This is a genomic window from Paraburkholderia sp. CI2 (genome assembly GCF_014201055.1).
In the GTDB taxonomy this organism is placed as follows: domain Bacteria; phylum Pseudomonadota; class Gammaproteobacteria; order Burkholderiales; family Burkholderiaceae; genus Paraburkholderia; species Paraburkholderia tuberum.
Genome location: NZ_JACHDL010000017.1, coordinates 112,363 through 165,780, shown reverse-complemented (window position 1 = coordinate 165,780; position 53,418 = coordinate 112,363). Strand labels below are relative to the sequence as shown.

The 53,418-nt window shown below is 62.6% G+C and carries 54 protein-coding genes, 2 tRNA genes and 2 pseudogenes (1 of these 58 only partly in view); 28 read left to right on the top strand and 30 right to left on the bottom strand.

The window, feature by feature from the left end; all coding sequences use genetic code 11:
• Positions 1-41: 41 nt before the first annotated feature.
• On the top strand, positions 42-785 hold the full coding sequence (locus tag HDG32_RS36615) for a hypothetical protein (protein WP_311540335.1): 744 nt from the start codon (positions 42-44) through the stop codon (positions 783-785).
• 9 nt (positions 786-794) lie between these two features.
• Complete coding sequence (locus HDG32_RS23020) at positions 795-1,214, top strand: DUF4279 domain-containing protein (RefSeq protein WP_184070918.1); 420 nt, start codon at positions 795-797, stop codon at positions 1,212-1,214.
• Between the two features lie 239 nt (positions 1,215-1,453).
• Here HDG32_RS23020 and HDG32_RS23015 read toward each other — a convergent pair.
• The 3 genes and pseudogenes from HDG32_RS23015 to hemN form a co-directional block, all read right to left on the bottom strand.
• Positions 1,454-2,210, bottom strand: a pseudogene (locus HDG32_RS23015) (tyrosine-type recombinase/integrase); the annotation flags it as partial.
• 201 nt (positions 2,211-2,411) lie between these two features.
• Positions 2,412-2,496, bottom strand: a tRNA-Leu gene (locus HDG32_RS23010).
• Between the two features lie 123 nt (positions 2,497-2,619).
• Positions 2,620-4,005: an oxygen-independent coproporphyrinogen III oxidase gene (gene hemN, locus HDG32_RS23005; protein ID WP_184070916.1), complete on the bottom strand. Its 1,386-nt coding sequence runs from the start codon at positions 4,003-4,005 to the stop codon at positions 2,620-2,622.
• 178 nt (positions 4,006-4,183) lie between these two features.
• On the opposite strand from hemN, the gene HDG32_RS23000 reads away from it, so the two are divergent.
• The 3 genes from HDG32_RS23000 to HDG32_RS22990 all read left to right on the top strand — a co-directional run bounded on the left by HDG32_RS23000 (position 4,184) and on the right by HDG32_RS22990 (position 6,091).
• On the top strand, positions 4,184-4,486 hold the full coding sequence (locus HDG32_RS23000; protein ID WP_184070914.1) for a YkgJ family cysteine cluster protein: 303 nt from the start codon (positions 4,184-4,186) through the stop codon (positions 4,484-4,486).
• 84 nt (positions 4,487-4,570) lie between these two features.
• A complete protein-coding gene (locus HDG32_RS22995; RefSeq protein WP_184058121.1) occupies positions 4,571-5,164 on the top strand; it encodes a DUF1439 domain-containing protein in 594 nt (197 codons plus the stop codon).
• Between the two features lie 90 nt (positions 5,165-5,254).
• The gene (locus HDG32_RS22990) at positions 5,255-6,091 is read left to right on the top strand and encodes an undecaprenyl-diphosphate phosphatase (RefSeq protein WP_184070912.1); all 837 of its coding nucleotides are present in this window, start codon (positions 5,255-5,257) and stop codon (positions 6,089-6,091) included.
• 71 nt (positions 6,092-6,162) lie between these two features.
• On the opposite strand, the gene trmB is transcribed toward HDG32_RS22990, so the two are convergent.
• Both trmB and HDG32_RS22980 read right to left on the bottom strand, forming a co-directional pair.
• Positions 6,163-6,969: a tRNA (guanosine(46)-N7)-methyltransferase TrmB gene (trmB, locus tag HDG32_RS22985; protein WP_184070909.1), complete on the bottom strand. Its 807-nt coding sequence runs from the start codon at positions 6,967-6,969 to the stop codon at positions 6,163-6,165.
• Between the two features lie 126 nt (positions 6,970-7,095).
• Positions 7,096-7,169, bottom strand: a tRNA-Gly gene (locus HDG32_RS22980).
• A gap of 274 nt (positions 7,170-7,443) precedes the next feature.
• Between HDG32_RS22980 and HDG32_RS22975 the strand changes: the two genes are divergently transcribed.
• From HDG32_RS22975 to HDG32_RS22950, 6 genes are all read left to right on the top strand, one after another.
• Positions 7,444-8,643 (top strand): DUF6884 domain-containing protein, encoded by a 1,200-nt coding sequence (locus tag HDG32_RS22975; RefSeq protein WP_184070907.1) that lies wholly within the window; start codon positions 7,444-7,446, stop codon positions 8,641-8,643.
• A gap of 72 nt (positions 8,644-8,715) precedes the next feature.
• Positions 8,716-10,326, top strand: a complete 1,611-nt coding sequence (locus HDG32_RS22970) for an SIR2 family protein (protein WP_184070905.1) — start codon at positions 8,716-8,718, stop codon at positions 10,324-10,326.
• On the top strand, positions 10,316-10,801 hold the full coding sequence (locus tag HDG32_RS22965; RefSeq protein ID WP_184070903.1) for a nucleoside 2-deoxyribosyltransferase: 486 nt from the start codon (positions 10,316-10,318) through the stop codon (positions 10,799-10,801). The genes HDG32_RS22970 and HDG32_RS22965 overlap by 11 nt, the downstream gene beginning before the upstream one ends.
• Before the next feature lie 231 nt (positions 10,802-11,032).
• Complete coding sequence (locus tag HDG32_RS22960; protein WP_184070901.1) at positions 11,033-11,191, top strand: hypothetical protein; 159 nt, start codon at positions 11,033-11,035, stop codon at positions 11,189-11,191.
• 672 nt (positions 11,192-11,863) lie between these two features.
• Positions 11,864-13,060 carry a reverse transcriptase domain-containing protein gene (locus tag HDG32_RS22955; protein ID WP_184070899.1) on the top strand — a complete coding sequence of 399 codons (1,197 nt, stop codon included), beginning with the start codon at positions 11,864-11,866 and terminating at the stop codon, positions 13,058-13,060.
• Between the two features lie 448 nt (positions 13,061-13,508).
• Positions 13,509-15,092, top strand: a complete 1,584-nt coding sequence (locus tag HDG32_RS22950) for a methyl-accepting chemotaxis protein (RefSeq protein WP_184070897.1) — start codon at positions 13,509-13,511, stop codon at positions 15,090-15,092.
• A 58-nt stretch (positions 15,093-15,150) separates the two neighbouring features.
• Here HDG32_RS22950 and HDG32_RS22945 read toward each other — a convergent pair whose 3' ends face one another.
• From HDG32_RS22945 to HDG32_RS22935, 3 genes are all read right to left on the bottom strand, one after another.
• On the bottom strand, positions 15,151-15,714 hold the full coding sequence (locus HDG32_RS22945; protein WP_018421532.1) for a YggT family protein: 564 nt from the start codon (positions 15,712-15,714) through the stop codon (positions 15,151-15,153).
• Between the two features lie 157 nt (positions 15,715-15,871).
• Positions 15,872-16,192 (bottom strand): EthD family reductase, encoded by a 321-nt coding sequence (locus HDG32_RS22940; protein ID WP_184070895.1) that lies wholly within the window; start codon positions 16,190-16,192, stop codon positions 15,872-15,874.
• A gap of 85 nt (positions 16,193-16,277) precedes the next feature.
• Positions 16,278-17,213: a Rossmann-like and DUF2520 domain-containing protein gene (locus tag HDG32_RS22935; RefSeq protein ID WP_184070893.1), complete on the bottom strand. Its 936-nt coding sequence runs from the start codon at positions 17,211-17,213 to the stop codon at positions 16,278-16,280.
• Between the two features lie 276 nt (positions 17,214-17,489).
• Between HDG32_RS22935 and HDG32_RS22930 the strand changes: the two genes are divergently transcribed.
• The 3 genes from HDG32_RS22930 to HDG32_RS22920 all read left to right on the top strand — a co-directional run bounded on the left by HDG32_RS22930 (position 17,490) and on the right by HDG32_RS22920 (position 19,513).
• Entirely contained in the window at positions 17,490-17,651 is a 162-nt protein-coding gene (locus HDG32_RS22930) for a hypothetical protein (protein WP_167368604.1), read from the top strand.
• 387 nt (positions 17,652-18,038) lie between these two features.
• Positions 18,039-18,341: a hypothetical protein gene (locus tag HDG32_RS22925; RefSeq protein ID WP_184070891.1), complete on the top strand. Its 303-nt coding sequence runs from the start codon at positions 18,039-18,041 to the stop codon at positions 18,339-18,341.
• A gap of 206 nt (positions 18,342-18,547) precedes the next feature.
• Positions 18,548-19,513, top strand: coding sequence for a threo-3-hydroxy-L-aspartate ammonia-lyase (locus HDG32_RS22920; protein ID WP_184070889.1), 966 nt, complete (start codon positions 18,548-18,550; stop codon positions 19,511-19,513).
• A gap of 71 nt (positions 19,514-19,584) precedes the next feature.
• On the opposite strand, the gene HDG32_RS22915 is transcribed toward HDG32_RS22920, so the two are convergent.
• On the bottom strand, positions 19,585-20,265 hold the full coding sequence (locus HDG32_RS22915; protein WP_184023233.1) for a LysE family translocator: 681 nt from the start codon (positions 20,263-20,265) through the stop codon (positions 19,585-19,587).
• 46 nt (positions 20,266-20,311) lie between these two features.
• A complete protein-coding gene (locus HDG32_RS22910; protein WP_184070887.1) occupies positions 20,312-21,886 on the bottom strand; it encodes a UbiD family decarboxylase in 1,575 nt (524 codons plus the stop codon).
• Positions 21,887-22,502: 616 nt separating this feature from the next.
• On the opposite strand from HDG32_RS22910, the gene HDG32_RS22905 reads away from it, so the two are divergent.
• On the top strand, positions 22,503-23,711 hold the full coding sequence (locus HDG32_RS22905) for a transglycosylase SLT domain-containing protein (RefSeq protein WP_184070885.1): 1,209 nt from the start codon (positions 22,503-22,505) through the stop codon (positions 23,709-23,711).
• A gap of 95 nt (positions 23,712-23,806) precedes the next feature.
• Here the strand turns inward: HDG32_RS22905 and HDG32_RS22900 are convergent, their stop codons facing one another.
• The 4 genes from HDG32_RS22900 to ribBA all read right to left on the bottom strand — a co-directional run bounded on the left by HDG32_RS22900 (position 23,807) and on the right by ribBA (position 27,288).
• A complete protein-coding gene (locus tag HDG32_RS22900) occupies positions 23,807-25,003 on the bottom strand; it encodes a pyridoxal phosphate-dependent aminotransferase (protein WP_184070883.1) in 1,197 nt (398 codons plus the stop codon).
• A gap of 159 nt (positions 25,004-25,162) precedes the next feature.
• On the bottom strand, positions 25,163-25,597 hold the full coding sequence (gene nusB, locus HDG32_RS22895; RefSeq protein WP_184023246.1) for a transcription antitermination factor NusB: 435 nt from the start codon (positions 25,595-25,597) through the stop codon (positions 25,163-25,165).
• Positions 25,594-26,106: a 6,7-dimethyl-8-ribityllumazine synthase gene (ribH, locus tag HDG32_RS22890; protein WP_013090228.1), complete on the bottom strand. Its 513-nt coding sequence runs from the start codon at positions 26,104-26,106 to the stop codon at positions 25,594-25,596. Before ribH ends, nusB begins: the two co-directional genes overlap by 4 nt.
• A gap of 48 nt (positions 26,107-26,154) precedes the next feature.
• On the bottom strand, positions 26,155-27,288 hold the full coding sequence (gene ribBA / locus HDG32_RS22885; protein WP_184023248.1) for a bifunctional 3,4-dihydroxy-2-butanone-4-phosphate synthase/GTP cyclohydrolase II: 1,134 nt from the start codon (positions 27,286-27,288) through the stop codon (positions 26,155-26,157).
• A gap of 329 nt (positions 27,289-27,617) precedes the next feature.
• On the opposite strand from ribBA, the gene HDG32_RS22880 reads away from it, so the two are divergent.
• The 8 genes from HDG32_RS22880 to HDG32_RS22845 all read left to right on the top strand — a co-directional run bounded on the left by HDG32_RS22880 (position 27,618) and on the right by HDG32_RS22845 (position 35,456).
• Entirely contained in the window at positions 27,618-28,739 is a 1,122-nt protein-coding gene (locus HDG32_RS22880) for an enolase C-terminal domain-like protein (RefSeq protein ID WP_184070881.1), read from the top strand.
• Positions 28,740-28,767: 28 nt separating this feature from the next.
• Positions 28,768-29,805, top strand: a complete 1,038-nt coding sequence (locus HDG32_RS22875; protein ID WP_184070879.1) for a hypothetical protein — start codon at positions 28,768-28,770, stop codon at positions 29,803-29,805.
• Positions 29,802-30,467 carry a gluconate 2-dehydrogenase subunit 3 family protein gene (locus HDG32_RS22870; protein WP_184070877.1) on the top strand — a complete coding sequence of 222 codons (666 nt, stop codon included), beginning with the start codon at positions 29,802-29,804 and terminating at the stop codon, positions 30,465-30,467. Before HDG32_RS22875 ends, HDG32_RS22870 begins: the two co-directional genes overlap by 4 nt.
• Positions 30,457-32,100 (top strand): GMC family oxidoreductase, encoded by a 1,644-nt coding sequence (locus HDG32_RS22865; RefSeq protein ID WP_184070875.1) that lies wholly within the window; start codon positions 30,457-30,459, stop codon positions 32,098-32,100. Before HDG32_RS22870 ends, HDG32_RS22865 begins: the two co-directional genes overlap by 11 nt.
• Positions 32,101-32,405: 305 nt before the next feature.
• A complete protein-coding gene (locus tag HDG32_RS22860) occupies positions 32,406-33,542 on the top strand; it encodes a muconate/chloromuconate family cycloisomerase (protein WP_184070874.1) in 1,137 nt (378 codons plus the stop codon).
• Positions 33,543-33,569: 27 nt separating this feature from the next.
• Positions 33,570-33,860 (top strand): muconolactone Delta-isomerase, encoded by a 291-nt coding sequence (catC, locus tag HDG32_RS22855; RefSeq protein ID WP_090801477.1) that lies wholly within the window; start codon positions 33,570-33,572, stop codon positions 33,858-33,860.
• A 78-nt stretch (positions 33,861-33,938) separates the two neighbouring features.
• A complete protein-coding gene (gene catA / locus HDG32_RS22850) occupies positions 33,939-34,874 on the top strand; it encodes a catechol 1,2-dioxygenase (RefSeq protein ID WP_184023266.1) in 936 nt (311 codons plus the stop codon).
• 153 nt (positions 34,875-35,027) lie between these two features.
• A complete protein-coding gene (locus HDG32_RS22845) occupies positions 35,028-35,456 on the top strand; it encodes a hypothetical protein (protein WP_260336561.1) in 429 nt (142 codons plus the stop codon).
• Between the two features lie 8 nt (positions 35,457-35,464).
• On the opposite strand, the gene HDG32_RS22840 is transcribed toward HDG32_RS22845, so the two are convergent.
• The 5 genes from HDG32_RS22840 to HDG32_RS22820 all read right to left on the bottom strand — a co-directional run bounded on the left by HDG32_RS22840 (position 35,465) and on the right by HDG32_RS22820 (position 40,940).
• Complete coding sequence (locus tag HDG32_RS22840) at positions 35,465-37,003, bottom strand: TonB family protein (protein ID WP_260336560.1); 1,539 nt, start codon at positions 37,001-37,003, stop codon at positions 35,465-35,467.
• Positions 37,004-37,158: 155 nt separating this feature from the next.
• The gene (locus HDG32_RS22835; RefSeq protein ID WP_184053233.1) at positions 37,159-37,794 is read right to left on the bottom strand and encodes a riboflavin synthase; all 636 of its coding nucleotides are present in this window, start codon (positions 37,792-37,794) and stop codon (positions 37,159-37,161) included.
• A gap of 15 nt (positions 37,795-37,809) precedes the next feature.
• Entirely contained in the window at positions 37,810-38,961 is a 1,152-nt protein-coding gene (gene ribD / locus HDG32_RS22830) for a bifunctional diaminohydroxyphosphoribosylaminopyrimidine deaminase/5-amino-6-(5-phosphoribosylamino)uracil reductase RibD (RefSeq protein ID WP_184070869.1), read from the bottom strand.
• A gap of 63 nt (positions 38,962-39,024) precedes the next feature.
• On the bottom strand, positions 39,025-40,308 hold the full coding sequence (gene hemL, locus HDG32_RS22825) for a glutamate-1-semialdehyde 2,1-aminomutase (protein WP_184058077.1): 1,284 nt from the start codon (positions 40,306-40,308) through the stop codon (positions 39,025-39,027).
• A 161-nt stretch (positions 40,309-40,469) separates the two neighbouring features.
• Positions 40,470-40,940, bottom strand: a complete 471-nt coding sequence (locus HDG32_RS22820; RefSeq protein WP_090801467.1) for a hypothetical protein — start codon at positions 40,938-40,940, stop codon at positions 40,470-40,472.
• Positions 40,941-41,222: 282 nt separating this feature from the next.
• On the opposite strand from HDG32_RS22820, the gene HDG32_RS22815 reads away from it, so the two are divergent.
• The 3 genes from HDG32_RS22815 (at position 41,223) to HDG32_RS22805 (ending at position 43,375) form a co-directional block, all read left to right on the top strand.
• Positions 41,223-42,443 (top strand): Bcr/CflA family multidrug efflux MFS transporter, encoded by a 1,221-nt coding sequence (locus HDG32_RS22815; protein WP_184070868.1) that lies wholly within the window; start codon positions 41,223-41,225, stop codon positions 42,441-42,443.
• Between the two features lie 214 nt (positions 42,444-42,657).
• Positions 42,658-42,888, top strand: coding sequence for a hypothetical protein (locus HDG32_RS22810; protein ID WP_090805429.1), 231 nt, complete (start codon positions 42,658-42,660; stop codon positions 42,886-42,888).
• Between the two features lie 82 nt (positions 42,889-42,970).
• The gene (locus HDG32_RS22805) at positions 42,971-43,375 is read left to right on the top strand and encodes a RidA family protein (RefSeq protein WP_184070866.1); all 405 of its coding nucleotides are present in this window, start codon (positions 42,971-42,973) and stop codon (positions 43,373-43,375) included.
• Between the two features lie 25 nt (positions 43,376-43,400).
• Here HDG32_RS22805 and HDG32_RS22800 read toward each other — a convergent pair whose 3' ends face one another.
• The 10 genes and pseudogenes from HDG32_RS22800 to HDG32_RS22755 form a co-directional block, all read right to left on the bottom strand.
• Positions 43,401-43,691, bottom strand: coding sequence for a hypothetical protein (locus HDG32_RS22800; RefSeq protein ID WP_221307833.1), 291 nt, complete (start codon positions 43,689-43,691; stop codon positions 43,401-43,403).
• A gap of 150 nt (positions 43,692-43,841) precedes the next feature.
• On the bottom strand, positions 43,842-44,306 hold the full coding sequence (locus tag HDG32_RS22795; protein ID WP_184070862.1) for a L,D-transpeptidase: 465 nt from the start codon (positions 44,304-44,306) through the stop codon (positions 43,842-43,844).
• A 181-nt stretch (positions 44,307-44,487) separates the two neighbouring features.
• Complete coding sequence (locus HDG32_RS22790) at positions 44,488-44,697, bottom strand: hypothetical protein (protein ID WP_184070860.1); 210 nt, start codon at positions 44,695-44,697, stop codon at positions 44,488-44,490.
• Between the two features lie 15 nt (positions 44,698-44,712).
• A pseudogene (locus tag HDG32_RS22785) lies at positions 44,713-46,040 on the bottom strand (IS4 family transposase).
• Positions 46,041-46,291: 251 nt separating this feature from the next.
• A complete protein-coding gene (locus tag HDG32_RS22780) occupies positions 46,292-46,894 on the bottom strand; it encodes a hypothetical protein (RefSeq protein ID WP_184070858.1) in 603 nt (200 codons plus the stop codon).
• Between the two features lie 648 nt (positions 46,895-47,542).
• Entirely contained in the window at positions 47,543-47,800 is a 258-nt protein-coding gene (locus HDG32_RS22775) for a hypothetical protein (protein WP_184070856.1), read from the bottom strand.
• A 134-nt stretch (positions 47,801-47,934) separates the two neighbouring features.
• The gene (locus HDG32_RS36610) at positions 47,935-48,162 is read right to left on the bottom strand and encodes a hypothetical protein (RefSeq protein WP_260336559.1); all 228 of its coding nucleotides are present in this window, start codon (positions 48,160-48,162) and stop codon (positions 47,935-47,937) included.
• A gap of 226 nt (positions 48,163-48,388) precedes the next feature.
• A complete protein-coding gene (locus HDG32_RS22765) occupies positions 48,389-49,429 on the bottom strand; it encodes a hypothetical protein (protein WP_184070853.1) in 1,041 nt (346 codons plus the stop codon).
• Between the two features lie 194 nt (positions 49,430-49,623).
• The gene (locus HDG32_RS22760) at positions 49,624-50,343 is read right to left on the bottom strand and encodes a hypothetical protein (RefSeq protein WP_184070851.1); all 720 of its coding nucleotides are present in this window, start codon (positions 50,341-50,343) and stop codon (positions 49,624-49,626) included.
• Between the two features lie 329 nt (positions 50,344-50,672).
• On the bottom strand, positions 50,673-51,374 hold the full coding sequence (locus tag HDG32_RS22755) for a hypothetical protein (protein WP_184070849.1): 702 nt from the start codon (positions 51,372-51,374) through the stop codon (positions 50,673-50,675).
• Between the two features lie 374 nt (positions 51,375-51,748).
• Here HDG32_RS22755 and HDG32_RS22750 point away from each other — a divergent pair, with 374 nt between their 5' ends.
• The gene (locus HDG32_RS22750) at positions 51,749-51,961 is read left to right on the top strand and encodes a hypothetical protein (protein ID WP_184070847.1); all 213 of its coding nucleotides are present in this window, start codon (positions 51,749-51,751) and stop codon (positions 51,959-51,961) included.
• A 193-nt stretch (positions 51,962-52,154) separates the two neighbouring features.
• Positions 52,155-52,682 (top strand): hypothetical protein, encoded by a 528-nt coding sequence (locus HDG32_RS22745; RefSeq protein WP_184070845.1) that lies wholly within the window; start codon positions 52,155-52,157, stop codon positions 52,680-52,682.
• A 251-nt stretch (positions 52,683-52,933) separates the two neighbouring features.
• Here the strand turns inward: HDG32_RS22745 and HDG32_RS22740 are convergent, their stop codons facing one another.
• Positions 52,934-53,418, bottom strand: partial view of a hypothetical protein gene (locus tag HDG32_RS22740; protein ID WP_184070843.1) — the 3' portion only. The gene runs 517 nt beyond the window's last position; the window shows 485 of its 1,002 coding nt (coding positions 518-1,002); the start codon falls outside the window, past its right edge; the stop codon is at positions 52,934-52,936.

Below are 53,418 nucleotides of genomic sequence, written 5' to 3'. Positions count from 1 at the left end.
GTCAGGCGCTCTTCAGGTTGAAGTTGCTGGTACTTTCTTTCGTGCATCGCAACACCTTATACGAAACGGTGTTGCACTTCAGATTTGAGGCCGCCCACTATAAAGCGTGTCTCGGCAAGGCCGCAGACCTTCAGAGGGCCAGTGCGGAGACCCGGGAATTTCTTGACATTGCCCAACTGAATCACAGGAAGTGGGAGGAGGACCGGAAACTAGTCAGGAATCTCATTGGCGGTCACTGGCTGTTTTTTCATCATGTACGGGACCGGAACCCTGACACCGATGGCTGGTGGGTCATCCTTGCGCTTCTCGAAGAGGTGCGCCGCGGTGCCCTGCTTGCCATTAAAGGCCCTCGCGATAGCCTGTTTCCGTCACCCTACAGCAGCACGCCCTTGAGGGATATCGCAGCGAGGGCCGGTAATCGCCCGGACGGCGAACCTGTGCTGTCTGTCCAGTATGATCCGGCCACCTTGCAAACCCGGCTGAACGCTGCGCGCGCAGCCAGGGCTGGCGATAGAGGCGCATCAACGCTGCTCGGCGACGCGCAGCCGTTTGAGTATGTGCCTGATGCGTTGAGCGGCGATGTCGTTGAACTCGCAGCGAGCACCAATAACCCACGCTATGCCGCCAAGATGCTTGGATACGATCAAAACACGTTCAGCGACATGCTTCACGCTATGAAGCAGTACAACAAATTGCGCGGCGACAACAACGTAATCTGGCATGACGATGGAGACGTGGAATTTCACGGCGTGATTATCGACAACATGCACAGCTGGGCACCCTAAAGGAATGTTATGGTAACGACCCGTCAACTTGCACATGCTTCTTTCACTATCTATCAGGACGTGGAGCGGCCCGAATTCTGGACAAACTATTTTGGCGTTGAACCGGACATGCAGAGTGTTCGGGGGCAATTCCGCACTACACCATCTGGGCGCACTAGCAAGTACCCCGCTCGAATTGGTGTATGGAGTGTGGATAGCAAGGGGCATGTTCAGAGTAATATTCTTGCGCCTCACCTTCGCTATCTTGTCGAACGCTTGGCATTGCCCCGATCAGACCTGCCCGAATTGCTCAAGCGCACTGGCGCACAGATGCGCTTCTTCTGCTATTGGGACAATGAGAGCGGCGACCGCGTGCCTGATGTGCCCGACGATATTCGCACCATGATGGAAGCCATGGGCGGCACGGTTGAGATTGATGAATATCGATAGAGCCTCGCTCGAATGCACAAGCCGATCCTCGCGAGTCGGCTTTTTTGTGCGAGCTTGTAAGGCACAGCGCAAGTGTTATGGGCCGCACTTCTGAACTAATCCTCTATGCCGCAAACATGCACGGCCCACGCTTCCATCATCGGGCGGCGCTGTTCCAAATGGTTGTCCCGCTGAGGTAGTCAGGCGACCGTCCCGCCTTTGATCGGAATGACTTCGGCCCCGGCCTTGATCCGGTCAAGGTAATCGGCCCACTCCTGCATCATCTCGCGGCGCTCGCGAATGAATTTTGTGCGGTTGAGCGCACACAAAACCGGGAACGTGCCGGAAAAGGCATCGAAGGCCCGCAACATCTCCGCGACCTTGGCGGGCTCGGTGATCGAGGCGAAATGCGTTGTCTGTGCAGGCGGTATTGCGCCAACCAGATCGCGTGCCGGATCGGTTTTGCAATAGCCCTCCTTGATCGCGAAACGGAACACGCGGCTTATTTCGCTGCGCAGACGGTGAGCCGTAAAGCGAGCGCCCCGGCTATCCACGCGTTTAAGGACCGCCAGAATCTCGGGTGCGTCAATTTCCGCGATGGGTCGCTTGCCAAGCCAGGGAAACGCGTCATTCCTGAAGCACGCAAGCGTTTTTTCATACTGCCCGCTTTCAACGGACTGGCCGCGCTCTTCCATCCAGGCGAGCGCAACGGCTTCGAATGAATTGGCAGCAGCAAGGCGGGCGGCGCGTTTCCCGGCCTTTTTGGCTTCCCCCGGATCAATGTTTTGCTGCCAGTTTTTCGCGGGCGTCGTCCCGACGCTTGCGGGCATCGGCAAGCGGCACGCCTGGATCGACGCCAAGTGCGAGGCTCTTTTCCTTTCCGGCAAAACGGTACTTGAAAATCCATCGCTTGCTGCCCGTTGGCGTGACAAGCAGCAGCAGGCCGCCACCGTCGTACAGCTTCTGCTGTTTTTCACCCGGCTTCGTGTTACGGATCGTGGCATCGGTCAGCGCCATGTTTGCGTCTCCGGTTGTCGCGCCGCTGCTGGGGGCGTTTTCCATCCGACGGGCGCTTGAATCGTGGCAACCCCCGAAACGACCCCCTGGTGGGGGTTGTAATCGCTGGTGAACCCTTGGAGACTATGGCAAACAAAAGCCCCGCTCAGCGCTAGCTGTCGGGGCTTCGTGGTGAACCGTTGAAACCGGTTGAAGAGTGTTTGGTGCCCAGGGCCGGAATCGAACCGGCACGCCTTGCGGCGGGGGATTTTGAGTCCCCTGCGTCTACCAATTTCACCACCTGGGCAGATACTGCAGCGCGCGCATCGGGAGTTCAGCGCGCAAGGAAGACGCAGATTATGGCCGAAAATCGGTAGACGGGCAAGTCGATTGCCTTCACCCGCCACAGCGCGTTCGCGGCGAGCGGTGCTCAGACCGTGCGCGAGAATCGTGTGAGCGTCTGCTCGCCAAGATAGCGGTCAAATTCCATCGCGAGATTGCGCACGAGCATGCGGCCGGCCATTCGCACTTCGAGCTTGCGTGCGCCGAGCGAGATCAGCCCGTCGTCCTCGAATGAACGCAGACGCGAGAGTTCCGGCGCGAACGTGTCGGCGAAGTGGATGCCGTACGCCGCTTCGAATTCGTCGAAGCGCAGTTCGAGGTTGCACATCAGCTGCGTGATCACGTCGCGCCGCAGACGGTCGTCGGCGGACAGGCGGATGCCGCGCGCGATCGCGAGCCGGCCCGCATCGATCGAGTCGGTGTAAGCGGGCAGCTCTCGCGCGTTCTGCGCGTACACGTCGCCGACCTTGCCGATCGACGAGGCGCCAAAACCGATCAGATCGCACTCGGCCCGCGTGCTATAGCCCTGGAAATTGCGATGCAGCGTGCGCTGCGCCTGCGCGCGAGCGAGCTCGTCGGTGGGCAGCGCGAAGTGATCCATGCCGATGTACACATAACCTGCCTCAGTCAGCCGTTCGACGACCCGTTGCAGCAGAGCCAGCCGCTCCTCGCTCGACGGCAGCGTCGCTGGATCCATCTGGCGCTGCATCTTGAAGAGCTGCGGCATGTGCGCATACGCGAACACCGACAGCCGGTCCGGCGCCAGTTCGAGCATCGTGTCGAGCGTGCGGTTGAAGCTCGCGACGGTTTGATGCGGCAGCCCGTAAATCAGATCGACGCCGATCGAATGAAAACCGTACGTGCGCGCCGCCTGCATCACCGATGCGGTCATCTCGAACGGCTGGATGCGATTGATCGCCTGCTGGACGTGCGGATCGAAGTCCTGCACGCCGAGGCTCAGCCGGTTGAAGCCGAGGCGGCGCAGAAGCGCGACCGTATCGGGCGACGCCTCGCGCGGATCGACCTCGATCGAATATTCGGCTCGATCGTCGGGCAGAAGTTTGAAGTGCTCGCGCGTCGCGGCCATCAGCTCGGCCATCTCGTCATGCGACAAAAACGTCGGCGTGCCGCCGCCCCAATGCAATTGCGACACGGGCCGCTGTGTATCGAAACACGCCGCCTGCAAGCCGATTTCGCGTTTGAGCCGCTCAAGGTACGGGCGCGCATGCGCGCGATTTCTCGTCACGACCTTGTTGCAGCCGCAGTAGAAGCACACGGTGTCGCAAAACGGAATGTGGAAGTACAGAGACAGATCGGTCGACGCGGCACCCGGGTCGGCGGCGGCGCGGTGATAGTCGGCGGTGTCGAACGATTCGCGGAACTGCGGCGTGGTCGGATAGGACGTATACCGGGGACCGTTCGCGCTGTAGCGCGCGAGCAGGTCGGGGCGGAACAGGGTGTCGGCTAGGGACATGAGCGGTGTCGGACGGTGGGCGGCTCTCGCAGCGTGCCGCGTGTCATGGTCAGTCAGCAGCTTCGAGTTTACGTGCGTGCCCACGGAACCCGATTGTGTAAAAGGGTCGCACGGACAGGCAGTGGCACAATGCGGGTCTGGCAACACGTTGCCAAGGTTTGAGTTCAGGAAAGATGACGTGGATCAAAGGTTGAACAGTGCATGGGTGGACGCTCACGCGTGCCGTCCCGATTGCGGCGCGTGCTGTACCGCGCCGTCGATTTCGAGCCCGATTCCAGGCATGCCGAACGGCAAGCCGGCGGGCGTGCGCTGCGTGCAACTCGGCGACGATCTGCGCTGCGCGATCTTCGGCCGGCCGGAGCGGCCCGCATGCTGCTCGGGTCTGCAGCCGCAACTCGAGATGTGCGGCGCGAATCGCGGCGAAGCGCTCGCGTGGCTCACGCAACTCGAGGCGCAAACACAACCGGCATCCCATCCATGACGCGCGGCATGCGGTAAACGCCGTCGCTGACCACACCCGTCAATGCAAGCCGATGTCCGCAAGGGCTTCCACAGGAGATTTCGCATGACTCGACCTGCAGCGCCGGCCCGGCGCCGCTTTCTGCGCGCTGCGCTGACCGGCTGCAGCGCGCTTGGCATCACTGTGTCGCTCGCGGCTTGCGCGAGCCCGACGTTTCCGTTCATGCCGTCGCACTACACGTTCTCGCAGAAGCAGGTGCAGGAGGCCGTGCAGCGCAAGTTCCCGTATCAGCGCACGGTGTCGCAGGTGTTCGATGTCGCGCTGAGCAATCCGGTGGTGGGCATGCTGCCCGATGCGAACCGCGTGCAGGTGAAGCTCGACGCGCGTTTCGCGAGTCCGTTCCTGCAGCAGCCGGTCGATGGCGTGTTCACGCTGTCGAGTGAACTTGCATACGACGCGGCGAGCCGTTCGGTGATCCTCAAGTCGCCGAGTGTCGACAACGTCAGCGTGAGCGGCGAGGCGCAGATGTACACGCAGCAGATCAACGCGGCCGCGGCGCTGCTCGCGACCCAATTGCTGACCAACTATCCGATCTACACGTTCAAGCCCGAGCAACTGCAATTTGCCGGCGTCAACTACGAACCCGGTACAATCACGATCCTTACAAACGGCATACGCGTGCAGATCGTCGAAAGATGACTGGCACGCGCGGCCACGTGGGCCGCGCATGCCAGTCATGACCGTGCGGGCCCATTTCGTTGCGACAACCTACCGCGATAAGGGGCACGGATGGACTGGTTACTGGCTTGCAAGGCGCTGATTCTCGGCGTGGTCGAGGGTTTGACGGAGTTCTTGCCGGTGTCGAGCACCGGGCATCTGATCGTCGTCGGCAGTCTGCTGGATTTCACCGACGAGCACGCGAAGACCTTCGATGTCGTGATCCAGCTCGGCGCGATTCTCGCCGTGTGCTGGGAGTTTCGCCGGCGCATCGGCAACGTGATCGTGGGGCTGCCGAGCCGGCCCGAGGCGCGCCGCTTCGCGCTGAACGTGATCATTGCGACGATTCCGGCAGTCGTGCTCGGCCTGCTGTTCGAGAAGTCGATCAAGGAGGTGCTGTTTTCACCGGTGCCGGTCGCGTTTGCGCTGGTCGCGGGCGGCGTCGTGATCCTGTGGGCGGAGGCGCGTCAGCGCGCGCGCGGCGACGCGGCGGTGCGGGTGCGCAGCATCGACGATCTGAGCCCGCTCGATGCGTTGAAAGTTGGTCTCGCACAGTGCTTCGCGCTGATTCCGGGGACCTCGCGCTCGGGCTCGACGATCATCGGCGGCATGCTGTTCGGCATCGAGCGCCGCGCCGCGACCGAGTTTTCATTCTTTCTCGCGATTCCGATCATCTTCGGCGCGACGGCCTATGAGCTGTACAAGGACTGGCACCTGCTCACCACCGACGCGCTCGGCAGCTTCGCGCTCGGCTTCGCGGCCGCGTTCGTCAGTGCGTTCGTCTGCATCCGCTGGCTGCTGCGCTATGTCGCGTCGCACGACTTCACGGTGTTCGCGTGGTATCGGATCGGCTTTGGCCTGCTGATCCTGCTGATCGGTTATAGCGGCGGGTTGAGCTGGGCCGAATGAGATTTGCCGTGCGATGAAAAAAGGTCCGCGTATGTGCGGACCTTTTTTCGTTGGCTTGCCGTCTCGTCGCGTTACGCGGCGCCGCGCTTGCGGAACACGAGGTCCCACACGCCGTGGCCGAGCCGCAGGCCACGCCGTTCGAACTTCGTCACCGGACGATAGTCGGGCCGCGGCGCGTAGGTGTCGGCGGTGTTTTCGAGCAGCGGATCGGCGCCGAGCACTTCGAGCATCTGTTCGGCGTAGTTCTGCCAGTCGGTCGCGCAATGCAGATACGCATCCGGCTTCAGACGCGACACGAGCAGCGCGACGAACTTTGGCTGGATCAGCCGGCGCTTGTGATGGCGCGCCTTGTGCCAAGGGTCGGGGAAAAAGATGTGCACGCCGTCGAGGCTGTCGGGCGCGATCATGTGCTGGAGCACTTCGACCGCGTCGTGCTGGATGATGCGGATGTTCGTCAGCGACTGCTCGCCGATCAGCTTCAGCAACGCGCCGACGCCGGGCTCGTGGACTTCGACGCCCAGGAAGTCGTCGTCGGGACGCTGCGCGGCGATCTCCGCGGTGGTGGCGCCCATGCCGAAGCCGATCTCCAGCACGCGCGGCGCTTCGCGGCCGAACACGCCGGTCCAGTCGGGTTGTTGTGGTGAATAGGGCACGACGAAGCGCGGGCCGAACTCATCGAGCGCGCGGCGCTGGCCGGTCGACACGCGACCCGCGCGCGTGACGAAGCTGCGGATGCGGCGGTGATGAAGCGTGTCTGCCGGCGTTGCACCCGGCGTGCCGTCGACGTCGTTCGTCTCGTTGCCGGCGGGCTGGTCGTTTGCGCTCGTGGGGGGCGGGGCGTCGTCCGGGAGACCGGAGTCGTTTGGATCGTGGATCATCGTCGATGCTGCTGCAAGGGTGAGGGCTGCGCGGCTTGCGCGCTGTGCCGGGCCGTTGCCACTACAAAAAAGCCGCCTTCAGGGAGGCGGCTCTTGCTGGATTCCGCTGAACACTCAGCGGGAAAGTGGAGCGGGCGATGGGAATCGAACCCACGGCTCTAGCTTGGGAAGCTAGGGTATTACCATTATACGACGCCCGCAGAGCGCGCTATTTTACAGGGGTTTGAGCGATTTGGGGAGTGGCGTGGTTTGGATACTGGCATCGAAAGTGGCATGTCTGCACGGCGGAGCCGTGGCATCACGACCAAGCGGCCGAGCTACGGATCGGCTCCTACTGCGTGGCAAGTACATAAGAGTTGTCGTCGGCTGACGGGGACGGGGCTATGAGAGACCATGCTGGCGGTCGCCGCATGCTTTTCTCACGTAAAATCGAGCACGTGAATTGCTCGCAGGTCGCCGGGGGCGGCAAAAACTATGGAATCTACACATCCGATCGTGCTCGTCTCCTGCGGGAACCGAAAGCTCGACGCGCCCGCGCCCGCGAAGGATTTGTATGTTTCAAAGCGTTTCCAAGAAGCGAGGAAATTCGCAGAAAATTACGGGGACAGTTGGTTCGTCGTTTCTGCTAAGCATGGCCTCACCGCTCCGGGGGAAGTGCTCACCCCTTACGACGTAGACTTGCGAACTCTTTCGAGCCATGACAGGCATGAGTGGGCAGTTAACGTGCTTTCGAAGCTGTCGGAATACGGTTTGTTGGAGCGTCAATTCATTGTGCTTGCGGGGGAGGCGTACAGCAACGCCATCCAAGGTGCATTTGAAAAACGTCACGTCTTGGCTACTTACCCCCTCCGAGATTTGCCCGAAGATAAAGAGGTAGACATCTTGGCGAGAGTAAATGGGAGTCCATTGAGGATGATCCATTACAAACGCTTCTACGATTTGTTACTGCGACTACAGAACATGTCCGGACAGATGATTCCTTTCTCCAAACTGGGGGGAAAGCAGATGTCGAAAGCGGGGGTGTACTTTTTCTTTGATCCACATGAATACACACGTTTCTACGATCACAACGGTCTTCGCGTTGTGCGAATTGGGACGCACGGGGTAAGCAAGGGCTCCAAATCGCTGCTGTGGCAGCGACTACGAACTCATCGTGGAAATGACGACGGCACGGGAAGTCACCGATCATCCATTTTCAGGCTTCATGTTGGAAATGCCATTTTGGCATCCCAAGACCGACAGATGCCGAGCTGGGGCCTTGGAGATAACGCCAGCAAGGAAACTCGTGATTCTGAGCAGCAATTGGAGATGGAGGTGTCACAATATCTCAAGGAGCTGCTCGTGGCGTATCTGCCGGTTGTGGACGCGGCGAGTGCCGACAGCGATCGGTCCTATATCGAGCGAAATGCGATTGCACTTTTGAGCGGTGGTGGAGCTATCGATGTACAGAGCATGCAGTGGCTTGGCAATTTCAGTCCGACCCGCCAAATTAAAAGTAGCGGCCTTTGGAACGTAAATTACGTTGGGGAAGGCTACGATGCAGATTTTCTGGCTGTATTCGAAGCATTAATCGAGTGTTACGAACAGGGACGTCTTTCAGACAAATCAATCGCACCTCCTAATTGGCGCTCCAACTTGCAGCGTGGCGCTGTCGGGCAACAGGAACTATTTTAGATAAACGCCGAAATGTGTCAAAACAATAATGTCCTTCGATCAAGCGCGTGTGAGAATGTTCTGCGACGATATGTGAAAGCAGTTGTTCATATGCGGCAGCAGTATGAACGCAACCGTTTTGGCTTGGTTTTTGGGGCGGGTATCGGGCTGGACCTCAGGTTTCCAAGCTGGGTTTCCTTGCTTCAGCGAATCGCAAGGCATCCGGAACTCGCCGCTGATCAATTGATTGCGGGCTCGGGAGGGAACAGCACTACACTTGCGCAGCAACTATACCAAATATATAAATCAAAGCACGAAACCGCGACATTGGCAGACGGTAAATCCCCAAAAATGCGGGAAATGGAACTGCGCGCGAAGTGGCGAAAGATTGTACGCGAGTGTCTTTACAGGGATGTGGCGAGCGATGTAGACGAGCTGGCCAACAGCGATAAATATTTGCGATCGCTGCTTCCGATAATTAAGAAAACTCCTCTAACTGTTACCTATAATTTTGACGATACGTTGCAGCGTCTATTGCTTCGGGATAGCAAACGTAATGGAGAGCGAACACGAGGATATCGGACGCTTTGGAGCGGGAATGTTCAGCTCAACGCGCGAGCTGGAGGTGTAATTTATCACCCAAACGGTTTTTTGCCGCACGAAGAACGTGAGCGCCCCAGCGATTATCTCGTCTTCGCAGAAGATTCCTTTGCCGACCAATTGATTGATAGTATGGCAGGACGATATGCCTCGCTTTCGACCCATTTCTCCCAAACTACGTGTTTGCTCGTTGGAATTTCACTTCAAGATCCGACGCTGAAACACATGCTGCGCCAGTCAGCGATTCATTTTCCAGGTCATTTTCATTATCTCGTAAGATATGTCCGTGATCCTGCTGAGCGGGATTCGGTTTGTGACGATTCCGATGCGGCTGCAAATTTTAATGTTTATAATCTGAACACGCTATTTCTTACGGCAGAGGAGATCGGTGCGCTCGCGACGTTAATAACTGCGGATAAAGATGAATTCACTGCATTCGCGCAGGAAGTGGTGCCACACTCATCTTTTCGCTTCTTTGTAGTTGGTTCGGTTGCTGCTGGCAAAAGCACGACTGTTGGCCACTTCAGGAGTATGTTGACTCAGGATGAGTGGACGGAGGAGCGTGCTCCCAACATGGAAAAAGCTCCAGAGTTGCTCGACGAAGAGCAGAAAAAAGCGATCGACGCTTGGGTAGCGGACCAAGTCAGCCAAAAAAACCTCAATCTTATCAATACTGCATCCTCGGGGATCCATGTAATAGATCGCGCTCCATTGGATGCATTTGCCTTTACCTTGGACAAGAGCGAGTGGCAAGCGAAGGCGACATTGCTGCGTAGGGCGATAGTGCCAGGATACGCCGCTAATCGAAAATTGATGCCGGGACACGTCATCTTCCTGAAGAATAATCCGGAGGTGATGGCGGAAAGAGCAATTTCGCTGCATAAGAAGACCGATGCAGAAAAGTTGCAAGCCCAGCAAAGTGAGCTACTACATGTATATGAGCGGTTAAGGCCCGCTGAAGGTGTAACTGTGGTCGACGCGTTCCAGAAGACACCGGATGAAGTCGTGAAAGAGGTTGCTCGCATAATTTTTGGTTTGGAATATGCGGAGGCCGATATGCACCAACTTCTCTTAGATATTGAGGCGAGGGGATATGATGCGTGAAGACACAGGCTCTCGGCCGTGGGTTTACATGGCCGGCCCACTTTTTAACGAAGCGGAACGTTCTTATAATGTCTATCTTAAACATCGGATCGAGGAGTTCTGTAACGTTTATCTGCCGCAGGAAGATGGGCTGCTAATAACGGATTTGTTAAAGTCCGGGATGAATGCAGAGCAAGCGTCGGCGGCGGTTTTTAAGAATGACGTCAATGCAATTCATAGATGCGATCTGTTGATCATTTTGCTCGACGGGCGAGCGGTTGATGAAGGGGCGGCAGTCGAGCTTGGGTACGCCTATTGTCTTGGGAAGCCTTGCATATCGTTGCAAACGGATTTTCGTCGGCTAGCGCCATTTGGAAATAATCCAATGATCGCTGGCGCAATTAGTCATGCGTTCCATAGCGCAGAGGATTTGGTTGGATGGCTGAAAAAATACGCCCCTTCTAATATCGACGCATGTGCGCTTCGTGGGCAATAATACGGATAAGGGAGGTTTTGGTGTTTTGGCTTCGTCAGCGAAGCGAATCTCCGAGACGCTATCGAATTGACGGTCCGTGCGATACACCGGCGTCCTTGTCGCATGCGTTGGATGCCATTAACGCACTATGACCAAGTTTTGATGTTTGAGGCGGGAATGTTGATATCGGCTGCTAAGGTTTAGCAGTCTGTAATGTTGCATTGACCCGGGAATTGCCAGGATAGTCGTCGCATGGACGATACGCAACACGACAACATCTTCCCGTATCTCACGACCAATCAGGTTCACGAGCTTGTCGCTGCACTCCGCGACGTTTTCGGAAGCAACCTCTCTCGGGCGCAGTTTGCCGACAGGCTGCTGATGTTTCTTGAGGATGTCATATTCAAGTAGCAAGTGCGAGATTCGAGCATGTGGAGGAGTTGTTACCGATTCGATCCTCGGGCAGAATAGGGCGGTTTGGTAGCGCCCTCTGGCATCTCTGCGGGTTGCGCTGCACGTTACCAATCGGCCCTCTGGCGCACAGGCGAGCGATCGCGTGAGCGTGACCGGCGGAATCAGGGGCGGGTCCGAATCGCAAGATGCGGTCCGCAACGAGGATGCCGAAGGGGCGATCGGGTCGCCTTCTGTCCCTAGATCTGTTGGGAAGGCGATTACGAAACGTGCGGGGCACCCCCGAGGCAGGGAGGCGGGCGCGCCAGCAACGTCGCGGCGAAGCTCTTCGAAAAACCGCCCCCGTTGCGCCTGGAGGAAGCTGGCCTGCGCGGCTTTGGCCGCCATCGCCGTCGCAACCGGAGTCAAACCCAGCGTAATGGAAGTGAAAATGAGAAGCGTTTACATCTCGGCGGCCGCTTCGGTCGAAGTGCGGCTCCCTCTGGCATCTCTGCGGGTTGCGCTGCACGTTACCAATCGGCAACCTGCGCACAGGCGAGCGATCGCGTGAGCGTGACCGGCGGAATCAGGGGCGGGTCCGAATCGCAAGATGCGGTCCGCAACGAGGATGCCGAAGGGGCTTTCAGCCGCTGGTCTGGGGATGCTGTTCAACGCCAGCGAAGCACCTGAGATATGGGAAAGAACGCGTATTCTTCCGCTTTGTCACCCGAGGCCCTGCGGGATGCATGGGCGAATCTGTTTAAAAAAGCGTCTCCCCGTTCGCGGAATAGTACTGGCGTCGATGACATCTCAATCAACGATTATCGCGCCGACGAGAAAGCCCGATTGAATCGCTTGTTCCGTGACTTGCACCGCAAGAGCTTCCAATTTTCCGACCTTCGCCCGCATCTGATTCCCAAGTCAGCAGACAAGTACCGTTTGATTTGCGTTCCGACTGTCCAGGATCGGATTGTGCAGCGCGCGCTTCTCGATTTTCTTTCCAGCCGGTATGCCGACCGGCTGGCGAATAAGGTGAGCTACGGCTTTGTGAAGGAGCGGGGTGTAAAAAAGGCTGTGAAGGATGCATGCAATCTACGTGCCAAGCACGGATGGGTCTACAAGACTGATATCGCATCCTTTTTCGACAAAATCGATCGGGCGCTGCTACAACGGGCGTTGAAATCCGCCATCCGCGAACGATCGTTACACGCCTTACTCGGACAAGCCATTGTTTGCGAGATCGCTCCCGTAAAAGGTAGTGCAGCTACGCGGATTCATCGACTCGGCATTAAGCGAGGTGAAGGCGTGCGGCAAGGGATGCCGCTGTCGCCATTCTTTTCCAATATCATGCTGGGCGGCTTCGATCGGACAATCGAACAGCGCGGTTTCCCTGCGGTTCGTTACGCAGACGATCTGATTTTTTTCGCATCTTCTCGCGACGAATGCGAAGACTTGGCGCAGTTTTGTTCGGAGCACCTGATGCAACTCGGGCTAACGGTGCCACCGATTGAGCCCGGATCAAAGTCGGTAATCTACGAGCCCGACCAACCTGCGGAATTCCTCGGGGTGAGCCTCGTTCGGCACCACTCGTCGTATCGCGTTGAACTCACGTCGGAGCAAATCGCTGCTATCCGTGATGAGCTACTCAAGCTGGGTTCGGTGCCGGAACTCGTTTCGCGAAAAATAACGTTACCGAAGTTGGGCCAAGTTCTGTCGCTGCGGCGGAACGGATACTTGGCGGCGTACGACGTATGCCACAACGTTGCAGATCTTGAGCGCGAACTGGGAAAGATCGAACAGCGAGTATTGCGAAGAATTTACAGCGATGGGATTGGGGTCAATCTCGCCAAGCTGTCAGGCGCAGCTCGCACGTTCCTCGGCCTTGAATAATGTGACCGTTGCCGCTTGCGGTTGCCGGCCATACGTAGCGCCACGTCCGCGGCTTCCGACTTGATGTGCTGGGGTGAAAACTGGCGTCGCCGTCAAACCCGCATGACACGTGTTTTTCAGTGGTGCCTGCTGGAAAACCACTTCCAAAACCCGCATGAATAGTGGGTTTGCTCAAGCCGTTGCAGCTTGGGAAGCTAGGGTATTACCATTATACGACGCCCGCAGAACTCGCAATTTAACAGGCTTTTGGGCCGTTTGGGCAGCGGTATGGCTCGCGCGCACGAGCAGCCGACCCGTCCTTTCGCTTCTGAGGTTCGAACGGCGCGAGCCTTCAGACTGTGTCTGCGCCTGCCGTTAATCCGAATACTGCCCAACACCGTGCGCTTGCGCACCCCGCAAGCCGGCACGAACCCGGCGCTTCCCATCCCGATCAAGAGATTTTCCCAAGATGCAGTGGCTTTCCGATCTGAAACTGAGCCAGAAGCTTGTCGGCTCGTTGATGCTGTGCGCGTTCGTAACGGCCATCGTCGGCACGGTCGGTGTGCTTAAGGTGCGCGAAGTCGCGACGATGCAAACCGAAATGTACGACCGCGAATTCGTGCCTGTGCGCGACGACGGCACCGCCGCGTGGCAGGCCGCTTCGCACTTCCGGCGCCTCTATTCGTACATCCTGAATCCGGAGCCGGCAGGCCGCGCCGATACGGTGCGCCTGAATCACGGCGGTGAAGCGGCGATCCTGTCGGCATTCGACTACGAGCGCAAGCATGCGACCACCGACGCGCAGAAGCAATTGCTGAGCGACTTCGACGCCGCCTATCCGGCCTATATGAGTTCGGTCGCGAAGGTGATGGCGCTGGCCGATCAGGGCGATCAGACCGGCGCGCTCGCCGAGCTCAAATCGACCACCGACCCGCTGCACGTCAAGCTGCGCACGCTGATGATCAAGCTGTCCGACGTGCGGGATGAGTTGGCCAGGCAGCGTGTCGCGAACGGCGTCGAGATGGTTCGCTCGGTGACGTGGTGGATCGCGAGCTGCGCGGTCGTCGGCGTCGCGGTTGCGATCGGCCTGGGGCTGCTGGTGACGCGCGCGGTCGTGCGGCAGATCGGCGGCGAACCGGCCGAAGTCGCGAAGGTCGTCGAGCAGATCGCGGGCGGCGACTTGAGCCAGCGACTGCACACCGGCGCCGCCGACGACGGCGGTATCTTGCGCGCGGTCGCGCACATGCAGGAGCGTCTCGCGGCGACGATCGGTTCGATTCGCGAAAGCGCCGAGTCGGTCAGCATCGCTTCGCAGCAGATCGCGAGCGGCAACATCGATCTGTCCGCTCGCACCGAAGAGCAGGCCACTTCGCTCGAACAGACCGCGGCGAGCATGTCGGAATTGACGCAGACCGTCACCCGCAACAGCGACAACGCGCGCAACGCGAGCGCGCTCGCGACTGAGGCTGCACAGGTCGCCAACACCGGCAATACTGCCGTCGAGGGCATGGTGCGCACCATCGGTGATATCAGCGGCAGTTCGACGAAAATCTCGGAGATCACCGGCGTGATCGAGGGCATTGCGTTCCAAACCAATATTCTCGCGTTGAACGCGGCGGTCGAGGCCGCGCGCGCGGGCGAGCAGGGGCGCGGTTTCGCGGTGGTCGCGAGCGAGGTGCGCAACCTCGCGCAGCGCTCGGCGAGCGCGGCCAAGGAGATCAAGGAGATGATCACGACGTCGGTCGCGATCATCGAAGGCGGCACGCAGCAGGCAGCCGAAGTCAGCACGACAATGGCGGATATCAAGGCCGCGATTCATCGCGTGTCGGATATCGTCAGCGAGATCGCAACGGCCTCCGAAGAGCAGAACCGCAGCATTCACCAGGTCGGTCAGGCTGTCACGCAGATGGACGAGACCACGCAGCGGAACGCGGCGCTCGTCGAACAGGCCGCGGCGGCCGCGCAATCGTTCGAGACGCAGGCGCGCAAGATGAAGCAGACGGTGTCGGTGTTCCGGACGGGGGAGAGCCGCGGTTTCGCGGCAGCCGTGTAGAAGCCGCGCCGACTCAAGCGGCCGCCGCGCGTCAGCCCAACTTTCCCGCGCAATCAGCTCAGATCACAAAATAAGTCAGCTGAACCGCCGCGCGCGTGACGACCATCTGCAGCACCTGCACGATCACGAACAGCAGGATCGGCGACAGATCGATACCGCCGAATTTCGGCAGCACGCGACGCAACGGATTCAGAAACGGCGCGGTCAGCTGATACAGAATCGGCATCGCAGGCGAACGCGGATTGAGCCACGACAGCAGCGCCATCAGGATCGTCATCCAGATGATCAGATTGAGCGCCCACTTGATCGCGGTGAGCACCGCGACGATCAGCAGCGTCGGCACGAGCGTCAGCGGATCCGCGCCCGTCAGCACGATCATCAGGACGACGTAGATGATCGCGGCGATCAGCGTTGCGACCACGCTCGCCCAGTCGATGTTGCGCGTGCTCGGCAGGATGCGCCGCAGCGGCAGCACGATCCAGTTGGTCGCCTGCAGCACGGCGTTCGAGACCGGGTTGTACGGCGGCAGGCGCACAACCTGCAGCCACGCGCGCAACAGCAGCGCGGCGCCAAACAGCGTGAAAACGGTATTGAGCAGAAAACGGGCGATATCGCCAAACATCTCGTGTCCTTATGCTTCTGATGACGGCCGCCGACCGGCCGCGGGCTGCCGGCGTCGCCCGATCGGTGCGTGCCGGCGGTTTTCTGGAATTACCCGGTTAGCCAACCGGAGGTTCGACGTCATTGCGCGCCGCCTCCCGATGGCTGTCTGTCCGGCATCACACGGAAATCCGGACGTCGCTGATCAGGATTGTGCCGTTGCCGCCGTCGGTGTAGTTCGGGATATCCGCTAATAATTGCTCGGACGCGGGCTTGAACACTTTATAGAAGTCGTCCGCGCTATCGAACAGGAAGTGTCCCGCGGCCACGTAAGGCGGTGGCGTGCCGGGCGGCCCGGCGTTCAGGCCCGCGTCGACCGACCAGCCTTTCAGCGCCGGCCCGAACAGCTTCGCCGCGAACGGCATATGGGTCGCGCAGTAGTAGTCCATGTCGAAGCGGCCGTTTTCCCGGTACGGGTAGAGGATGCTGACCTTGATCATTGTGCTTTCTCGTCTGTTGGTCCCGAAGCGCGGCGCGGGTCGTCGCGTGGTTCGCCCGGCGTGCCGGACGTCACATTATCACGGCTTACTTGACCCTTGCACCTGCCGCGGCCTGATTCAGCGAGCGGCCCAGCGATTCTTCCACAGCTTCGGAGATCGCTTCAATCGTCGCGGCCGGCGTTGCGCGACGTCGGGCGAGGTTGACCGCGCGGCGCGTCAGCAGACCATACAGCGCGGCATGGTCGCCGCCGAAGCCTTCGAGCAGCGCGAGCTGCTTCTCGACGACACCCGTGTCGCCGCGCGATACCGGCCCCGCGAGCGCGTTCGGCAGGCCTTTGTCGCGCGCGGTTTCGATCGTGCCGGCGAGCATCGGCAGCAGCGCGCGCAGCGCGTCGTCTTCGGCGAAGCCGAGCGTGCGCCACAACGCCACGCATTCGGCGAGGCTGCAGAGCGCGAAGCTCGCCGCGTAGTGCGCGGCGGCGTGATACAGCATGCGGCCGCCCGGCGGAATCGACAGCGGATGGCAGCGCAGCGCGAGCGCGAGCGCGGTCAGCGTCTCCTTCAGTTCGCCGTGGGCTTCGATCGTCACCGAGCAGCCGACGATACGCTCGAGATCGGCGAGCTCGCCGCTAAATAGATACAACGGATGAAAGCCGCCGATCGCCGCGCCCTGATCGCGCGCTGGCGCGAGCAGTTCGACCGGCGAGGCGCCGCTGCAGTGCACGAGCGCTTTGCCGGGGTGGCTTGCCGCATCGCCTCCAAAGCGGAGTATGTGCGCTGTCGTACCGATGCTGTCGTCAGGAACGGCTAAAAAAACGATATCGGCGGCGTCGACGGCCTGTTGCGGGTCGTCAGTGGCCGCGCAGTGTGCGATCTGGGCGGCGAGCCGGCGAGCGGAATCGGCCGAGCGGCTCGCCACCGCGGTGACCGGATAGCCGGCGCGCGCAAAGGCGAGCGCGAGACAACGCGCGAGCCGCCCCGCGCCGATGAAGCCGACGCGCGGCAAGGAAGACTGGGACATGGTCACCTGCTCCAGACGGATCGTGTGAATGGGAAAGCAGCAGTATCTCGCATCCGGCGAAGCGCGGCCGCGATCCGGCCCCTTGCACGGTTCGACAGCGGTCGTCGGATAAGTTTGCGGGCGATATGGCGCCAACGGTCGGTCATCGGGTGGCGTGACGCCCGCGGATGTGAAAACTGCTCACAATCGTACATGACAGGAACAGTGGTCGATGAGCCGGTTTGGCAGTCGTATTTTCCGTACTTCGTTCGCAGTAAGAAATTCGGGAGGGTCGAGATGAGTATTTTTTCTTACCGAAAGCACTTGCGGTTCCTGACGCGCGCCCAGCGCCGTCGCTGGTGGGATCAGAAGAAGCGCCTTACGCCGCGCGTGCGGATCAGCGGCGCATACGTGCCGCCCAACGTGTCCCGCGAATTCGTGTATGTGAAGGTCGGCTAGTCGCGCGGTCTTCGCAGATGAGAAAATGCCCGGCCTCGAGCAATTGAGCCGGGCATTTTTTGTTGGGAATTTTCTTCCGGCTGTCAGGATTGAAGCGAATTTGTAATTAAAGATTACCGATGCGCGAACTCAAACCCCTGCGCTCGATCAGACCTGTGACGCGCGGCCCGTCGCCCGCGTGCAACCCCTTGATTCCCGGCTGATTTCGCTTTGGTCGCGGCGGCGCGTAGGCGCGCTCGCGCCGCGCTCGGCAAAACGCTTCGGCTCGCCCTTGCAATTTGCAACAAATGTGAACATTTCGGCCGGGGCTTTTTAGATACATTGATTTCACAGCATGCGAGGCATGCGCAGTCGGCGACCTTGGCAGGCCGCGCTAGGAGAATAGAAGTGAAAAAGATCGTTCCGTTTGTCGTTGCAGCCGCACTCGGCTTGGGACTTACCGGCGCCGCTGAGGCAGGTGTTTCCGTCGGTATCGGCCTTGGGGTGCCGATCGCGCCGGCCTATCCGGTCTATGCGGCGCCGCCGCCTGTCTATTACGCCCCGCCGCCGCCTCCGCCGGTGTACGCGCCGCCGGTTGTGTTCGCACCGGCTCCGGTGGTGGTCGGAGGCTATTACGCCTATGGCCGCCCTTACTATCGTGGCTACCGTGGCTACTATCGCGGTTACGGGCACTCGTACTATCGTCATTAAGAAGTGCGGGCGCGCTTGACGCGCGTGGGAACGTCGACGGCGTAACGCCGGCTTGTGCCGGGTTACGTCGTTTCTTTTTGTGTCGCTGGTTTTTGCTTTCCGCAGCGTTCCTGGCTGGTGTCGCGCGCTCGCGCGAGCGCCGTTCCAAAGCATCGAGGAAGCTGGGAGAATGGCTGCTTCGCCACCGCTCCAGGAGAGTTTCGCCGATGCAAGCGCTTCCCGCTCCCACCTTCGATGACGTCCTCGACGCCGCCGCGCGTCTCGAAGGCGTCGCGCACCGCACCCCCGTTCTGACATCGAGCACGTTCGACGAGCGCACTGGCGCGTCGGTGTTCTTCAAGTGCGAAAACTTCCAGCGCATGGGCGCGTTCAAGTTCCGCGGCGCGTACAACGCGATTTCGCATTTCGACGCGGAGCAGCGCAAGGCGGGCGTGCTGACCTATTCGTCGGGCAATCACGCGCAGGCGATCGCGCTGTCGGCGCGCCTCGCCGGCATTCACGCGACGATCGTGATGCCGCACGACGCACCCGAGGCCAAGGTCGCCGCGACCAAAGGCTACGGCGGCGAAGTGATCACCTACGACCGCTACAAGGAAAATCGCGAGGAAATCGGCCGCCGGCTCGCCGAAGAGCGCGGCATGACGCTGATCCCGCCGTACGATCATCCGCACGTGATCGCCGGCCAGGGCACCGCGGTCAAAGAACTGATCGACGAAACCGGCCCGCTCGACATGTTGTTCGTGTGCCTTGGCGGCGGCGGGTTGATCAGCGGCAGCGCATTGTCGGCGGCCGCGCTGAGCCCGGCCTGCACGGTGATCGGCATCGAGCCCGAGGCGGGCAACGACGGCCAGCAGTCGCTCGCACGCGGCGAGATCGTTCATATCGACGCGCCGCGCACGATTGCCGATGGCGCCGCCTCGACCCATCTGGGCCACTACACGTTCGCGGTCATCCGCCAGCTGGTCGCGCGAATCGAAACGGTCAGCGATGTGCAACTGATCGAGACGATGCGCTTTTTCGCGCAGCGCATGAAGATTGTCGTCGAACCGACTGGTTGTCTCGCGGCGGCGGCGGTGCTGAACGGCGTCGTGCCGGTGAAGGGCAAGCGCGTCGGCGTGGTGGTGAGCGGTGGCAATGTCGATCTGCCGAAGCTCGCGCAGTACCTCGCATGAGCGGCTCACGTCGAGTCGCATGAAGAAAAACGGCTCGCCGATGCGAGCCGTTTTTTTGTTCGCGAGCCGCTTCAGCTTGCCACTTGCGCGGTGCTCTGCACGATCAGATCGCGATACCCGTTGACGATCACGCTGTACGAGAAATAGGCGAACAGCAGCGCCGACAGAACGTGACACGCGCGCAGCAGACCGGCGCCCGCGCGCTTGCGTCCCTGGCTGCCGAGCCCGCAGATGAAAAGCGTCCAGCACAGGCCGCCCAGAAAGAATCCGCCGAGGAAGATCAGCGCGGTTGTCGGGCTCGTTGCGCCGGCCTTCGCGATCAGCGCGCCGCCGACCGCCGCGAACCACAGGATCGCCGACGGCGACGACACCGCGAGCAGCACGCCGCGCAGAAACCCGCGCCATGCCGACTGATGCGGCGCAGCCGCGTCGCCTTCGCCGGCAACAGCTTGCGCCGTGGCCGGGAACATCGCTTCACGCGCCATCTTCCAGGTGAGAAACAGGAGGATCGCCGCGCCGCCGATCCATACGACCCAGCGCACCGATTCGAACTGCAGCAGCGCGGCCATGCCCGCGAGCGCGAGCGTCGCGTAAATGAGATCGCCGACGCACGAGCCGAGGCCGAGCCAGAAGCCCGGCCGAAAGCCGTGCGACAGCGTCAGCGAAATGATCGCGACGTTGACGAGACCGATATCGAGGCACAGCGACAAGGACAGAAAAAAGCCGTCCGACATCATTGAAAAAGCGTGCATCCGCGCGAGCGCTCCATCCGTTATTGATTGTGTTGTCCCGCGCGCGTTACAGGCCGAGGCCCAACTCGTTCCACAAGCTATCGATACGCTGTTTGACTGCGTCGTCCATCACGATCGGGCGGCCCCATTCGCGGTCGGTTTCGCCCGGCCACTTGTTGGTTGCGTCGAGCCCCATCTTCGAGCCGAGGCCGGCTACCGGCGACGCGAAATCGAGATAGTCGATCGGCGTGCGGTCGACGAGCACCGTGTCGCGCGTCGGGTCCACTCGCGTGGTGATCGCCCAGATCACTTCCTTCCAGTCCCGGATATTGACGTCCTCATCGACGACGACGATGAACTTCGTATACATGAACTGCCGCAGGAAGCTCCACACGCCGAACATCACGCGTTTCGCGTGGCCGGGGTAGCTCTTCTTCATTTGCACGATCGCCATGCGGTAACTGCAGCCTTCGGGCGGCAGATAGAAGTCCGTGATCTCGGTGAACTGCTTCTGCAGCAGCGGTACGAACACTTCGTTCAGCGCGACGCCGAGCACCGCCGGCTCGTCGGGCGGTCTGCCGGTGTAGGTGGAGTGATAGATCGCGTCGCGGCGCATCGTGATGCGCTCGACCGTGAAGACCGGGAACCACTCCTGTTCGTTGTAGTAGCCGGTGTGATCGCCATACGGGCCTTCGAGCGCGTGTTCGTACGTGGCCGACGCACCCTTCGACGGACGCGGCGGTGCGCCGGCCGGGGCGGGCGAGGGTGCGCCTTCCTGCGGATAGATGAAGCCCTCGAGCACGATCTCGGCGCGCGCGGGGACCTGCAGACCGTCGACGCCCGGTGTGACGCATTTCGCGAGCTCGGTGCGCCCGCCGCGCAGCAGGCCGGCGAACTGGTATTCGGACAGCGTGTCGGGTACCGGCGTGACCGCGCCGAGAATCGTCGCCGGGTCCGCACCGAGCACGACGGCCACCGGATACGGCTTGCCGGGATTTTTAAGCGCGAACTCACGAAAATCGAGCGCGCCGCCGCGATGCGCCAGCCAGCGCATGATCAGCTTGTTACGCCCGATCAGTTGCTGGCGATAGATACCCAGGTTTTGTCGACTCTTGTTCGGCCCTTTCGTGACGGTCAGACCCCAGGTGATCAACGGCCCGGCATCGCCGGGCCAGCAGGTCTGAATGGGCAATCTGGCAAGGTCGACGTCATTGCCTTCCCAAACGATTTCCTGGCAGGGCGGTGCGTTGACCGTCTTCGGCGCCATGTCCCACACGGCCTTCGCTAGCGACAGCAGCTTGCCGGCGTCCTTGAGCCCTTTCGGCGGCTCGGGTTCCTTCAACGCGGAGAGTAGCCGACCGACATCGCGCAGCGATTCGAGCGCCGCCTCGTCGCCCGCGCCCGCTTCGGCGTCGATGCCCATGCCAAGCGCGACGCGGCGCGGCGTGCCGAACAGATTGCCGAGCACCGGGAACGCGTGCCGCTCGGTGTTCTCGAACAATAGAGCCGGGCCGCCCGCGCGGAGCACACGGTCGCAAAGTTCGGTCATTTCGAGATTCGGCGACACTTTTTGCGAAATTCGGCGCAATTCACCGATCGCCTCGAGGCGGCCGATGAAATCGCGTAAGTCTTTGTATTTCATCTGTGACGGTTCAGGGCCGCATGCACGGCGCATAGGACGGGGAGGGCAGGAGGAACGGCGTTGGTACCTATCTGACGCAAAAAACGATTGTCGATTTTACCTGCGTTAGCCACCGCACGTAGATCAACCAAATGGCCTGGTCCAAACAGCCAGGGTCGGATCGCCCGAAACGCGCATTGAGCGCGGTTCTCGGGTGACTGAACACTGTTCATAATTACAAAAAGTTATCATTCTTGAATTCTATAGTGTTGACGATCTATAAAACCGTGCATAGAATCCGTCCACATTGGTTGCAGGGCGTTAACCTTTTTACCGTCGCCCCCGGTCCTCAGACGCAACGCGTCACCGTTTTGCTTCCCTGCAGGGTAGAACGGCATTATTGAAGTCCCTCACCAGCGTCCACCAACGCTGGTTTTTCGCGTGGGAGCCAAGCCCGATACACATCGAGTATGTGTGGGCTGTTTTTGAGATGGCTCCCCAAACGGTATTTGTTGCCGTTTTCCCGACGTCGCTGCTGCCCAACCAGAGAGCACGCGATGTCTTGACTCTGCGAGCGCGCCGTACCGCCTGATTTGTCCCGGCGGAGTTCGCGGATCATGCAAGATGGGAGATCTGAATGAACGCCTGGTTATCGTGGCGTCCTGATGGGCGTATTGCGCAGGTTGTGCGCGGTGCGCTGCGCAGCGGGACGCGACTGAGTCATCACCTGTTCAGCATTGTCGGCGGGATCGCCGTGGTGCTGGCTCTCGCACTGTGGCTGATGCCGACCTGGCGCGGCGCGCTCGCCGCGCGTCTGATGCCGGTCATTTCCGCCGCCGTGCAAGCGGGCCCCGCCCGCCTGCTGCAAGGCAATCCGCTGCCCGCCATTGGACCGACCAGAAACGCCGACGCATCCTCCGACGAATCGCTGTCGGCCAATTCGCCGAACATGCTGACCACGCCGAGTCCCACCGATGGCTCGAACGACGGCAGCATGACCCTCACCGCGGCCACCACCGGCTTCGACGGCGCGTTCGACGGCGCCGGCACGTCGGGCACGAGCGCCGCCGCGCTCAACGGCCTCGATCCGCGCACGATGCAGGGCGTCAGCGCGCTCGCACGTCTGATTCCGCAGCAGCGCGTGTCCGCCGACGCACGCGATGACCGCGTGCTCGTGTCGAGCCACGAGCAGGACCTGGTCGCGTCGTACCTCGCGCGGCGTTATCGCGTCGCTCAGGAGCCCGTCGGCGAGCTCGTCAAAGCCGCGTTCGACACCGGCCGCGAAGTCGGCCTCGATCCGCTGCTGCTGCTGTCAGTGATGGCGATCGAATCGGGCTTCAATCCGTACGCCGAGAGCGGCGTCGGCGCGCAGGGCCTGATGCAGGTGATGTCGAAGGTGCATTCGGACAAATTCCAGTATTTCGGCGGCCAACGCGCGGCGCTCGAACCGCTCGCGAACATCAAGGTCGGCGCGCTCGTGCTGAAGGATTGCATCGCGCGTGGCGGCTCGCTGCCGGGCGGCCTGCGTCTGTACGTCGGCTCGACCGCGCCGGATGACGGCGGCTACGGCGCGAAGGTGATGGCCGAGCGCGGTCGTCTGCGCGACGTCGCGCGCGGCCGTAAGGTGCCGATCAATGCGCCGCAAGCTCCGGTGCTGACCGCGTCGGCCACGCCGGCGCCAGCCGCGGCGACGAGTGGTGGCAACGGCAAGCGCGTTCAGGTGACGCTGCAAGGCGGTCACGCGCTGAGCCCGGCGACGTCGGCGGTGCACACGCAGCCGGCCGATCAGGACGACGCGAGCGCCAATTCGACGACGCGCCACGTGGCGTCGGAGCTGGGGGCTTGAGTTAGACGTTGCCGTGCCGCATGAAAACAAGGACACCCGAGGGTGTCCTTTTTTGCGTCTGGCAGGCCGGTCGCTGCCGAATCAATCCCGATGCGTCAATGCCGCCCGAACAGCTTTGCCAGCCGCTCGACCGCCTCTTCGAGCTTTGGATACGCGGTCGCATACGACAGCCGGATGTAGTCCTTCGGCGCGTGCGTGCCGAAGTCCATGCCCGGCACCAGCACGACCCCGGCATCGTGCAGCATCGCCTTCGTGAGCGCCGCGCTGTCGCCGGCCGCCGGATGCGCGACGCCACGGCAGTCCGCGTACACGTAGAACGCGCCGTCCGGCATCACCGGCACGGAGAAGCCGAGCGATTCGAGCGCCGGCGCGATGAAGTCGCGGCGTCGCTTGAATTCGAGGCGCCGCGCTTCGTAGATCGCGATCGTCGCCGGCTCGAAACAGGCGAGCGCCGCGTGCTGCGCGAGCGCCGACGCGCAGATGAACAGATTCTGCGCGAGCTTTTCGAACGCGCTGACCAGCGCGGGCGGCACGACGAGCCAGCCGAGGCGCCAGCCGGTCATGTTGAAGTACTTCGAGAAGCTGTTGACGGTGACCACGTCGTCGCCGAACGACAGCGCCGACACCGGCTTGGCGTCGTAGCTGAGGCCCTGGTAGATCTCGTCGACGATCGTGAAGCCGCCGCGCGCGCGCACGGCCTTGACGATGCGCTCGAGTTCGGCCGGCTCGATCGACGTGCCGGTCGGATTCGACGGCGACGCGAGCAGCACGCCGCGGGTGCGCTCGCCCCACAGGCGTTCGACGTCGGCGGCGGTCAGCTGGAAGCGCTCGGCCGGCCCGCTCGGCACCATCACCGGCTTGCCTTCGGCGGCGATCACGAAATGGCGGTTGCACGGATAGCACGGGTCGGGCATCAATACTTCGTCGTCGCGATCGACGAGCGCCGCGCACGCCAGCAAGAGCGCGGCCGATGCGCCCGCGGTCACCACGATCCGCGCCGGATCGACGTCGACGCCGTAGAACTCGGCGTAATGCGCGGAAATCGCATCGCGCAGCGCGTGCACGCCGAGCGCGCTGGTGTACTGCGTGACGCCGCGGCGCAGCGCGCTCGCGGCCGCCTCGATGACCGGCTCGGGCGCCGTGAAATCCGGCTCGCCGATGCCCATGTGAATGATGTCGCGCCCCGCGCGTTCGAGCAGCACGGCCTCCTTGGCCAGTTCCATCACGTAGAAAGGCTGGATGGCATCGACGCGCGCGGCAAGCCGCACGAGAGGTTCGGTCACGGAGTTCATACGGTCAGTCCAGTTCAGAAGCAGGACGGCGCCTACCCATCAAATGATGCGTTCATCGATGCGCGCAGCGCCGTCCTTGCGGGCGATCGAGGTGCTTCGCCCTGTGCAGTGCGACGTGGCAGGGAGCCGATGCGCGGCATGGCCCCACCGGCGCCGCGCTCAGCTCTTGCGAGCCGCCTGCGTCTCGGTGGCGCGCAGTTGCGCCGAGAGCTTGTCGAGCACGCCGTTCACGTACTTGTAGCCGTCCGAGCCGCCGAACGTCTTGGTCAGCTCGACCGCTTCGTTGATGACCACGCGATACGGAATGTCGACGTGATTCTTCAGTTCGAACGCGGCGACCAGCAGCACCGCGCGTTCGACCGGCGACAGTTGATCGATCGGACGGTCGAGGCACGGCGCGATCGCGGCGGAAAGTGCTTCGGAATCGCGCATCACGCCATGCAGGATCGCGTCCAGGTGCTCGTGATCGGCCTTGTCGTAACCTTGCGCGCCGCGTAGTTGCGCGTCGATCTCAACGCCGGGCGAGCCCGACAGCAGCCACTGGTAAAGCCCCTGCGTGGCCAGTTCGCGGGAGCGTCGGCGTGCGCTCTTCATGCCTCTTCCTCGTCGTCTTCGTCTTCATCTTCGTCGTCATCGCCGCCGAGCTGCTCGAGCGCGACCGCGAGGTTCGCCATTTCGACAGCCACGCGCGCGGCGTCGCGACCCTTCTCGGTCATGCGCGCGACGGCTTGCTCGTCGTTCTCGGTGGTCAGCACCGCGTTCGCGACCGGAATGCCGAAGTCGAGGCCGATGCGCGTGATGCCCGCGCCGCTTTCGTTCGAAACCAGCTCGAAGTGGTAGGTCTCGCCGCGGATCACCGCGCCGAGCGCGATCAGCGCGTCGAATTGCGCGCTTTCCGCGAGCTTTTGCAGCGCGAGCGGGATTTCCAGCGCGCCCGGCACCGTGACGAGCAGCACGTCTTCGCCGGTCACGCCGAGGCGTTCGAGTTCTTCGATGCAGGAGTCGGCGAGGCCGTTGCAGACGGGTTCGTTAAAGCGCGCCTGGACGATGCCGATGCGCAGTCCGTCGCCGTCGAGATTCGGTTGGTATTGTCCGATTTCCATATGAATTCCGTAGTGTTTGAGTGGGCGCGAGGCGCGTGAGTGGCCGGATCAGAGTTGCGGGGCTTGCGTTTTGCTGCCGGGCATCGGAATGAAGCCCGTGACTTCGAGACCATAACCCGACATGCTGCCGAGCTTGCGTGGGTTCGACAGCACCTGCATCTTGCCGACGCCGAGTTCGCGCAGAATCTGCGCGCCGATGCCGTAGGTCTTGAAGTCGACCGGCCGGCGCTTCAGCGCGTCCGCTTTTTCCTTCGAGTCGAACGCCTTGAAGACGTCGATCAGATGGTCTTTCGAGTCGCCGCAGTTCAGCAGTACGACCACGCCGAGATCGCGTTCTGCGATTTCCTGGATGGCCGCGTCCAGCGTCCACGAATGGGTGGATTCGCCGACTTCGAGCAGATCCAGCACCGACAGCGGCTCGTGCACGCGCACCGGCGTGTCGCGATCGGGCATCGGCGTGCCGCGCACCAGCGCGATGTGCGGCTGGCCGCTCGGCTGATCGAGATACATGACCGCGCGGAACGCGCCGTGCGCGGTTTGCATCGTACGTTCGCAAACACGCTCGACGATCGACTCGGTGCGGCTGCGATAGTGAATCAGATCGGCGATCGTGCCGGTCTTCAGGCCGTGCTCCTTGCCGAACTCGAGCAGGTCCGGCAGACGCGCCATCGTGCCGTCGTCCTTGATCACTTCGCAGATCACCGCGGCAGGCGTGAGGCCCGCGAGCCTCGTGAAGTCGCAGCCGGCCTCGGTATGGCCGGCGCGCACCAGCACGCCGCCCGGCTGCGCCATGATCGGGAAGATATGGCCCGGCTGCACGATGTGCTCGGCCTTGGCGTCCGGCGCGACCGCGGCCGCGATCGTGCGGGCCCGGTCGGCCGCCGAGATGCCGGTCGTCACGCCTTCGGCCGCTTCGATGCTGACCGTGAACGCGGTGCCGTACTGCGTGCCGTTGCGGTAGGTCATCAGCGGCAGGTTCAGCTGCTGGCAGCGATCCTGGGTCAGCGTCAGGCAGATCAGGCCGCGGCCGTAGCGAGCCATGAAATTGATCGCTTCCGGAGTGACAAACTCGGCGGCGATCACGAGGTCGCCCTCGTTTTCGCGGTCTTCTTCGTCGACGAGGATCACCATCCGGCCGGCTTTCAGTTCGGCAATGATCTCTTGGGTGGAGGCGAGCGTCATGTTGGCGAGTTTTTCGGGAAAGCGCGTATTTTACGCCACGCGCGAGCCCAAGTCGCCTCCGCCAGACGACATAGGCCGTTTGGCCGACTGTGACGAGCCGGGCGGGGTTGCCATGCTCGTCGAAACGGTGGGCGCGCGCGCGAGTGGCGTTGGTGGCAACGCGAAGAGTGCTCCAGCGCGGCCCGCTTTTACGGATTGCAATAGTGCGGAACGGTACTTGCGACGCAGCAGGCAGTTTCGTCTCACTACCACCCGGAGACCGGAATGTCGGGGACCGTCGGCTGTTGCATCAATGAAGGGCGTCACGCGTGCGCGCAAGGAGCGCGTCGATGAAGCGCGGCGCCACGAGCGGGGGCTCGTCGCAAGCGCCCGTGAGCGCGCTGCGCGCGAGCGCGTACCGCATTCCGACCGACGCGCCGGAGGCCGACGGCACGTTCGCGTGGGACGCGACCACGCTGGTCGTCGTCGAGGTCGACGCGGGCGGCCACACCGGCACCGGCTACACGTACAGCGATGCCTGCATCGTCGCGCTGATCCAGGGCGCGCTCGCCGCCTGCGTGCTGAATCACGACGGATTGGACGTCGGCGCGCATTGGCAACGGTTGCAGCGCCAGGTGCGCAATCTCGGCCACGCGGGACTGGCCGCGACAGCCATTTCGGCAATCGACTGCGCGCTGTGGGACCTGAAGGCGAAGCTGCTCGGCGTGCCGCTCGTCGGGCTGCTCGGCGCGTTGCGCCCGGCCGTGCCGGCTTACGGCAGCGGCGGCTTCACCACGTATACGAACCAGCGCTTGCAGCAGCAGTTCGCCGGCTGGGTCGCGCAGGACGGCTGCCGGTGGGTAAAGATGAAAATCGGCAGCGAGCCGGACAAGGACCCGGCGCGCGTCGCGGCGGCGCGCGCGGCGATCGGCGGCGCGGGCCTGTTCGTCGACGCCAACGGCGCGTTCACGCCGCAACGGGCGCTGTACTACGCGCAACGTTTCGCCGAGCACCAGGTGAGCTGGTTCGAGGAGCCCGTGTCTTCGGACGACGAAGCGGGCCTGCGCGGCGTACGCGAGCGCGTGCCGGCCGGCATGGAGATCGCCGCCGGCGAATACGGCTACACGCTCGACGACTTCCGCCACCTGCTCGCGGCGGGGGCCGTCGACGTGCTGCAGGCCGACGCGAGCCGTTGCGGCGGCATCACCGGCTTCCTGCAGGCCGCCGCGCTGTGCGACGCGTATCACGTGCCGCTGTCCGCGCATTGCGCACCGGCGCTGCATCTGCACGTCGCGTGCGCGGCGCCGCGCTTGCGCCATCAGGAGTGGTTCCATGACCACGCCCGGATCGAAGCCATGCTGTTCGACGGTGCGCCGCGGTTGCGCGACGGCCAGATGGAGCCGGACCTGTCGCGGCCCGGTTGCGGGCTCGAGTTCAAGCATGGTGACGCCGAGCGCTATCTCATCAAATAAAACAGGCCACGACAAGGAAGCGATATCGATGGGCTCTTCACGCGTACCCGGATTGCTGTACACGGCGGCGGCGGTGACGGCCGTCGCGGCGTTGGCAGCGCGCGGCGCGGGAAGACCTGGGTCGCATCGTGAACGGCGTGAGAGCGGCCCGCAACACCACGAGCGTCGGGCATCCGTGACGTTCCCGACGTGTGCCGCCCGCAGCCATCAGCGCGCGCCGGCGCGCGTGCACGCGAGCGAACCCACCGCCGAGGTGGAGGCACACGTCGAAGCGGCCCGCACCTTCAACCACAGCTCCGCGCTGCTCGCGCTGTCGGTGCTCGCCGACAGCGCGATGGAGCACTACCGCGGCTCGTTCGACAACCCCGCGATGTTCACGCCACTCGTCAGCGCGAGTCTGTCGCTCGCCGCGGGCCTGCATGGTGGCGCGGATCGTCGCGGCCAGACGCATCGCGCGCGCCGTGCGATCTATCTGAGCGCGGCCGCGACGGGCATCGCCGGCACGGGCTTCCATTTCTACAACGTGATGAAGCGGCCGGGCGGCTGGAGCTGGAACAACCTGTTTCACGCGGCACCGCTCGGCGCGCCGATCGCGTTGCTGCTGTCAGGCGCGCTCGGTGCCGTCGCCGAACGCTTGCGCGACGAGCCCGCAGACGACCCGCAACTGCTCGGCATGCCGGCCGGTCAGGCGCTCGGTCTGCTGGTCGCGGCGGGTCTCGTCGGCACGGTGGGGGAGGCCGCGCTGCTGCATTTTCGTGGCGCGTTTCAGCATCGCGCGATGTACGCGCCGGTCAGCATTCCGCCGATCACCGCCGCGCTGCTCGCGCATGCCGCGCTGTCCGCGCCGCGCGAGCGCTGGTACACGCGGCTCTGGTTACACATCACGACCGTGCTCGGCTTTGTCGGCGCGGGTTTTCACGCGCGCGGGATCGCGCGTCGTCAGGGCGGCTGGCGCAACTGGAGCCAGAATCTGTTCGACGGGCCGCCGCTGCCCGCGCCGCCGAGCTTTTCCGCGCTGGCGCTCGCCGGGCTCGCCGCACTGCGTCTGCGGGAGACTGAAAAATGACCAACCGACCACGCTCGACCCGAGTTACCCGCTATCCCGGCTACGACGTGCTCGACAAACGCACGACGCCGTCGTGGGACGCGCACACCCGCGCGGTGATCGCCGAACGCCTCGCGACACCGCTCGAGCCGCGCTTTTTCAACGCGGTCGAATGGCTCGCGGTCACGTCGCTGTGCGCCCGCATCGTGCCGCAAGCGAATGCGCAACCGGTGGTGCCGCTCGCCGCGCTGCTCGACGCGCGGCTCGCCGGCAATGGCAACGACGGCTACCGCGACGCCCGTTTGCCGCCGATGCGCGACGCCTGGCGCATCGGCCTCGCCGCGCTCGATGCCGAGTGCCGCGAGCGCGGCGGCCTGCCGTTCGCGAGCCTCGCGGAGGACACACAGATCGCGCTGCTCGGCGAGATGCAGCGCGGCGAACTGACGAACCCCGCGTGGCGCGGCATGCCGTCGAAGCTGTTCTTCGGCGAGCGCGTGCTGCACGACATCTGCGGCCTCTACTACTCGCACCCGCACGCGTGGAATGAGATCGGCTTCGGCGGCCCGGCGAATCCGCGCGGCTATGTGCGCATGTACCTGAACCGGCGCGATCCGTGGGAGGCGGTCGAAGCGACGCCCGACACCCATGAGCAGGCCGCGAAGGAGAACCGCCGTGTCCGATGACGCGCAGCAACGGCCGCGCGGCAAGGACGGCCGCGCACCCGACGTGTTCCAGCGCGGCGGCTGGGTGCCGATGCGCACGTACCCTGACGGCGAGGAGGTCGATTTCGCGATCGTCGGCACCGGCGCCGGCGGTGGCACGCTTGCGTGCCGGCTCGCGGAAAAAGGCTTCAAGGTCGTCGCGTTCGATGCCGGCGCGTGGTGGCGTCCGCTCGAAGAGTTCGCGTCTGACGAAGCGCATCAGGAAAAACTGTTCTGGACCGACGAGCGCATCTGCGACGGCGACAATCCGCTGAAGCTCGGCAACAACAACAGCGGCAAGGCGGTGGGCGGCAGCACGGTCCATTTCGCGATGGTGTCGCTGCGCTTTCGGCCCGCGTGGTTCAAGTCGCGCAGCGTGCTCGGCTATGGCGCCGACTGGCCGCTCGACTGGCGCGAGATGTGGCACTACTACGGCGAGGTCGAGGACGCGCTGAAAATCTCCGGACCGGTGAACTATCCGTGGGGGCCGAAGCGGCCGCGCTATCCGTATCGCGCGCATGAGCTGAACGCGGCGGCGCTGGTGCTCGCGCGCGGCGCCGAGGCGCTCGGCATCGGCTGGAGCCCGACGCCGCTCGCAACCCTCTCCGCGCCCCGTGGCCGCGCGCATCCGTGCGTGTACCGCGGCTTTTGCGTGTCCGGCTGCGCGACCAACGCCAAGCAAAGCGCGCTCGTCACGTGGATCCCGCGTGCGCTGCGAGCCGGCGCCGAGGTGCGCGATCTGGCGATGGTCGGCCGCGTCGTCACCAACGACGCGGGGCTCGCCACCGGCGTCGAATATCTGCGCGAAGGACGCTGGCGATTCCAGCGCGCGAAGCACGTGGTGGTGGCCGGCTACGCGATCGAAACGCCGCGCCTGTTGCTGATGTCGGCCAACAGCCGCTTTCCCGACGGACTCGCGAACAGTTCGGGACTCGTAGGCAAAAACCTGATGGCGCAGTCGAATCAGGCCGTCTACGGCACCTTCGATGAAGACATCCGCTGGTACAAGGGACCGCCGTCGCTCGCGCTCACCGAGCACTGGAACTACGAAGACAAGGGCAAAGATTTTTTCGGCGGCTACTGCTACATGAGCCAGGGGCCGCTGCCGAACGGATGGGTCGCGGTGCAGAACGGCCGCGGCTTGTGGGGCGACGCGCTCGGCGCGGAGATGCTCAAGTACAACCACCAGGCGGGGCTGAAGATCGTCGGCGAGATGCTGCCGCAGCAGCGCAACCGCGTGACACTTGCCGACGAGAAGGACCAGTACGGGCTGCCGATCGCGCGCGTCACCTATTCATGGTGCGACAACGACAAGCGGCTCATCGCGCATTCGCTCGACTTCATGGAACAGGCGCTCGCGGCCGCCGGCGGCAAGGAGATCTGGCGCGAGACCGACGACACCTGCCACCTGAACGGCACCGCGCGCATGGGTGACGATCCGTCGACGAGCGTCGTCGACGCGGACTGCCGCAGCTGGGACATCCGCAACCTGTGGGTGTGCGACGGCTCGGTGTTTCCGACCGTGGGCGGCGTGAATCCGTCGCTGACGATTCAGGCGATCGCGTGTCGCACCGCCGAGCGCATCGCCGCGCTGGCCGCGCGCGGCGAGTTGTAGCGGGAGTGTTGCCCACGCGCATGAGCCACAGTCCGGAACGATGGAGTACTCACTGCGCGATCCGGCTGGTTACACAACATGCTCTCCATGCATCGAACATTGACCCAAGTCATGTTTGAGGCGCAAAAGCGGCCTCTTTTTCGATGCCCCACCTGCATGGTGCAATGCAAAATCCATAGAAAGGCCGGGCTTGCTGACCTCACCATACCCTGCAGGTATGAAATAGGACAGGAAAAGTATTGGACGGGCCAAACGGGCGAAGGGTATAAAAACATCCAATGAACTCATTTCTCGACGCAGCCGCCATGATCCAAGCGACCATCGAACGTATCGAAACCCGCCTCGTCGATCTGCCGACGATCCGCCCTCACAAGCTGTCGGTCGCCACGATGTACGGGCAGACGCTGATGCTGGTCAAGGTGTACTGCAGCGACGGCATCGTCGGGATTGGCGAAGGCACCACGATCGCCGGCATGGCCTATGGCCCGGAAAGCCCCGAAGCAATGAAGCTCGCGATCGACGCCTACTTCGCCCCGGCGATGATCGGCAAGGACGCGACGCAGATCCAGGCGCTGATGGCGCACCTCGGCAAGCTGGTCAAGGTCAATCATTTCTCGAAGAGCGCGCTCGAAACCGCGCTGCTCGACGCGCAAGGCAAACGTCTCGGCGTGCCGGTGAGCGAACTGCTCGGCGGCCGTCGCCGTGAGCGCCTGCCGGTTGCGTGGACGCTCGCGTCGGGCGATACCGCGAAGGACATCGCCGAAGCCGAGCACATGCTCGACGTGCGCCGCCACAAGGTCTTCAAGCTGAAGATCGGCGCGAAGGAACTGAAGACCGACATCAAGCACGTCGCCGAGATCAAGAAAGCGGTCGGCGAGCGCGCCGCGGTGCGCGTCGACGTGAACATGGCGTGGAGCGAGACCCAGGCCGCCTGGGCGATTCCGGCGCTGGCCGACGCGGGCTGCGATCTGGTCGAGCAGCCGGTCGCGTCCGCCGCGGCGCTCGCGCGACTGATGCGCCGCTTCCCGGTCGCGCTGATGGCCGACGAAGTCCTGCAAGGCCCGGACAGCGCGTTCGAGATTGCGAAGAACGGCGGCGCCGATGTGTTCGCGATCAAGATCGAACAGAGCGGGGGCCTGTTCGCCGCGCAGCGCGTGGCCGCGATCGCAGATGCCGCCGGCATCGAGCTGTACGGCGGCACGATGCTCGAAGGCGCGTTCAGCACGGTGGCGTCGGCGCATCTGTTCGCGAGCTTCGCGAATCTGCAATGGGGCACCGAGCTGTTCGGGCCGTTGCTGATCACCGAAGAAATTCTGACCACGCCGCTCGACTACAGCGACTTCGAACTGACCGTGCCGAACGGCCCGGGTCTCGGCATCGAACTCGACGAGGCGAAGGTCGAACGATTCACGCGAGACGGGCTGATGAAGGTCACCCGCTAAACGGATTTCGAACAAGAGGATTCAACGATGCTTTTCCATGTGCGAATGGACGTGCACCTGCCGGTCGACATGCCGGCCGAAGTGGCGAACGAAATCAAGACCCGCGAGAAGGCTTACTCGCAGGAGCTCCAGCGTAGCGGCAAGTGGCGTCATATCTGGCGCCTCGTTGGCGAGTACGCGAATTACAGCATCTTCGATGTAGAGAGCAATGCCGAACTTCACGACATTCTGTCCGGCTTGCCTCTGTTCCCGTACATGAAGATTTCGGTGACGCCTCTGTGTCGTCACCCGTCGTCGATTCGGGACGGCGACATCTGAGCCCAGGGGCCAGGCGCTTTTGACGGCGAGCGCATCCAAAGCCATCTTTTCCCCCTATACCAACTGGAGACAGTCATCGTGAGCGTCAAAGTATTTGAAACCAAAGAAGTGCAGGATCTGCTGAAAGCCGCTTCCAACGTGGATGCCGGGAATGGCAACGCGCGTTTCCAGCAGATCGTTTTCCGTCTGCTGGGCGACCTGTTCAAGGCAATCGATGACCTCGACATCACGCCCGACGAAGTCTGGGCCGGCGTCAACTATCTGAACAAGCTCGGTCAGGACGGCGAAGCGGCGCTGCTCGCGGCCGGCCTCGGTCTCGAGAAGTATCTCGACATCCGCATGGACGCCGAGGACAAGAAGATCGGTCTCGAAGGCGGCACGCCGCGTACGATCGAAGGCCCGCTGTACGTCGCCGGCGCGACGGTGCGCGAGGGCGTCTCGAAGATCGACATCAACCCGGACGAAGACGCGGGCCCGCTCGTGATTCGCGGCACGGTCAAGGATCTGGACGGCAAGCCGGTCGCCGGCGCGGTTGTCGAGTGCTGGCACGCGAACTCGAAGGGCTTCTACTCGCACTTCGATCCGACCGGCGCGCAGAGCGACTTCAACCTGCGCGGCGCGGTGAAGACCGGCGCCGACGGCAAGTACGAGGTCCGCACGCTGATGCCGGTAGGCTACGGCTGCCCGCCGCACGGCTCGACGCAGCAGCTGCTGAACGTGCTGGGCCGTCACGGCAACCGTCCGGCGCACGTGCACTTCTTCGTCAGCAGCGACGGCCATCGCAAGCTGACCACGCAGTTCAACATCGAAGGCGATCCGCTGATCTGGGACGACTTCGCGTATGCAACGCGCGAAGAGCTGATTCCGCCGGTCGTCGAGAAATCCGGTGGCGCGGCGCTGGGCCTGAAGGCCGATACGTACAAGGAGATCGAGTTCAACTTCACGATCACGCCGCTGGTCCAGGGTAAGGACAACCAGCTCGTCCATCGTCTGCGCGCTTCGGCCGAAGCGTAATCGCACGAGGCGGCGCCGTGGCGACACGGCCGCCGTCTTTCGTTGCCAACGGCCGGTGATCCTGCCGGCCGAATCCCTGAAGCGTCGAGGAGTTGTGACGCCGGACAACGCCGCGTTGACGCGGCGCTTCACCGATAGCGGCGATGGTGTGTTGTGGCTGACCAGCTCCACGTCGCCCGGCATGACGTGATCGGGCTGTGCAACGCGCTGTCGCAGTCGATCTTCGAGCTGTATCGTCGCGAGGCAGACAGGCTGTTGGGTGATTATCTGATCGAGCCCGAGGCTTCGGTCGCGACCATCGAACTCGCTGACGATGTGGGTTTCGACGATATCGTCGTCGAGCGTGCGGGCACAAATGGACCGGTGCGCGAAGTTGCGGGCGTCGACTACGGATGCCTTCACGCCGCGCTCAGCGACGCGATTCGCGAGTGCGTGCTGAGTCTGTCCGGCCATGCCGCGCAACGGTGCCGCGCGTCGATCGCTCAGCTGACGATGCTCGCGCGGCGTCTCGAGGGGTCGTTGGCGACGCATGAGGAAGGCTTGCTCGATCTGAAGTCGCAGGTGCGGTCGGAAACTTTCTGAAGCGCCCTTCAAACGCCAGGCCTCAGCGTGATCGTGAACGACCGTGGTGTCTCACCGCTTTCATCGCGCGGCATCGGGTCGGAGCGCTTGACCGCCTCGATGGCGGCCTTGTCCCACGCCCGATCGCCACTCGATCGAACGATCTTTACCGATTCGAGGCTGCCAGACGACGTGCAGTGCACTTCGACCACGCTTTCGCGATGCCCGGTCTTGCCATTCCAGACGATATTGGGCTGCACGCGTTGCCGGACGAGCTCCGCGTAGTCGGATACTTTCGGCGCCGACGCCGGTTGTCGAGGCGCCGCCGAAGCGAAATTTTTCAGCGCCGAGATCAGTGACGCCGCCGAACGTCTGCTGCTGTCGAGTTCCGCTAGCGTGATCCATTCACGCGCCGGTTGTGGCGTTTTATCGAACGCCTGGCGGTAAAAGCGCATGGCCTTGCACCACGCCTCGGGCGAAAGCTCGCCTTGGCGGCCGCTCGTCAACAGCCCCAGATCATCGGCCTCGGAAGGGTCGCGATTCAGCGCGTCTGCGAGCGACGCCGACAGCGCCAGTTGCCCGCGCAGCCGTTGTCCTGGCGTGACTTGCGGCAGCGGCGTGGTCTGCGTCGACTGTTTGACGAGGTTGAACATCGCCTGCAGTTGCGCCTGCAGTTCCGCGTCGGTCTCCTTATCCATCGACAGATAGCGCGACGTGATCAGCTGCAGATTCTTGAGCCCGCCGCAATCGGGCGGTGCGTTGTTCAGCGCGCGCGTCGTCAGGCTCATCAGCCGTTCGCGGTCCTGCTGCGAGATGCGCGCCATGCCGTCAAGCACGCCTAGCGCGCGAGCGAGCACAGCGGGACCCGCCGTAGCCGCATTGCTGTCGGACGAAAAGTAGTAGCGCTGAATGTCCGGATCGGCTGTCAGTTTCTGCGCCCAGTCCGCGATCAGCTTCGCTTTGGACGAGCCGGCCGGGATGCCTAAGCGGTTGGCCAGTTCGGCGGCATCGAGCGGTTGGCCGGGTAGAAACGGCAAGGCGGTCGACAGCAGCGAAGAACCGGTCGCGCCCGCGGGAGAAGACGGCGGTCGTGTGGAGTCCGCGTTGCTCGCGGTCGCCGCGACGCCTGCGCCGGAGCGAGCCGTATCGCCGCTCACGTGCGGTAGATTGAAAACGAAATTCGTTTCGACCGCCACAGGCTGATTGTCCATACCCGTGAGCGGGCTGCACTGGGCACGCCGCGATGCCTGAAGGGCGAGGTTGTCGAACGCCGGATTGCCGGACGAGACTTCGACGACCGCGTCGCTGATCTGTCCACGTTCGTCGACCCATGCACGCACGATCGCATTGGGACGCGGCGCCTGCGCGACCGCAGCGCCGGCGGACTTCAGATCGTCGTTGGACAAACCGTAGGTGCAGGCCAGGCTCCGCGCGGACACGAATTGCGGTGTCGACGTGATCGTGGCACTGGCTGCGCCCGTACCGACGATGCAGGCAAGGATCAGCGACGCTTTCGTCAGGTGCACACGCAGCGGATTCCAGCGACGGAGCAGGTGCGGCTCTTTCATTGGGTTTGTCAGCTTCGGATCGTGCACGCGCGCTGGGTCACGGCCCCGGATTCGCCTCGCCCCAACCGGCTTGCTGCGCAGATCGATGGCTTTGCCGATACGCACCGAGCATGCGCTCCTGGTATCGCGTAACGGTCTCGAGGGAAGTGTCCAGGTTACGTCGAGGATGGATCGCCATCGCGCGGCGCATTGAGCATCCGCTCCACATAGCGCGCGATCAGATCGATCTCCAGATTCACTTTTACCCCGTCGTGCAGATGCTTGAGCGCCGTCACCTGCACGGTATGCGGAATCAGATTGATTGAAAACTCGCAGCCGTCGTCGCGATCAACGACGGAGTTCACGGTCAGGCTCACGCCATTGACCGTAATCGATCCCTTGTACGCGAGATAACGACCGATGTCGCGCGGCGCGAGAATGCGCAGCTCGTGCGATTCGCCGACCGGCGCGAAACGCGTGACGACACCGAGTCCGTCGACGTGTCCGGACACGATATGTCCACCGAGCCGGTCATGCGCGCGCAGTGCTTTCTCGAGATTGACCTCGCCGGTTTCGCCGAGACCGGCCGTGCGGTTCAGGCTCTCGCGCGACACGTCGACCTCGAACGAATGAGCAGTCTTCGCGACCACCGTCATGCAGGCGCCCTGGATCGTGATGCTGTCGCCGAGCTGCACATCGGCGAGGTCGAGCCCGCCCGCCTCGACGTTCAGGCGCACGCCCGCGTCGCCGCCCGTGCCGAGCGGCTTGACTGATTCGATGCGGCCCACTGCCGCGACGATTCCTGTAAACATCGTGCTAGTCCTTGATCATTTCGAAACGGTGGGAGACACGGTGTCGGTCCCGGGTAAGGCTGTCGGCGCGAAACGCGCGAGGATCCGCAGATCGTCGCCGATCCGCTCGACCGTGTGGAAATTCAGCTTCACGCGGTCTTCGAGCCGGTCGGGCGCGTCCAGATTGAACATGCTCATCGAGTCCACGCCGAGCAGGCTCGGCGCGAGATAGACCAGCAGTTCATCGACGCAGCCTTCGCGCAGCAGCGAACCGTTCAGCTTGTAGCCGGCTTCGACGTGCAGCTCGTTGACGTGACGCTCGCCGAGCACGCTCAGCATGCGCGGGAGATCCACCTTGCCGAACGCGTTCGGCAGCGGCACGATCTCGGCGCCGCGCTCGCGCAGCGCGCTCGCGCGTTCTTCGAGACGCGCGTCGAGCTCGCCGCAGAAGATCAGCGTCGGCGCGCCGGCCAGGATCTGCGCGTCGAGCGGCACGTCGAGCTGGCTGTCGATCAGCACGCGGTGCGGTTGGCGCGGTGTATCGACCGCGCGCACGGTCATGCGCGGATTGTCCTCGCGCACAGTGCCGATGCCGGTCAGGATCGCCGACGCGCGCGCCCGCCACGCATGACCGTCGGCCCGCGCGGCCGCGCTCGTGATCCACTGGCTCTCACCCGACGGCAAGCCGGTGCGGCCATCGAGCGACGCCGCCACTTTCATGCGCACCCACGGACGGCCGCGCGTCATGCGCGACACGAAGCCGATGTTCAGCTCCCGCGCTTCGTTCGCGAGCAGCCCGCAGCGTACTTCGATACCGGCTTCGCGCAGCCTCGCGAGACCGCGGCCGGAGACCTGCGGGTTGGGATCTTCCATCGCCGCGATCACGCGGCCGATCTGCGCTTCGATCAGCGCGTTCGCGCACGGCGGCGTGCGGCCGAAATGGCTGCACGGTTCGAGCGTCACGTAGGCGGTCGCGCCGCGCAGGTCGTGGCCGCGCGAGCGCGCGTCCTTCAGCGCGCGAATTTCGGCGTGATCCTGGCCGGCCGGCTGCGTGAAGCCTTCGCCGATCACCTCGCCGTTTCTAACGAGCACGCAACCGACCCGCGGATTCGGGTCGGCCGTGTACATGCCGCGCTTCGCGAGCGCGAGCGCGCGTTCCATGTGGACGAAATCGGTTTGCGAGAACATCGGTGTCCGTTGTGGTGCGGTGTCTGGGTCGTGCGAGTTGCGGCCTTTGCTTCGGGCCCGGCTTCAGCCTTTCAACGCTGCGAACGCGCCGCGCGCGGCGTCGATCGTCGCGTCGATCACCGCGTCGTCGTGCGCGCTCGACACGAAGCCGGCCTCATACGCGGACGGCGCGAAGTACACGCCCGCGTCGAGCATCTTGTGGAAGAACGCGTTGAAGCGCGGCACATCGCTCTTCGTGACGTCGGCGAAGCTCGTCGGGATCGATTCGCGAAAGTAGATGCCGAACATGCCGCCGAGCGCATCGGCCGCGAACGGCACGTCCGCTTCGCGTGCCGCCCGCGCGAGCCCTTGCGCGAGACGCGTGGTGCGCGCGGCGAGCGTGTCGTAGAAGCCGGGCGCCTGGATCAGCTGCAGCGTCTTCAGGCCGGCCGCGACCGCGATCGGATTGCCCGACAGCGTGCCCGCCTGATAGACGCCGCCGAGCGGCGCGAGGTGAGCCATGATGTCGCGCCGGCCGCCGAACGCCGCCGCCGGCATGCCGCCGCCGATTACCTTGCCGAGGCAGGTGAGGTCCGGCGTGATGCCGTAGAGTTGCTGCGCGCCGCCGAGCGCGACGCGGAAGCCGCACATCACTTCGTCGAAAATCAGCACCGCGCCGTACTCGGTGCACAGGCGCCGCAGCGCCTGCAGGAATTCAGGGGTCGCGCGCACGAGGTTCATGTTGCCCGCGACCGGCTCGACGATCACCGAGGCGATCTCGTTGCCGAACGCCTTGAACGCTTCTTCGAGCTCGGCGACGTTGTTGTATTCGAGCACGGTGGTGTGCTTCGCTATATCGACCGGCACGCCCGCCGAGGTCGGATTGCCGAAGGTCAGGAGGCCCGAGCCGGCCTTCACGAGCAGGCTGTCCGCGTGGCCGTGATAGCAGCCTTCGAACTTGACGATGCGGCTGCGGTTCGTGAAGCCGCGCGCGAGACGCAGCGCGCTCATCGTCGCCTCGGTGCCGCTCGACACCATGCGCACCTGTTCGATCGACGGCACCAGCTTGCAGATTTCCTCGGCGATCTCGACTTCCGACTCGGTCGGCGCGCCGAACGAAAAGCCATTCACGAGCGCGCGCTGCACGGCTTCCAGCACTTCGGGATGAACGTGGCCGAGGATCATGGGGCCCCACGAGCCGATGTAGTCGGTATAGCGCTGGCCGTCCGCGTCCCAGAAGTACGGGCCTTGCGCGCGCTCGATGAAACGCGGTGTGCCGCCGACGGAACGGAAAGCGCGCACCGGCGAATTCACGCCGCCGGGGATCGTGCGTTGCGCGCGTTCGAAGAGGGTTTCGTTTCTGGACATGGCGATGGGTGGAATAGGGAACAGGGGTTGCGCAGCGGCGCAAAGGGCCTCGGACGATTCCCGCGGACCCTTCGCGCGATGCTGGGATGGATCGAGAAATTGTACCGGAGTCGGCGCCGGCGGGCTGTGCGGGCGGGCGGTCGCGGCGGCGCGTGTTTCGCCTAGCTGCCCGGTGCGGGTATCGTCGGCGGCTTGCGCCTGCCGGTCAATTCGGCCCAGCGCTTCTCCAGCGCGCCTTCGGCGATCGGCTTGATGATCGTGCCCGAGCTTTGCGCATCCCACGTCTGCACCGAGAACGGATGCACACGCAGCTGATCGCGCGTGATGACCGGCGCGTGATGCGCATCGACGAGCCAGTCGTAGACGAAATCGATGCACAGCCGGTAGCCGCGTTTGGTCGACGCGTCGGGGACTTCGTAGGGCGCGCGCGTCACGTAGCCCGAACCGAAGATGCCCTTCGGCTCCTGCGCGACGCGATGCAGGAACACGCGATCGCCGGGCAGGATGCCGCGCGCGAAGCCGCAGCCCCACACGTCGGCCACCGCGTCGCCGGCCGCCACGCGTTTCGCGATGTCGGGCAACTCGGGCCACGGCCATTTTTTGGGGCTCCAGATCAGCAGGAAGGCGGTCATCGCGGGTTCGAACGGGATCAGGGGAGGGGCGTTGCGCGAGGTCGAGCGTTTATGTCGGGCCGTCAAGCTGCGCATACGGAAGCGCGTTGGGCATGCTGGCGGCAGCTTAACCGATCGAGGCTGATTGCGCCGCGCGGCGCTGTCGCGCAACGTCCACGCAGCGGGCCACGAGCGCCGTCAGCGGATTAACCGTCGCGTACAATCGAGCCGGTCAACTGATGGCCGTTCCCGCTTCACCCGTTCCGCTGCCGATGCCGGCGCGGCGTTCCATCCGGATTTCCCATGTCTCACGTCGTCAGACGCCGGCCCGATGGCCGGCTGATCCTGTTGCTCGGCGCACTGGCCGCGTGCGGGCCAATTTCCATCGACATGTATCTGCCGAGCCTGCCGACCATCGCGCAGGCCTTCGCGGTCGGCACGGGCGCCGCGCAATCGACGCTCACGAGCTTCATGTTCGGCTTTTCGATCGGCATGTTGCTGTACGGTCCGCTGTCCGATACCTATGGCCGTCGGCCGATCCTGCTTGGCGGCATCATCATGTATGCGCTCGCGAGCATCGCCTGCTCGCTGTCGGTCTCGATCGGCTCGCTGGTCGGTTTCCGCTTCGTGCAGGCGTTGGGCGCGGGCGCGGCGTCGGTGCTGGCTCGCGCGATCGCGCGCGATGCGCACGAGCCGGGCGACGCGGCGCGCGTCCTGTCGATGATCGCGATCGTCACGGCGATCGGTCCACTGCTCGCGCCGCTGATCGGCGGACAGTTGCTGCTGCTGGGCGGCTGGCGCGCCGTGTTCGTCGCGCTGACGCTGTTCGGTTCCGTGTGCGCGGTGACCGCATTCCTGAAGGTGCCGGAGACGTGGCCGCGCGAGATGCGCGCGCAGTCGGCGCTGCTGAAGTCGTTCGGCGCGTATGGCACGCTGCTGCGCGATCCGGTCGCGTGGGGACACATGTTGTGCGGCGGCATGGCGTTCGCGTCGATGTTCGCGTACATCACGGCGACGCCGTTCGTATACATCGAGTATTTCCACGTGTCCGCGCAGCACTACGGCTTCCTGTTCGCGCTGAACATCGTCGGCATCATGGTCGGCAATTACCTGAACACGCGGCTCGTCGGCCGGCTCGGGCCGGTGCCGATCATCTCGTTCGCGGCGACCGTGAGCTTCGTCGCGTCGCTGTTCGTGTCCGTCGTGTCGCTGACGGGGTGGGGCGGCTTATGGTCGATCGTGTTCGGGCTGTTCTTCGTCGTCAGCGTGGTGGGCGTATTGTCCGCCAACTGCACGACCGATCTGATGCATCGCTATCCCGCCAACGCGGGCGCCGCGGCGGCCGTGTTCGGCGCGGTGCAGCTCGCGCTCGGCGCACTGTCGAGCCTCGCGGTCGGACTGTGGCAGGACGGCACGCCGAAGGGCATGGGTATCGTGGTCGGCGTGGCGGGCTGTCTGTGCTTTGTCGGACGCATGCTCGTGATGCGTTGGCACGGGAGGAAGTCGCCGGTTGCGGCTGTGTGAGCGTGTTGTCCGGATATCGAGGGTGAGCACTGCGCGAGCGCTGTGAAAACGGCGTGAAAACTGGATGACGATCGTGCTATTGCGGCTGTGGGCATCGGCCGACGCGTGAGTTCATCGGACGCGTCTCCGGAAAACACCTGGTGTTGCGCGCGCACCACCGTGCGTCGCGGTTTGCATTGCTATGATGAAGTCACTGTTCCTCGGAGCGGCACTCATGGCGATCAAAGACCTGATGAACGGCGAGCGGCAATTTGCCGCATTCGCCGAAGCGCAACGGCTGGCCGACAGCGGCGCTTATTACGATTACACCGACATCGAATACGTGTTGCGCTTTGATCACGGTTTGACGGATGTATCGGCTCTGCTCGATAGCCAGTTGATGCATCGCGATCTGAATCGTCGTTGCGCGGATGCGCGCGAAAAGCTCGAGATGGCGGACGCGTGATGCATATTGCGTCGTGCGCGGGTTCGTGCTGAATGAAGCACGGCGATGAATCGCTCCGAGATTTTCACTTCTGGAGTGGTGGATGACCGATAGCCCGCACGCCTCACGTTTGCCCCACACCGACAATCCCGCCGCGCTGGCGAAACCCGGCGGCCACTACAGTCATGTCGCGGTCGCGAATGGCTTCGTCTTCGTGTCCGGGCAATTGCCGATCAACGCGCAAGGCGAAAAGCTCGCCGATGCGTCGTTCGACGTGCAGGCCGAACAGGTTCTGGCCAATGTGAAGGCGGCGCTCGAAAGCGTCGGCAGCAGCGTCGCGCAACTGGTGCAGGTGCGCGTGTATGTCGTCGATGTCGAACATTGGGCGAGCTTCAATCAGATCTATGCGGGCTGGGCCGGCGAGGCAAGGCCGGCGCGCGCGGTCGTGCCGGTGCCGCAGTTGCACTATGGGTTCAAGATCGAGGTTGAGGCGGTGGCGGTGGTTTGAATTCGACATTACAGCCATATAGCAACTACGGCATGACTTTCTCTGTGGCGGCCGCTAATTCTCGACATAGAGAACTCATGCCGATCGGGCAAGATGACGTTGAAAGCTTGGCGATTCTGGAAAGATCGTCAGTGTCTAGCGTCGTATCGATGTGGCGGAGCACAAAGGCTTTCAACGACGGATTACGTTTTATCAATACACCTAGTTGCGGCAAAGTGTGCCAGTGATCCACTAGCAGACGCGCGACAGCTTCTGAGTTGCCTTCCGCGATTTCGCCATCGTCACACTGCGCGTACTTGTTGAACGCCTCATTCACGTTTGCCCACGTGTCGAGGTGATCGATTGTTGCATCCGCCGCACTTGCCTCACGCTCCGTGCAGGTTATGCCATACGCAACCGCAACCACGCTAGTGCAATGAAGGCGACCACACCCATGAGACGCGTCAAAGAATAGGTGCACTTGCGTCTATCCATGAGTATGTCCCGCAAGATTCCTGGCTCGATTGCGCTCAGTTGCCGTGCGCGCGGCCACGGAATCATTGTGGTTGACTTCTGCAGCCGTGATCGGGTCCCGGTGCATCTGTTCGCGGATTTCTCTCATGGCGTCGTCCGACGTGCGGATGCAGCTCTTTGTCGGGTGCTGAGGTCCCGGCAAATAGCGGGCATTAGCTCTGCCCGAATGCACGCCAATGCCGGTATGGCCTGGCACGTTGAAACGGATGATCCCATACAAGCCATACGGGCCATTGGCAGATGCCACATGCTGGTGCGGGGTGGCTTGGTCCTGCACGCTATATGTTCCATTCGGAATATGGCGGATTGCCGCGTGGCTGTCGACGTTGTTGTAAGCCGCCCAAGTACCGATCGTCTTACCGGTGGCATCAACAAACGAGATTTGATGTGTCTGTCCGTCGAATAGCAGTTTCGACATGTGGCATACCACTAGAGTTGTAAAAAATGAGGGCTGCGGAGTCCGGCGGCATACGATCAGTGGGATGGCCGACGCTGCATTGATTCAATGGGAACTCTAGCTTTGCGGCTGCCATAGGTGTGCTATGGGCGAACTCCTAAAGCAAGGCCGATCCGATGTCGTAAGCAGGGCGGCAGCGCGGTCAGTCGCACTCTATCGATCGCGTTTGTATTGCCTTCGTTTCTATCTCGGTCTTGATATCGGCGTGAAGCGCCGGGCGGCCAACAGCGCGATCCAGCAGTTGGCGCGACGCCGCCAGCCGCAGCTGTTCGCCGCTGTGGCGCATCAGGTTGATCTGCGTCGCGATCGAATTCGGCGGGTTCTTTGGGGGCAGAAACGAAATACGGGCCAAAAGGCCTAATGCCGTTCAGTTAAGGTCTTTTTTGAGGTATCGAACGGTATAACGGAAAGGTCTGGATTTGACGGCCCGAGCGCAAGTGCGCCCGGGCCGTTTTTCGTTGAGAAGCTGCTTGAGCCGCTCGCGCAAGCGAGTCAGCAGCATGGGAAGTTTGCCGTACGAGCGCGTCACGGCTGCCCATGTCATTTCATACTGGATGATATGAAAGGCCCGGATGAAGCTCAGATCGTTGGGCGCGTGCCCGGCATCAAGTGCCGCTTTGGCTATTTCCAGACGGATCAGGTTGTAGGCGATCAGGGCTCCCCAGAGTTCCTGGTAGACGCCTTGCACGGTGTGGCTGCGAAGCGTCAGCTGCATGCCCAGCATCGATTGCTTCAACTCGTGGTAGCTGGTCTCGATCTGCCAGCGACGCTCATGGCACGCCACAATATCAATTGCCTTGAATCGCCTTCGATCGGTCAGCGACGTGAGCAATATGCGCTGCCGGCCGCGGGCATCGACGGCAAGCACCGCACGGGCTTGCCAGAATTCGGGCAGTTGCGGACATTTCGCTCGTGCCTGGGGTGACACGCGCATGCGCACGATCTGATCACCATCGTGCCCGCTCAGCACCTCCCAACGCGTATTGGACTTGGCCGGGATGATGAAATGCCGGTTCTGGCCACCCGAGACCAGGTTGCATAGCAACTGGGCCGACAGGAACCCTTTGTCGAACACGGTAATGGAGCTGTCTGGCACACGCGGGATAAGCTCACGCGCCCAGATCATCTCATTGGTGTCGTAAGGACCGAAGCTGGCATCGCGCACCAGACGCGTTGCAATGGCGGTGAGCGTGACTGCGCGCAATTGAGGATAGCTGCCCACCCGGTCATGAGTGGCGGCGGAAGCGCCAAAGTGCGTGCGGTTGGCGGCACTGTCGGCGGTTTGCAGCGTCGTGCCATCCATCGCGAACAGCGCGCAGCCCTTGAAGAGATACCTGGCCTGATCCTGCGCGATCCAGTTCCTGGCCGATTCGTGAAACAGCCACGCCAGGGGCGCCGCGCCGGTGCGCTGACGCGCCTGTGCGATGGCGCTTTTACTGACAAATGACGCTTGCGGTGTGGGTAGGGCAAGGTCCAGTTCGTCAACGACCTCACTGATCGACTGGTGCCGGTACAACGCCAGCGCAATCACCAGCCATACGACCTGCTGCGCGGGTAGCCGGCGCCGACGAATGCTCGCACTGCCACTGGCCTGTACCGCACGCTCGATCCACTCGTACGGAGATGCTGCCCCAGCCGGTCCCATTCGAGCGGCGGCTGTGATTCCACGAATGGGCGTAGATCATCGACCAGCATGGCGATGAAAGTTAACACCCCTTCACCCCGTTTACAACCGCTTTGCGCCGCAAACAAAAATGCCGTTCAGTTGCTTAACTGAACGGCATTAGGCCAAAAGGCCCGTATTCATTGGGTGTCTGGCGGAGGCGGTGTCCGCCAATAATTCAGCATTGGCGCGGCTTTACAGAGTAATTGATCGATCAGTCCACCATCCAGACCACCATCCGGCGATAAACAAAAAAGCCCGCGCGGATCGCACCGGCGAACTTTCATCGGCCGCACATTCCCCATAGTCGTTTCGGAGATAACGCCGCTTCTCGCTTTAGAAAGTCATCAATCTGTTCCGGCGTTCGGTGCGGCGCCTTGCCTGTTGTCCTCATCTCCCGGTTAGTGAGGGCATTGAATAGCCTATCCAAATTTGCATAGAGGTCGGGAGCATCGTCGATCACTCTGAAGCGTGTTCGATACGATGCGGTTTTCTGGCTGTACGGCACAATCCACGCCTCGAAAAATTCATATACTGCATCAAGATCTATTGCCCGCCGGGACAGCAAGAACCCTATCTGTTCTAGAAAATCCAGAAGATCGCCCACGGCATCGTCGTTTGTTTCTTCGCTTGCTGTCAGCGCCCGAGCGGCTTTCGCTCTGGTCTTCCTCATCTCCGGCGAGTCAAACCGGTCTGCGAGTTTCAAGATGAGGTCAATTCGCATGGTGTAACGGGCTCGATTGGCCTGCCACCACAAAACGAATATTGCGACGACAGCGCCAATCACAGGTGCGATGGTGCGGATGAAGTCTCCAATCCCGCTCGCTCTGAGATATGAGCCCAGCGGTCCCCAATACGCCCCCAGCACGGTGCCTAGAGCAAACAATACAAGCGCTGCAAAAGTCAGTGCGTACCATCTCCACGTGCCGCATAGGCACCCGACAAGATCCCTTAATGCATTGCAAGCGATGCCTAACATCTTTCCGACCTGTTTTGATCAAACGCCCAACGGATGTCCGACCGGCGCGCGCAATACCGGGCTTGCACCCCCACCCCCCAGCGGTCATTTCAACGGTTGCATCAATGCCAGCGTTATGGACACTCGCCCAGCGATGCCCGGCCCTCGGCCAGAATCGCACCGATAGCGATCAATGAGAAAAGCGTGGCCGCGAGGACATACACACTCCATGTGGCCACGGGCCGCCGGCTGGGTCTGCGCTCGTTGGTGGTCATGCCGCGTGAGGCTTCGGCCGCGCAGCGACGCATCGTTGATCGATGTTGGCGCGCACGACCGGGTTACCTAGCAACTGGTGAGCATCAAGCACGCCATAACGGGCCCGAAGCGCTTTTTCGATCTCTTGCCACCCAGCATACTTGCCGCTGTCGGCAAGGCTGTACGCTGCTCGCCGTGCGGCCTCGCGTCGCCCCGCCCCCAGCACATCCCGGCTCGTCATGGCTTGCCTCTGACGTAAGGGTGTCGCTTACATCATAGGACGCCAATGGCGCGCTGCCGCCATGCCTCGCCGTGTCTCGTTCAATCCAGATCGAACAGCGCCCGGTCAGCGGGCCGGGATAGCGCATCGTCCATCATCTGCCTGAATTCAGCCTCAGCCCACTCGCCGCGATCCACACGCCTGAGAACGGCCTCGCCGACGAGCTGCACCTTGCGCTCGCGGTCGGCCTTCGTCTGCTTGTGCGCATAGAGGCGCGCTTTGTCAGCGACCTTGCGGGCCTGCTTCAGTTCGTCGAGCTTCCTGTCGGTCGCGGTAATGCGGCTTTTCAGCAGAGACATTGGCTACTCCTTCGTATCGGTCAATGTGTGACGGCATCGAAGCGGTTTCGGACCCGGCCGACGGCGCGCTTGATCTTTAGAAGCGGGATTTCCCCGGTTCGAAGCCGCGCCGCCCTCTCGCGACGCGAGGGAGGTCAATCAATCTCCTGAATCCCGTGGCACACCGCGACGACTTCGGCACCGACGGACGGCTCCAGTACGAACAGGATGGACTTTTTTGCAGCAATGGCTGCATCGATTGTCTGCGCCTTCTCGTCCGTCATCGCTGCGCGATAGTCGTGCTGGCTGTGTGCCCAATTTACATAGGCGCGAATCTCATCGGGCGTGAACGCATGCGACGGCGAAATGAGCAGGCGCGACACTACATTCTGCTGGCAGAAATCGTTGATACGTACGGCCGAGACTCCGGAGAACAATAGTTTCGGCGCAGCGCCGTCTGCGCATTTGAAACTGAGCAGCAGAGAGGAATCCGTGCGCGAGCATGCGCAGCCGATCAGCTCGGCGTCGTGATAGCTATGTCTGATTTTCATGAGTGGCAAAGGTAGGAAAGGGTGTGATCGCTTGCAGGATGGTCGACTGGGGTAGCTTTTAGGGTAGCGGCGAAACACGCACCCCCGGCCCACGAATGGGAAAGGGGCCGCCCGCGTCCTCCCAGTTGTGGGCATGCGGGATGCCTTGCCCGTGGTCGTGGTCGAAATCAAAATCAACGACTGGAAAACCGTCTTGCCCGTACATCCGCATCTGGCCGCTGCCGGGGTTCGTGTACCAGCTGCCGGCCGCGCCCTTGTTAGGCGTCAGGTTGCCCGCAAGATCGAAGGAATCACCGGACACAGCGTCGTCGCCGTACTCGAACGGATGCGCACCGCTGAACGGCGTCGATGTACCCTCGGTCGATTCAGCGAACCCCTCGGCCACACCGTCACCTTCGCCCATGTCCGCGTTGCCGCCGACAAGTGCACCGGCCACGGCCTCGACTACCCCAAGCAGGGCGCCGCCGCTGCTACTGCCGCCCATCGCAGCGCGCGCGGCGACAAGTCGCGATTCCCACGTGGCCGGATCGTACGGGCCTGACAGGACCGGCTCGCCGTTGAATGAGGTGATGCCGGGCGGGAACAGATTGGGTGAGCGGCTCCAGTAGGTTCCACCTCCACCCCCTGATGACGGCCAGCGCAGCGGTGCAGGGGTGGGGCTGTACACACGCCCCAGCGCGGAACGCCGGTCACGGTGGACCACCGGGACGAGCCGCCCATCTTTCACCGCCTGCCTGAGAACGCGCTCGATACTCGCGTTGTCGGTCGGCAGGTTCCAGTGCGGGAGACCCAGCGCATCCCTGACATAGGTCTGGATTTCGCGTAGAGCCTGACCGCCCGTGATCGTTCGCAGATCCCAGCGTGACCGGAAATACCGGTCGAAATCTTTCCGGTCCTGTTCAAGCTGCCTGCGCGCGTCTTCTTCTTCGTCCCGCCTGTCGTCCCTCATGAACGACGACCAGTCTCGCGAGCGGCTGCTATCTCGATCCCAAAACAGGCTGCTGCGCCGTTCTCGCTCCATGCCGTGACACTGGCTGGCCGCATGCAGCGTGCACTGCCAGCTGCACTCCAGCGGAATTTCTAGCGTGTTCCAGGGCATACGATGGTCTCTATCCGTGTGACGGCGTAAACCTAGCAGATCATCGGAAGGCTATGTTTTCGGGATATGTGCTGAAACTCGAGCTGGACGAGTGAGTTTGCGAGGCGCCTCGGCGTTGCGATGCTTAACCTGATCGCCTTTGGAACGTCAGAAATCAAGCAGTACATGAGCGCTACGCAGAAGCCCATTCAGCCCTAGCGTTCGGGCTCGTCGTGATCCCGGCCCCGGTCCCGCTGACGCTGCCGTTCGAACTGACGAGACCGCGCGGCACTGGCCTGTTCGTTGACCTGTCGTTGAGCCTTGACTGCTGCCTTCGCCAGTTCGGGCTGTCGGGCCTGCACGCGCTCCTGGGCGACCGTGTTCGGGAACGGCAGACCCGTTACCCAGGCGGTGTCGCCCGTGCCGTACGCCTCGGCCCGCATGCGAATCGCCCTGAGCGCAGCGTCCGCCCGATCTGCCTCGATCGCGAGCGCTCTGCGCTCCTGCTCCCACTTGTCACTGACGAGACGCCGCAACGCTGACGGGCGTGCCTCGTCGTGCTCGGCCAGCGAGTGCCGCGCGTCTTTGGCGGCCTGTTCGCGTCCGGCCACTGCCTCGGCGATGTAAGCCGCCTGTTCGCGCACCACCTCGCGCTGGTAAAGGGCCAGCACTCGGTCGGAGAAAACTGCCCGCAGCTTGTCCTGCAGCGCCTCAGGCTGGTCCTTTATCCGACCATCGAGCTCGGCCCATAGCTGATCAACCGTTCCCGGCTTCTTCGCGTCAGCTACTTCCGGTGCCAGCTCTGCGCGGGGCGGCTCGATGACGGCGATCACCTCGCCGGAACGCACTACATCTTTAAGCACGCTCGCCAAGTCATCGGCGGCCGTACTAAGCCGGTGAAACTGGATGAAACTCAGCGCATTGTGGCGCGCCATACTATCCCCGCGTGTCGGCGCAAGATCCGACAGTGAGGCCCGCAAGAAGGCGTCGACGTGGGTCTTGCTGGACGCTCCCCGATAGTCCGTGCGGTGATACAGGTCGCAGCGGCCGTCAGAACCTAGGTCTACTCTAAGTGATCGCATTCAGCACCTTGCAAGGTTGCTTCAATCGTGAGGGAGTAAACCTAGCAGATCGCCGGGAGGCTATGTTTTCGGGATACGCCCCGTCAACGAAAAAGCCGACCATCGCGGGTCGGCTTTCTCTTCCTCGTCTTTCCCGGCTGTCCGTTAGTGGTGCAGAACGCGTCGAGGGAGGGCTTTGGGGATTATCGATACTCAAGCCGGACATAGACAAGCGGGCGATCGGGCTTGCCGTTGAGTCGGTCTATTTTCGCTGAGAGGTGTCCTGTTGATGCCCACTTTGCTACGCGGGCGCGAAGAGCCCGATTCACGTAACTCAGCGGCTTTCCGTGATGTACGACAAAAAGGGCGTCACGTTCGATCGGATTTTCGCGATCGATTGCGAATTCAACTTCGTCGCCAGCCGAAACGCCAGACAGATTCAGTCCGTGGACATGGCGCACGCCGGCCAGTTCAGTGACGTAGTCAAATGAGCCAGGCTGATCGGGAAAATCCGGCACCAATGCAAACCCGTCACTCGGCAGAGCGGCTCCGGTGTAGCCGAGCAAGGCAAGGTCTGACAGCGGAAACGGATCAGGTAATCGATGCTTCGCAAGGAAGTCGCCGAAGTCTTCCCGTCTACGCGGGGGCAGACGTCGCGTGAACGCATCAAGCACGCCGTGGCGGTGCTCAACCAGGCCGGGTCGGAAGGCGGGATACCCTACAAAGCCACACTCAACTGCGGCCTTGTAATCGTCGGTCTCCGGCAGGTACCGTAATACAGTTTCATCTCCGACCGGAACGATCTCGGCGACAACCCGCCGCGTTCGAGCATGCGGTTCAGAAACTGGTGGTTGCCAGGTCAGTAACAACCGGCTCGGTTCGCGAATAAAGGTAAGGCGGTTCATAGTATGTTTGCTCGCAGCAGCGCCAGTCTGCGCGCTATCAGTCGACGCACAAAATCCGCACCTTGTCCTGCAAGCGTTGGCGAGATGCACTGAGCGCCTACCCCGCCCCTTACCCAAACCCACACATTCGAGGATCCCATGCCGTCCATACCACTTCCGACAGAACAGTCTGTTTTCTCCCAGGGCTCGCTCCCGTACGAGAACGTCCCTGCGGCCACACCCGATGCGCTCGGTGCGATGACCGGGCGGCGTGCAGATGACACCGACAGCCGGCGCACGTCTTCGCAAGCCTGCCGAGACGCCGGCGCAGTACCTTGCGCGCCAGGGCTACCAGCCTACGCCGTGATAGGCCAACACTTTTCAAGGAGTTGAAAATGGGCGGCGGACCGAGCATCGCAGCACCCAAACCTACTCCCGCGGCACCGCCGCCACCGCCTCAGGTTCAGCAGCCCGCCGAATCGACTGCGGCTAGTCAGGCCGAGGCGCAAGCCGCGAACAGGGCCGGTGTCGGCGCAACCATCAAGACCAGTGCTCAGGTCGTGCAGCATCAGGCCACGATCGGCACGACGAGCCTGGTCGGCGATTGAGATGCTTCCCGACTTCGTCGTCTCGCGTCACCGCGCGGCGGAGCGTCGTCGGACGCTGCCCCTTGCCCTGCAAGCTCTAGCGAGGTTCATTGAGTACCTTCCTTATCGCTCACCCCCCCACCCTTGAGGGGAGTTCGGGGTCGCCTCTCGCGAGTATGATTTAGACCTCACTTTTCAGCGCGCGGGAGGCACGATGGCAGCTATCGATTGGATCGGCACGGCGACTGGGATAGTCGGTGCCGTCACAGGCATAGCGGGTGCAGTGACAGGGGCTATCAGCCTTCACAAGACGACCCAGCTAAAGGCCATAGAATTGCGGCTCAAGCTAAAGACGGGGCTCCTTGATGCGCGGCACGCTTTGGAGTCGTTGCCCGGCCTGATCGAACAGTCTATCGGTTCGCGGGCCCATGTCCATTCGGCGAGCGGCCTGTACCAGTCGAGCGGTCAGAAGCTCTGGATGGATGAAGCCGAAGCGGATCGGAAGCAGATTGCCCAACTCGAAGCCGAGATGCCGGAGGCATCTGCCGAGTATGAGTCGCTGAACGCCGCAGGGCTGGAGACGGAACTTGTCCGCATCCATGGATTGAATGCGCGAATCGCGGGGCTCGTGAGCAAATACAGCGCCGCGCTTGAGGAGGATGCCGACGCGGGCAAGGAAATTGCGCGGACTGCTCGCGCTGCGGCCTCAGCAACGCTGCGCAGGCCGGGTGACGGGGCCTGACATCATCGTCTTGCGGCACCGCAACCAATGGATCGACGTCCTGGCCGTTCGCCGATAGACGTCAACGACCTGCCGGTACGACCTGTACTTCTCCGTCCCGAAGCGCAAGACGCAATGGGGTCTCTGCAACCATCGTTACAGGGGCTGCAGGCTTTTCGTTTGAAGGGCGGGTGGCTCCAGAGCGCGGGGTCACGGATCCAACACGGACTTCGTCAGGCCGCGTCGTTGCCGAACTTCCACTCCTGGTTGAATTACTGATCATTTCCAAACCCCACATTTCGATGGACGAGTTCAGGTTCGCTGAGCATCCTGAGTCTATTGCTGCGGGTAACGACGCCTATGTGCGTCCGTCCACCCACCGTCGCAACTCCGCGTGCAAACTTAGCCCGCCCGGACTGGAGGTTGACCAAGTATGACACGAAATCCACCGCGTCCTGCAGCGGCAGATTTGCGTAGTCTATGTCAAGCTGGAAGCTACCAGTCGCCAGAACAAAGGCCGGTTTTGCCACCAAATCGGTGTTCACGCCTTCTGGAATCTCGTTCAGGTCAGCCGCCGCCATCAACTCCCGCAGTATCCTTGCGAAGTTTTCATTCGATTCCCGCTGGAATTTGTCCAGCGTCTCATTCACCGCGAGCATGATCTGCGAACGCAACTGGCCGTCGATACCAAAAATCAGGCGCTCGACACCGTCTGACTGTCCAGACCATCCAACGCCCGTATTGCCCTTGACATAAA

Bases quoted from the DNA above. Each gene is read 5' to 3' on its own strand.
- HDG32_RS22755 (WP_184070849.1), bottom strand. From the start codon at position 51,374: ATGAACCGCCTTACCTTTATTCGCGAACCGAGCCGGTTGTTACTGACC.
- HDG32_RS22805 (WP_184070866.1), top strand. From the start codon at position 42,971: ATGACCGATAGCCCGCACGCCTCACGTTTGCCCCACACCGACAATCCC.
- HDG32_RS22990 (WP_184070912.1), top strand. From the start codon at position 5,255: ATGGACTGGTTACTGGCTTGCAAGGCGCTGATTCTCGGCGTGGTCGAG.
- HDG32_RS22835 (WP_184053233.1), bottom strand. From the start codon at position 37,794: ATGTTTACAGGAATCGTCGCGGCAGTGGGCCGCATCGAATCAGTCAAG.
- hemL (WP_184058077.1), bottom strand. From the start codon at position 40,308: ATGTCCAGAAACGAAACCCTCTTCGAACGCGCGCAACGCACGATCCCC.
- ribBA (WP_184023248.1), bottom strand. From the start codon at position 27,288: ATGACGCTCGCCTCCACCCAAGAGATCATTGCCGAACTGAAAGCCGGC.
- HDG32_RS22860 (WP_184070874.1), top strand. From the start codon at position 32,406: ATGATCCAAGCGACCATCGAACGTATCGAAACCCGCCTCGTCGATCTG.
- HDG32_RS22880 (WP_184070881.1), top strand. From the start codon at position 27,618: ATGAAGCGCGGCGCCACGAGCGGGGGCTCGTCGCAAGCGCCCGTGAGC.
- HDG32_RS22935 (WP_184070893.1), bottom strand. From the start codon at position 17,213: ATGTCCCAGTCTTCCTTGCCGCGCGTCGGCTTCATCGGCGCGGGGCGG.
- HDG32_RS22760 (WP_184070851.1), bottom strand. From the start codon at position 50,343: ATGGCGCGCCACAATGCGCTGAGTTTCATCCAGTTTCACCGGCTTAGT.
- HDG32_RS22920 (WP_184070889.1), top strand. From the start codon at position 18,548: ATGCAAGCGCTTCCCGCTCCCACCTTCGATGACGTCCTCGACGCCGCC.
- HDG32_RS22915 (WP_184023233.1), bottom strand. From the start codon at position 20,265: ATGCACGCTTTTTCAATGATGTCGGACGGCTTTTTTCTGTCCTTGTCG.
- HDG32_RS22775 (WP_184070856.1), bottom strand. From the start codon at position 47,800: ATGTCTCTGCTGAAAAGCCGCATTACCGCGACCGACAGGAAGCTCGAC.
- HDG32_RS22930 (WP_167368604.1), top strand. From the start codon at position 17,490: ATGAGTATTTTTTCTTACCGAAAGCACTTGCGGTTCCTGACGCGCGCC.
- HDG32_RS22870 (WP_184070877.1), top strand. From the start codon at position 29,802: ATGACCAACCGACCACGCTCGACCCGAGTTACCCGCTATCCCGGCTAC.
- HDG32_RS22840 (WP_260336560.1), bottom strand. From the start codon at position 37,003: ATGAAAGAGCCGCACCTGCTCCGTCGCTGGAATCCGCTGCGTGTGCAC.
- HDG32_RS22815 (WP_184070868.1), top strand. From the start codon at position 41,223: ATGTCTCACGTCGTCAGACGCCGGCCCGATGGCCGGCTGATCCTGTTG.
- HDG32_RS22955 (WP_184070899.1), top strand. From the start codon at position 11,864: ATGGGAAAGAACGCGTATTCTTCCGCTTTGTCACCCGAGGCCCTGCGG.
- HDG32_RS22975 (WP_184070907.1), top strand. From the start codon at position 7,444: ATGGAATCTACACATCCGATCGTGCTCGTCTCCTGCGGGAACCGAAAG.
- HDG32_RS22905 (WP_184070885.1), top strand. From the start codon at position 22,503: ATGAACGCCTGGTTATCGTGGCGTCCTGATGGGCGTATTGCGCAGGTT.
- trmB (WP_184070909.1), bottom strand. From the start codon at position 6,969: ATGATCCACGATCCAAACGACTCCGGTCTCCCGGACGACGCCCCGCCC.
- HDG32_RS22745 (WP_184070845.1), top strand. From the start codon at position 52,155: ATGGCAGCTATCGATTGGATCGGCACGGCGACTGGGATAGTCGGTGCC.
- HDG32_RS22995 (WP_184058121.1), top strand. From the start codon at position 4,571: ATGACTCGACCTGCAGCGCCGGCCCGGCGCCGCTTTCTGCGCGCTGCG.
- HDG32_RS22795 (WP_184070862.1), bottom strand. From the start codon at position 44,306: ATGTCGAAACTGCTATTCGACGGACAGACACATCAAATCTCGTTTGTT.
- HDG32_RS22940 (WP_184070895.1), bottom strand. From the start codon at position 16,192: ATGATCAAGGTCAGCATCCTCTACCCGTACCGGGAAAACGGCCGCTTC.
- HDG32_RS22875 (WP_184070879.1), top strand. From the start codon at position 28,768: ATGGGCTCTTCACGCGTACCCGGATTGCTGTACACGGCGGCGGCGGTG.
- HDG32_RS23020 (WP_184070918.1), top strand. From the start codon at position 795: ATGGTAACGACCCGTCAACTTGCACATGCTTCTTTCACTATCTATCAG.
- HDG32_RS22750 (WP_184070847.1), top strand. From the start codon at position 51,749: ATGGGCGGCGGACCGAGCATCGCAGCACCCAAACCTACTCCCGCGGCA.
- HDG32_RS22945 (WP_018421532.1), bottom strand. From the start codon at position 15,714: ATGTTTGGCGATATCGCCCGTTTTCTGCTCAATACCGTTTTCACGCTG.
- HDG32_RS22965 (WP_184070903.1), top strand. From the start codon at position 10,316: ATGATGCGTGAAGACACAGGCTCTCGGCCGTGGGTTTACATGGCCGGC.
- catC (WP_090801477.1), top strand. From the start codon at position 33,570: ATGCTTTTCCATGTGCGAATGGACGTGCACCTGCCGGTCGACATGCCG.
- HDG32_RS22810 (WP_090805429.1), top strand. From the start codon at position 42,658: ATGGCGATCAAAGACCTGATGAACGGCGAGCGGCAATTTGCCGCATTC.
- HDG32_RS22960 (WP_184070901.1), top strand. From the start codon at position 11,033: ATGGACGATACGCAACACGACAACATCTTCCCGTATCTCACGACCAAT.
- ribH (WP_013090228.1), bottom strand. From the start codon at position 26,106: ATGGAAATCGGACAATACCAACCGAATCTCGACGGCGACGGACTGCGC.
- HDG32_RS22950 (WP_184070897.1), top strand. From the start codon at position 13,509: ATGCAGTGGCTTTCCGATCTGAAACTGAGCCAGAAGCTTGTCGGCTCG.
- HDG32_RS22765 (WP_184070853.1), bottom strand. From the start codon at position 49,429: ATGCCCTGGAACACGCTAGAAATTCCGCTGGAGTGCAGCTGGCAGTGC.
- HDG32_RS22910 (WP_184070887.1), bottom strand. From the start codon at position 21,886: ATGAAATACAAAGACTTACGCGATTTCATCGGCCGCCTCGAGGCGATC.
- nusB (WP_184023246.1), bottom strand. From the start codon at position 25,597: ATGAAGAGCGCACGCCGACGCTCCCGCGAACTGGCCACGCAGGGGCTT.
- hemN (WP_184070916.1), bottom strand. From the start codon at position 4,005: ATGTCCCTAGCCGACACCCTGTTCCGCCCCGACCTGCTCGCGCGCTAC.
- HDG32_RS22820 (WP_090801467.1), bottom strand. From the start codon at position 40,940: ATGACCGCCTTCCTGCTGATCTGGAGCCCCAAAAAATGGCCGTGGCCC.
- HDG32_RS22900 (WP_184070883.1), bottom strand. From the start codon at position 25,003: ATGAACTCCGTGACCGAACCTCTCGTGCGGCTTGCCGCGCGCGTCGAT.
- ribD (WP_184070869.1), bottom strand. From the start codon at position 38,961: ATGTTCTCGCAAACCGATTTCGTCCACATGGAACGCGCGCTCGCGCTC.